This window comes from Rhodanobacter sp. IGA1.0 (genome assembly GCF_040208325.1).
GTDB classification, from domain to species: Bacteria; Pseudomonadota; Gammaproteobacteria; order Xanthomonadales; family Rhodanobacteraceae; genus Rhodanobacter; species Rhodanobacter spathiphylli.
The window spans coordinates 3004594-3060619 of the sequence record NZ_CP157948.1; the positions used below are offsets into that span (position 1 = coordinate 3004594).

Below are 56026 nucleotides of genomic sequence, written 5' to 3' on the forward strand. Positions count from 1 at the left end.
TCGCCGATCATGGCGTTCTGCGCCGCGTCGCCCAGCAGCACCACGAACAGGATGTCCGCGATCCCGGCCGATCCCGCGTTGCGGCGCAAGACGAAGCGGAAGATCACGAACAGGAACCAGTACATCAGGCTGCCCCGCACCAGGATCTCCAGGGGCGACATGCTGAACGCGAGAAAGGACATGTTCATCGGTCTGTCCACGGCTTGCCGCGCATTCGTGCGGACCCGAGCGAGCATCCCGCGGCGATGGTCACGGCGGGACAGCCGAGGCGGATGCCGGCGGGCATCGACGGATCAACCCGCACCCGTCTTGCGGCTGGACTCACTGTCGATGTCCTGCTGGTCTTCGCGGAGCTCGCGGTCGCGCTCTTTCCGGTGGGTGGCGTCCTTCTTCGCGACATCGTTGTCGTTGCGGTCGCCGTCGCCATGCCTGTGGTTTCCAAGCGGCCGACCATGTCTGCGCTCTCTTGTCGAAAGCTGCACCTTGCACGCGGTTGCATCAAGAAAGGGTGACCACAGACCCACCCGATCCGGCACCGGCACCGCCCGTCAAACCACGGCCGGCGCGGTAGCGTCATCGCCCATCGCCGACCGGGGAAAACTCCCTTCCCCGCCATGGCGCATAACGCCAGCCGGAAATGCCGATGCGCAGTCTGGCCATGGAAGTCGCGCGACGTGTGCAACGTGTATGGCTACTTCGACAACGACGCCAAGGTGAAGGCGCCGTTCGACGCGATGAAGCTGCGCCGGCGCCTGCAGGCCTGACAGCCGCCGACCGGGCTTCAGCGGACCGTGAACCGCTCGCCGTACTTGTCGGCGTGGGCGATCAGATAGGCGTTGAAGAACTCCTGGTCGCTGTAGCCCTCGCCCCGCAGCCGCTCCAGCAGGTCCGGGTCCATCTGGGAGCGGATTTGTGCCAGGTCATGGCGGCGTCCTTCATGGATGATGCCGCGACCTTCGGTGGCGCCCGTCGCCTCGACCTCGGGCACCTTCGCCGGCACGAAGGGCGAAACCGGATCGCTGGCCGGGAAGGTCTCTTCCAGCGCCTCGTCCTGGTTGTCGCTTTCCCTGGCCTTGCGTTGCGCACGCATGGCCGGCGTTTCCGGCGCGGCCGGAGCGCCCTTGCCGTCGGGATGTGCGGAGTCTTTGCGGTCATGAGCTGACATGGGGCGTCTCTGCCTGGGGAGGAGCTCGCAGCGTGCCGACCGCGCGGTTAAATCCCCATGTGCATTCCGTCGAGGGGCCGTGTCGTGCATCGGCTGCAATGGAACGTCCATGCCGGGCGTGACGTCGTCTGCGCAAACCTTGCACGACCCATTCACCGGCGCGCGGGCATTGTCCCCACTCCCCCAACCGGAGTTCCCCATGGACGCGATCACCCTGCTCAAGAACGACCACGATGCGGTGGAAAAACTGCTCGAGGAACTGGCGCAAAGCACGCCCCGCGCCGTCAAGAAGCGCACCGAACTGCTGGAGAAGATCCGGGTGGAGCTGAAGGCCCACACCACCATCGAGGAAGAGATCTTCTACCCCGCATTCAAGGCCAGTGGCAACCAGTCGGACGATGACAAGATGTATTTCGAGGCGTTGGAGGAACATCGCGCCGCCGGCGACCTGGTGCTGCCCGACCTGCTGGCCACGCCCGTGGGCAACGAGAAGTTCTCCGGACGCGCCAAGGTGCTCAAGGAACTGGTGACCCACCACGCGGACGAGGAAGAGAAGGAGATGTTCCCCCGCGCGAAGAAGTTGCTCGACAAGGCGACCCTGGCGTCGCTGGGCGAGAAGATGGCGATGCGCAAGGCCGAACTGGTCAAGCAGTTGAAGTCGGATCGGGGGTGAAACCCTGGCTTGGCGCGCCCGACGGACCGACGGGTGCGTGGTGGTGGCCGCTGGCGACGTTCCGCCCGCTTTCCCAGGGCCGTGCGGCAATCCGGTGACCGCGGCGGCGCACGCCGGTCCGCCCATTCTGCTGGCGTGATCGGCATTCCGTTTTCCTCAGGAAGGCTTACACTCGTCCGGGATTGCACGAGCACCGGGGCCAGGAAAGATGTCGTTCGAAAAGGGAAAGCGGGTCCTCGTGGTCGAGGACGATCCCGTCGTTGCCATGGTGGTGGAAGACAGCTTGCGCGACATGGGACTGGAGGTCTTCGTCGACCTCTCGCTCATCGATGCGCTGGGTGACATCGAAAGCGGCGATTTCGATGCAGCCCTGCTCGACGTGGGGTTGCGTGGCGAGACCGCGCATCCGGTGATGGTGGCGCTGCAGGCGCGAAACGTGCCGTTCATGGTGATGTCGGGCGGCGACCTGCAGGCTCTGGCGGCGGAGTTCCCCGGCGTCCGGATGATGTCGAAGCCACTGGACATGGCGTCGCTGTGCAACGCCGTGCGCGACCTGCTGGCCTGATTTGCCGGCCTGATTTGCCGGCCTGGCCTGCTGGCTGGAGCCGCCGGCGAACCGCTGACCGCCGGTGCGGCTCACGCGCTCACGAAAAGTCCCCGCCCCTGGCATTCCCCAGCATCCGGCGCAGCCGGTTGGCCAGCGCCTCGACGGTGAATGGCTTGGTGATCAGCTCCATGCCCGCGGCAAACCCTTCCGATGCCGAAGCATCGGACGCGTAGCCGGTCATCAGCAGGACCTTGAGGTCGGGCCGCAGGGCCCGCGACGCATCGGCCAGGGCCCGGCCATTCATGCCGGGCAGGCCGATGTCGGAAATCAGCAGGTGGACATCTTCGCAGGAGCGCAATGCCGCCAGCCCCGCCTCGCCGTCAGCGGCCTCCAGCACCACGTAGCCCAGTTGATGCAGCACCTCGACCACCACGTGCCGCACCACCTCTTCATCCTCCACCACCAGCACGATCTCGCCCTGGCCGGGCGCCTCCAGCGCGTGCCTCGCTGCACGCTCGGCATCCTGCCCCGGCTCGTCCAGGTGATACGGCAGATACAGCACCACGGTGCTGCCTTTGCCCGGCGTGCTGCGGATGTCGCAGTAGCCGTTCGACTGCCGCGCAAAGCCGTACACCATCGACAGTCCCAGGCCCGTGCCCTGGCCCACCGCCTTGGTGGTGAAGAACGGCTCGAACGCGTGGTCGATCACCTCGGGGGTCATCCCGACGCCGGTGTCGACGACCTCGATGCAGATGTAGCGGTCGCTGCTCACCTCGTGCCACTGGCGCGTCTTGACGTCGTCGGCGTTCACGTTGCGCGAGCGGATGATCAGCCGGCCGCCGCCGGGCATCGCGTCGCGCGCATTGATCGACAGGTTGAGCACGGCGCTTTCGAGCTGGTTGGGGTCGCACAGCGTCGGCCACAGGTCGGGCGCCAGATCGAACTCCAGGGTGATCTGCTCGCCCAGTGTGCGTTGCAGCAGGTCGGCCATCGACAGCATCAGCGGGTTGGCCTGCAGCGGTCGCGGGTCCAGCGGCTGGCGGCGCGAGAAGGCCAGCAGTCGATGGGTCATCGCCGCGGCGCGGCTGGCCGAGTTCAGCGCACCGTCGACGAAGCGCGCCACGTCGCCCGTCCTGCCCGCATCCACCCGCAGCTGGATCAGGTCGAGCGAGCCGATGATGCCTTGCAGGAGGTTGTTGAAATCGTGGGCAAGCCCGCCGGTCAGCTGGCCGACCGCCTCCATCTTCTGCGCCTGGCGCAGCTGTGCCTCGATCAGCACCTTCTCGCTGAGGTCGCGGATGAAGATGTTGGTGCGGTAGCCCTGATGCAGGGACAGCGTGCTGATGCTGATCTCCACCGGCATCCTGCGGCCGTCGCGGCTGACCATCTCGATCGACCGCACCGCGGCGCGCGGAGCTTCCTGCGCCGGCAGCAGGCGCAGGCTGTCCTCGAAGCGCTGACGGTCCTGCTCCGACACCACCAGCGCGGACAGCGGCTGACCGATGGCCTGTTCGCGCTCCCAGCCGAACAGGGTCTCCGCGCGCGGGTTCCAGCGGACGATCAGGCCACCCTCGTCCAGCTGCGCAAAGCCGTCCAGCGCGGTGTCGATCACGCCGCGGGCCAGGTATTCGCTTTCCACCAGCGCCGTCTCGGCCTGCATCCGCTCGGTGACGTCGCGGGTGATCTTGGCAAAGCCGATCAGCCTGCCGCCATCGTGGATCGGATCGACCACCACGCTGGCCCAGAAGCGGCTGCCGTCCTTGCGCACGCGCCAGCCTTCCGCGCTGTAGCGCCCTTCACGGCGCGCGGTTTCCAGGGCCGCCGCCGGCATGCCGGCGGTGCAGTCCTCGGGTGTATAGAAGCGCGAGAAATGGGTGCCGATGACATCCTCGGCGGTGTACCCCTTGATGCGTTCGGCCCCGGCGTTCCAGTTGGTGATCACGCCCTGCGGGTCAAGCATGTAGATCGCGTAGTCGATCACGCTGCTCACCAGCAGGGCGAAATTGCGTTCGCTGCGATGCAGGTTCATCGACGTCGCTTCCGCCACGCGGATGCGTTCGGACACGCGCTGTTCCAGCCGCGCGTTGCGCCCCTGCAGGGCCTGCTCGGCCTCCTTCTGCTCGGTGAGGTCGAGCAGCATGTTCACGCCGCCGCTGAGGCTGCCGTCGTCATCGAACAGCGGCGTGGGATAAGTGGCCAGCGTGACCCGGCTGCCATCGGGCCGTTCGGCCACCACCATCTCGCCATGCAACGGCCGCGCCTCGCGGATCGCGATGGCCATCGGGTACTGCTCGCGTGGCAGCGGGTTGCCGTCGGGTCCGAGCAGCTTCCACGAGGCCGCCCAGTTCTCGCCCAGCGATGGGCGCCGTCCGGCGAGATCGACCGCCGCCTCGTTGAAGAAGGTGAGCCTGCCTTCGGCATCGGTGGTGTAGATCGCCACCGGCAGGGCCTGCAGCACCTGCCCGGACAACTGCTCGCGCTTGCGGATCGCGCGGCTCAAGCGGTTCTGCTCGGACACGTCGACGGTAAAGCAGCGCGAATGGACTAACCGGCCATCGACAAACCGGCCGCTGGAGCTGATCTGCACATGCCGCACGCGACCGTCCCCGCCCACCAGGCGGGCCGGATACCGGTCCACCGATTCCCCGCCGCGGATGCGTTCCAGCAACCGCGTCAGGCGGTCGCCGTCGGCGTCGAACTCGCCCAGCTTGTGGCCCACGTATTCGTCGCGCCGGTAGCCCAGCAGATCCAGTTCCGCCTGGTTCGCACGCAGGATCGTGCCGTCCGCCGCCACCAGGCGCAGTCCCACCGCGCCATTCTCGAAGAAGTCCTCCGCCTCGTCGCGCGCGCGGTCCAGCTGGAAACACTTCAGCAGCACGCCGGAAGGCAGCTCGCCCTCCATCAGGGCGGAGACGCTCACGGATGCGCGCAACTGCTCGCCCGTCGCGCTTTGCAGCACGATGTCGATGTCATCCGCCGCATCGCCGGGCCGTGCCGCACGCGGCGCGGCCCCGGCGACGGTCCACAGCGCGTGGTCACTGGCGCCGATCTGCAGCGCATCGCCCCACAGCCGGGCTGCCTTCGCGTTGCGGGCGAGCACCAAGCCGTTGCCGTCGCACAGATAGGCCGGCATCGGCATCGCCTCCAGCAAGGCCGGGAAAGATCCGGAGAAACCTCCCGCGCCAAACGTCCCCGCCATCCGAACCACCCCCATGTCCTGTCTGTCGACCCGATTCGAAGGACTGGCTTCGAAGCGTCGCGGGATGCATTCACGACCCTCTCACGCGGCGTCTTCAATCTTCGATCTTCAACTATAACAACGCCTGCCCTCCACACCCGCCAAGCATGCTGCCGTGATTGTCCACGCGATGTGTCGACCCGAACTGCTGATCGGTTGCGCCGGCTGGTCGATCCCCGCCGCCCAGGCCGATCGCTTCCCCGAGGGGAGCAGCCATCTCGAACGCTATGCACGGCGCTTCAACTGCGTGGAGATCAATTCATCGTTCTATCGCCCGCATCGACCGGCCACCTGGCGACGCTGGGCGGCCAGCGTGCCGCAGGACTTCCGCTTCGCGGTGAAGATGCCCCGCGCCATCAGCCATGAGGCGCGCCTGCGCCATGCCGAACCGGCGTTGCAGGACTTCCTGGCTCAGGTCGAGGAGCTCGGGACGAAGCTGGGTTGCCTGCTGCTGCAGTTGCCGCCGAGCCTCGCCTACCGGCCGCCGGAAGTGCTGCCTTTCCTCGATCAGCTGAGGCGCCTGCACGCGGGTCCGGTGGCGTGCGAGCCGCGGCATCCGTCGTGGTTCCATCCTGCCGTGAGCCGTGCGTTGCGTGAACGCGGCATCGCGCGGGTGGCCGCCGATCCTGCCCGGCAACCCCGGGCCGCCGTGCCGGCGGGCGACCACCATCTGCAGTATTTCCGTCTGCACGGCTCGCCGCGGATCTATTACGACGCGTACTCCGAAGCCGCCCTGCGCCGGATCGAGCGCCGCCTGCGACGCCCCGACCCGGAGCCCTGCCGGCACTGGTGCATTTTCGACAACACGGCACTGGGCCACGCGGTCGCCAACGCGCTGGAGCTGAGGTCGCGCGTGGGCGATGCCGCGGACCTCGGCTGAGAGGTTGTGATTTTTTCAACCTCGAAGCCCGGCCACGGCGAGGGCATGGCGAGGGCATGGCGAGGGCATGGATGCCCGAGTTGAGGCAACGCAGGGAGCAGTTGCCCGATGCCCGAGTTGAGGCAACGCAGGAGCAGTTGCGCGATGGCCGGCCGCGGATCGGTCACCCAGGTGACTGATTCGCGTGACCACGTCCGGGCACGTAGCGGACGTGCGATGGAAGAAAACCACAGGAAGCGATTTTCTTCGCAGGCTCTGGGCGCTTCACCTTTCGTGCTCGTTGCCCGTTGCACGATGGCCATCCCCCATCTGCGGAAGCATCGATGCCGGAAGGCCCTTCCATCGTCATCCTGCGCGAACAGGCGGCCGCCTTCGCCGGGCGCACCATCCGCCGCGCCTCCGGCAACGCGAAGATCGACCTGCAGCGCCTGCCCGGTCGCCGGGTGCTGGCCTTGCGCAGCTTCGGCAAGCAGTTCCTCGTCGAGCTGTCCGGCGAGCTGAACGTGCGCGTCCACCTGCTGATGTTCGGCAGCTACCGCATCGACGAAGCACGGGACATCGCGCCGCGACTCGGGCTGGGTTTCGACGAGGGCGAGCTGAACTTCTACAACTGTTCGGTGCGCCTGCTGGAAGGCCGGCTCGACGAGCTGTACGACTGGCGCGGCGACGTGATGTCGGAACAATGGGATCCGAAACTGGCCAGGGCGAAGCTGCGCGCCATGCCGCACACCCTGGCATGCGACGCCCTGCTCGACCAGAGCGTGTTCGCCGGCGTCGGCAACATCATCAAGAACGAGGTGCTGTTCCGCATCCGCGTCCACCCGCTTTCCACCATCGGCGCGCTGTCGCCGTACAAGCTGGCCCAGCTGGTGGAGCAGGCCCGCGTCTACGCGTTCGAATTCCTGGCATGGAAAAAGGCTTTCGTGCTGGCCAGGCACTGGCTGGTGCACAACCGCGGGCGTTGCCCGCGCCACGACATTCCGCTGCAGCGCGGGTACCTGGGCAAGACCCATCGTCGCAGTTTCTTCTGCCCGCGCTGCCAGAAGCTGTACACGGACGACTGACCGGTGGCCGCATCCGGTTCGCACAAGGTGGTCCTTGTCGCCCTGGGCGGCAACCTGATGATCGCGATCGCCAAGTTCGTGGCCGCCGGGATCACCGGCAGCTCGGCGATGCTCAGCGAAGGCGTGCATTCACTGGTCGACACGGTCAACGAATTGCTGCTCCTCTACGGCTTGCGCCGCGCGGCGCGGCCACCGGATCGCACCCACCCGTTCGGCTATGGCAGGGAGCTGTATTTCTGGAGTTTCATCGTGGCCCTGCTGGTGCTGGCGATGGGCGCGGGCGTGTCGTTCTACGAGGGCGTGATGCACATCCGCCAGCCCGAACCGGTCGCACGGCCGCTGATGAATTACCTGGTGCTGGCGGTGTCGTTCGTGTTCGAAGGCAGCTCGTGGTGGGTGGCGCTGCGCGAGTTCCGCGCGCGCAAGGGCAGGCTGGGCTACTTCGAGGCGTTTCGTCTCAGCAAGGACCCCACCACGTTCACCGTGCTGCTGGAAGACAGCGCGGCCTTGCTGGGCCTGCTGGTGGCGCTGGCCGGGCTGGTCAGCGCGCAACTGCTCGATCAGCCCGCGCTGGACGGCGTCGCCTCGATCGGCATCGCCGCCGTGCTGTCGCTGTCGGCGATGCTGCTGGCCCGCGAGACCAAGGGACTGCTTATCGGCGAACCCGCCCATCCGGTGGTGGGCGAGGCGATTCTCGCCATCGCGGCGGGCGACGCCGGGGTGCGTTGCGCCAACGGCGTGCTCACCGTGCAGATGGGACCGAGCCAGGTGGTCGCCACGCTGAGCGCCGAGTTCGAGGACGCCCTGACCACGCCGCAGATCGAAGCCTGCATCAACCGCATCGAGAAGCAGGCCAAGCAGGCCCACCCCGAAATCGTCTCGCTGTTCATCAAGCCGCAGACCGCCGAGACCTGGCGCGCGCGGCGCCACATGATCGAGGCCGAAGGCCGGCACCGGGCCCCGTGAAGCAGCGGCGAAGTTCGTCCCGCTCTCGCCGGGCGCCACGCGTCGCCTGACCGTGCGTGCCAGGCTCCCGCGGCGCGTGCTGCACGTCGACCTGGAAGCCGGCAGCCTGTGGTGGTGAGCCGGGACACGCGACGGCGCACGGCCGCCCGATTCCCGGGCAACGCGCTCCGCTGGAGCCGCGCACCGGCCGGGCTCTGCGCGTCTAGCGTTCGCCCTGCTTCTTGGCCGGGCGCCCCCGCGGGATGCGGCGCGAGGCATCCGCATCCGCCGCAGCGGGCAGGTGCTTCTGCCATTCGAGCGGCTCGGGAACCGGCGGATGATGGCCGTCCAGCACCGGCGGAACCGATGAGGACGGAGGGCTGCGGGTGGGCTCGGCTTTCATGTCGATGCTCTGCGTGGCAAGGCTGCGAAGTTGCAAGACCTGGAAAGTTGCAGGACCTGGAAAGTTGCCGGGCCGGGAAACCCGGGGCCAGGCAACCGTCTACGCGCCACCCCGAAGAAAATGGCGCCGGCCCGACGGGATCACGCGCGGGTGGGTGGTTGCGGCGGATCGGCCGGTGGATCGGGCGGCGGCACTTCGGGCTCGGCCGGGGCCTGCGGCGAGGGTTCGCCGGGATCGGGATAGGTCGGCGGCGGCGGATCGGGTGGCCGGTACTCGGGATCGCCTGCGGATGCGCTGGCGGCCACGGCCACGGCGGGACAGTATGGATGCATGATCGGCTCCCGTGCGAGGTGCTGCCGATCCTCGCCCCTTGCGCGCCCAGCCCGCGTGATATTCGTGCAATGCCTTCGTGAGTGCCGTCGCCCGGGCCGGCCTCACGGATGGATCGAAACCCGGGCATCAGCGCTGAGGACCCATCGGTGACCCCGCTGAACAAACGTCTGCGGCGCGAACGGGTGATCGACGATCGCCGTTGCACGCTGAGCATCGATCCCGCCGGTCTGAAACTGGTGGAGAAGGGCCACCGCAGGGACATGACGCTCGGCTGGAGGGAACTGCTCAACGGGGATGCCGCGCTCGCGGCGGCGTTGAAGGCGTCGCTGTCGTAGCAGCGGCTCCGCCCGCGCCCGCGCTTGCCGCGAATTTCATGGCGGGGAAGACATGCTCGCGCGACACCTTCGAACGGCCGCTCCATGAACCTGCTTGGCTGGACCGCATCCATCGGATTCCTCCTGCTGCTGATGTCGCTGGCGTCGGGCTGGATCAGGCATCTGCCGGTGACCACCTTCAGCCTCTATCTCGCTGCCGGCGTCGTGGCCGGCCCCTGGTGCCTGAAGCTGCTGGACATCGAACTCACCGCGCACGCGCACGGCATCGCCCGGCTGACCGAGATCGCGCTGGTGGTGTCGTTGTTCATGACCGGGCTGAAGCTGCGCCTGGACTTTTCCGATCCGTCCTGGCGCACCGCCGCGCGACTGGCCCTGCCCGCGATGGTGCTGACCGTGGCAGGCGTTGGCGTGGTGGCGCACTGGCTGTTCGCGCTGTCGTGGCCGCTGGCCATGCTGATTGGCGCCATCCTCGCGCCCACCGATCCGGTGCTGGCCAGCATGGTCGCGGTGGACGACGCCAGCGATCGCGATCGCCTGCGCCTCGCGCTGTCCGGAGAGGCCGGCCTGAACGACGGCACCGCCCTGCCTTTCGTGGTGCTGGCCCTGCTGTTGCTGGGCGACCATGGCTCGGCCACCGCGCTGGGAAGATGGCTGGGCCTTGACTTCGCCTGGCCGCTGGTCGGCGGCCTGGGCATCGGTTTCGCACTGGGCTGGATGATCGGCTGGATCGGCGTGCGCATGAAGACCGCCAGCGCGGATGTCACGCCGAACGATTTTCTGGCGCTGGCCCTGATGGCGCTGTCGTATGCCGCGGCCACGGCGCTGTCGGCCTCCGGTTTCCTGGCCGCGTTCGCCGCCGGGCTCGGCCTGCGCCACGTGGAGCTGCACGTGGTCAGGCGCCACCCGAACCCGGACCTCGACCAGGACGACCAGCGCGGCACGGCAACCCATCCGCCAGCCGAAGTGCTCATCGATCCCCGCCGCCGCAATCCGGAACAGGCGCGCAAGCCGGTCGCGTCGATGGGCATGGTGGTCTCGGATGCGCTCTCCTTCGGCGACGCGCTTGAGCGGCTGATCGCTGCCGCGCTGGTCTTCCTGCTCGGCGCCGCGTTCGCCAACCACTGGCACCCCGCCGCCACGCTGCTGGCGCTGCTGCTGTTTGCCGTGGTGCGACCGCTGGCGATCTGGCTGGCGACGATCGGCTCGCAGATCCCCCGCTCGCGACGCCTGCTGCTCGGGTGGTTCGGCATCCGCGGCATCGGCAGCCTGAACTACCTGGCCTACGCCGCCACGCATGGCCTGGGCTCCGCAGCGACATCGGTGGCGGCGGAATTCGTGATCACCACGGTGGTGCTGAGCATCGTCCTGCATGGCATCACCACGCCGCCACTGATGGCGTGGCGACAGGCCGGCCTGCATCGGCGCAGCGCCTCGACGTCCGTGAACACCGCGCGCAAGCCCTGAGTGCGGGCCCTCATTCACCTTCCTGCGACGCTGCCGATGCGATCTTCATGCGAGCTTGACAACAGGGGCCAGCTCGATGCTTGCCAACCGGGTTCTTCTGGTCGAAGACGACGCCGACACTCGCGAACTCACGGCGCTGTTGCTGGATCACGCCGGCTACGAGGTGATCGTGGCTGCCGACCTTGCTACCGGCATCGCGATATCACGGCAGCAGCCGGACATCAGCGTGCTGATGGCGGACATGTACCTGGGCCGCGGCCAGACCGGAACCTCGCTCATCCGCACCCTGCGTGACGACGGCCTGCGCATGCCCATCGTGCTCACGTCGGCCAACAGCGAGGCGTTCGCCGAGGCGCGCGAGCTGAACGTGACATTCCTGCCCAAGCCCTACGGCCGACAGACCCTGCTGTCGGTGGTGGCCAAGGCCAGCGCCGGCGAACTCTGAGGCAGCCGCCGAGCGTCGTCATCCTCATTGCACGCAGGCATCACGCGCGCTTCCCGTGGCGCGCGGTTTCATCAGCGCTCCCCGGCCACAGAGAACAACCATCATGTCGATGCGACCCTTGATGCGAGCGGCGGCTGGCCTGCTGCTGTCCGGCCTTGCCTTCGCCGCCTGTGCACAGTCCGGCCACGACAGGGCCCCGCTGGTGGCCAACGCCGCCGACAGCAAGTTCGTGGCAAGCGCGGCCAGCGATGGCCTGGCCGAAGTGGGGATGGGGCAGCTGGCGCTGGAAAAGTCCTCCGAGGCCCGGGTGAAACGGCTGGCCCGACTTATCGTGGACGACCACACCAGGGCCAATGAGCGGCTGCGGGCGCTGGCGCAGGCCAGGCAGGTCAGCCTGCCCGCGGCGCCCGGCGAAGAAGCACAAGAGTCGGCCAGCACCATGAAGGCGCTCGACGCAAGGAAGTTCGACAAGGCCTGGGCCGCGGCGATGGTCAGGGATCATCAGAAAGCCATCGCGCTGTTCACCACGGAAGCCGGGCGGACGGAGGACCCGGAGGTGCGCGCGTTTGCCCAGGCCACCCTGCCCACGCTGAAGACGCACCTGGAGCTGGCGCGTCAGTTGCAGGACCAGCTGGACATGTCCGCCAGCCGGGACGAAGCGATGAGCCATCACGCCACCATGGACGCCAGCTTCGACCACACTCGTCCCGCCGGTGCCGCCACGGCGGCCACACCTGCGCCGGCCGGTTCGATGTCGACCGGCGCCAATGGGAGCCACTGAATGAACACCACCGAAAAGCAGCGCTGCGCGCATCCCGCCTGTACCTGCGCGATTCCCGCCGGTGACGCCTATTGCAGCGAGCACTGCCGCAAGCGGGTGGAATCACCCACTTCCGACCAGGCCTCGGGCTGCCACTGCGGCCATGCCGATTGCCGGGGCGGCCAGGCGACGCCGTCGGCTCAGCGCGAGCCGAAGTAGTCGGCGCTGCGATACCAGTCCAGCACCTGGGCAGGCACCAGCGCGGACAGATCCATGCCGAGCGCCGCACAGGTGTCCAGCGCATCGCGCAACGCCGCGGCGCCGCGGCTGCTTGCCGCCATGGCCGGCGCGTTGAAGTAGGCGTACTCCAGCGCATCGAGCATCCGCGCGGACCAGCCGAACAGTGCTTCGGCGCGTTCGTCCAGGCGTGTCCGCAGCCACGTGCCCAGCGGTGCGTGCAAGGTGTAGCCCTGCTCGTCGCGCAGCCGGTGCGCCAGCGCCTCGGCTTCGGGCGCGATGCCGCGAAACCATTCGGTATGCCCCGCCGCGGCCTGGCGCACCACCAGCGGCGCCGGCGCCCGCTGTGCGGCGAACGTGGTGATGAACAGGCGCTCGACCTGGCGGGCCTCGCGCAGGCGTTCGGTGTCGATCAGCAGGCCGCGATCCAGATCGAAGAACTCGAAGAAGCGCCGGTGCAGGGTGCGGAAGCGCTCCAGCGGATCGCGCGAGTAGCCGACCTTGAGAATGTCCTCGTGGCGGCACGGCAGCAGGTAGACGAAGGTGCGTCCGCGGCTGACATGACGGGTGGGGGGCGCTTCGTCTTCCAGGGGAGGTCCTGTTCGCGTTCATCGGAGCGTGACAACGCCCGCCCCAGTCTCGATCGTTGTCACCCGGGCTGCAAGGCAACGCCGTGACGGCTCCGCTGCGCGGCGGCGTTGCTCAGGTGGCATCCGAGGGTGAATGACCCGTGTTGGCGTGACCCGTATAGGCGGACATGTCGGCGTCCCGGCCCGCTTTCACGGGCGGGTCTTTCGGCCGGTCCGGTGGCGTGAGCTCCTGACCGGTGTCGCCTTCCTTCCGCTGCCGATCCGTGAGCTGAGCGTTTCCGCTGCGGGTATCCCTGCTGTTGTCGGTGTCCGCAGCGCCGGCCTGCGGAAGGTTCGTGTTGCCCATCGTTTTTCTCCATGCATCTCATGGCCAGGGTCCGGAGTATTCCGCGATGGCCGTCGCCGGAGCGTGCATGCCGGGGGTGCTCCCGGCCGGATGGACCGACGCTTCGTCGGCACGCACAGAAGTCTCCACGCGGGCCCGCGGCGGCATCAACCCGCCTTGCGGGTCGCGGCACGCTTCTTGGCGGCCGCCTTTTTTGCGGTGGACTTCTTCCCTGCCGTCGACTTGTCCGCCGGCTTGTCCGTGCTCTTGCCGCGGGCGGCTTTGCCGGCGGATTTCGCGGCGGTCTTCCTGGCGGGCGTGCGCTTGTTGCTGGCCAGGCTCTTCTGCAGCAGCGACATGAAGTCGACCACGTTGGTGGTGGCGTTCTCCGGCATGTCGGCTTCGTCTTCCGGTTCGGTGGTCACCACGCCCTTCGACTTCATCCGCTGCTCGATCACCTTGCGCAGGCGGTCGCGGAATTCGTCGCGGTACTCGGCCGGGTTCCACTCGTCGCTCATCGATTCGATCAGCTGTTCGGCCATCTGGATCTCCTTGGGCGAGATCCGGTATTGCGACGCGGCGCCTTCGGGAATCCTGTAATCCTCCGCGTCGACCAGTTCCTGCGGATAGCGCAGCAGCATCAGCACCAGCGCGTTGCCGCGCGGCATCACCGCGGAAAGATATTCGCGGGTGCGGATGACCACCCGCGCGATGCCGATGCGACCGGTGCGCTTGAGCACTTCACGCAGCAGCACGTAGCCCTTCTCCGCCTTCTTGCCCGGCACCAGGAAGTACGGCTTCTCGAAGTATTCCGGGCCGATCGAATCGGCCTCGACGAAGGCCTTCACGTCGACCACCTCGCGTCCGTCGGCCGCGGCGGACTTGATGTCCTCCGGCTCCAGCACGACGTAGCTGCCCTTGGCGTATTCGAAGGCCTTGACGATCTCCTTCCACGGCACCTCCTCGCCGGTTTCGGCATTGACGCGCTCGTAGCGCACCGGCGTGTTGCTGCGGCTGTCCAGCATGCGGAAATGCAGGTCGACGCTGCGTTCGCCGGACATCAGCGACACGGGGACGTTGAGCAGGCCGAATGAAAGGGTTCCGGTCCAGATGGGACGTGCCATGCGGGCGCTCTCCGGCAAGGGTTGGTCGGACCAGAACGCCGGCGCGTCGCGTTCCCACGCCGACGGCGGCACGCTCTGGCGTTGTGCGCGGACTATCGCGGGGCCGGCGTGGACACGCTGTCAAATGCGCCCTGACCCTTGCTTCACCTGTGGCGTACGCGGCGACCGCTAGCGTGGCTTGCATCCCCACGCAACGGAGTACCGGACCATGGCAGCAACCAGGCGCACCGCCAAGACGGCCAGGGCGACGCTCGAGCGCCAGCGCGCGATCCAGGCCGCGACCGATCGCGACGACCAGCGCAAGAAGGCGTCCAGAAGTCCGGCGTCGAACAAGGCGGCCGCGAAAAAACCGGCAGCCGCAACGAAGAAGCCGGCAAACCCGCTGCCCCGGCAGCACCAGAAGAAGCCCGGCAGCGAACGGGATCTCGACCCGCGTCCCCAGTTCATGGCGCCCAACTACGCCGGTTCGGGCAAGCTGGCCGGGATGTCCGCCCTGATCACCGGCGGCGACTCCGGCATCGGCCGGGCCGTGGCGGTGCTGTTCGCCCGCGAAGGCGCCGACGTGGCCATCGTCTACCTCAGCGAGCATGCCGACGCCGAGGAAACCCGCGACTACGTCGAGGGCGAAGGCCAGCGTTGCCTGCTGATTCCGGGCGACGTCAGGGACCCGGCGTTCTGCCGCAAGGCGGTGGCGAAGACGGTGAAGGCGTTCGGCAAGCTGTCCGTGCTGGTCAACAACGCCGCGTTCCAAGAACACGCCGATTCGATCGAGGAGATCACCGACGCCCATTTCGACGAGACCCTGCGCACCAATCTGTACGGCTATTTCCAGATGGCCAGGGCCGCCTCGCCGCACCTGGGCAGCGGCTGCTCGATCATCAACACCGGCTCGGAGACCGGGCTGTTCGGCAACGACAAGCTGCTCGACTATTCGATGACCAAGGGCGGCATCCACGCGTTCACCAGGGCGCTGGCCGCGAACATGGTGTCGCGCGGCATCCGGGTGAATGCGGTGGCGCCCGGCCCGGTGTGGACGCCGCTGAATCCCGCCGACCAGCCGGCCGAACGCGTGCGCGAGTTCGGCACGTCCAGCGCGATGGGTCGCCCCGCGCAACCGGAGGAACTCGCTCCCGCCTACGTCTTTCTCGCCGCGCCCTCGTGCGCCAGCTACATCTCCGGCGCGGTGCTGCCGGTGATGGGCGGCCCGACCAGCTGACCGGGAGCGATCATGGGCAACCTGCGGGATTACCAGCGCAAGCGTGATTTTTCGAAGACGCGCGAGCCGGCCGACAACGCACCGGGCAAGGCCAGCGGCCGGGCCATCTTCGTGGTGCAACTGCATCACGCCAGCCGCCGCCACTTCGATTTCCGCCTGCAGGTCGGCGATACGCTGAAGAGCTGGGCAGTACCCAAGGGACCCAGCTACGACCCCGAGGTGAAACGCCTCGCGGTGGAAGTGGAGGATCACCCGATTTCCTACGCGGGTTTCGAGGGCGACATCGAACACGGCTACGGCAAGGGCCACGTCGACCAGTTCGACCTGGGCGTGTGGACCACCGAGGGCGACGCCGAGGCGCAGTTGCTGAAGGGGCACCTGCGCTTCGAGCTGTTCGGCAAGCGGCTCAAGGGTGGCTGGCACCTGGTGCGCAGCGGGCGCAAGGAGCGCCAGCCCGCGTGGTTCCTGATCAAGGCGAAAGACGCGTTCGCCGGCGACGTGGAAGCGGACGACCTGCTCGACGCGAAGATGACCCGCAGCACCCGTGCCGCCGCGAAAACGCCGGCCACCCGGGCGGCCGCGAAGAAATCCACCGCGCGCAGGAAGGCCGTGCCGAAAGGGAAGAAGGTGCCGCGACTGCGCCTGGCCAGGGCCGCCGCCGCGCTGGACGGCGCGCGCCCGGCCACCTCGGGCACGGAGTTCTTCAAGCCCGAGCTGGCGCGCCTGCGCGAGTTTCCGCCCGAGGGCGAGCAATGGCTGCACGAGGTGAAGTGGGACGGCTACCGCATCCTTGCCGCGATCGCCGACGGCGAGGTGAAGCTGTGGTCGCGCAATGCGCTGGCGTGGGACGACCGCCTGCCCGACATCGTGCAGGCGCTGGAATCACTTGGCCTGCAATCCGCCCGGCTCGACGGCGAACTGATCGCGCTCGATCCGCGCGGGCACAGCGACTTCAACGGCCTGCAGACGACGCTGTCCGGCGAGGCGCAGTTGCCGCTGGTCTACATGCTGTTCGACCTGCCCCACCTCGAAGGCAGCGACCTGTCGCGGGTGCGCCTGCTGGAGCGCAAGCAGCTGCTGCAACAGCTGCTGGCCCATGCACCGAAACACCTGGCCTTCAGCAGCCATGCGATCGGCGACGGCGAAGGCGCGTTCCGGATGGCCACCGAGCAGCAGCTGGAGGGAATCATCTCCAAGCGCGTCGATTCGGCTTACCGGCCCGGCCGCGGCGACGACTGGCTGAAGATCAAGCGGCTGGAAAGCGACGAGTTCGCGGTGGTCGGCTACACGCCGCCCAAGGGCAGCCGCAGCGGTTTCGGGTCCCTGCTGCTGGCCAGGCCCGACCCGTCGGTCAAGGACGGCTGGGTGTACGCGGGCCGCGTGGGCACCGGCTTCAGCGACGAACAGCTGCGGCAACTGGGCAACACGCTTGCCGACAAGGGCCGCAGGAAACCCACCGTGAAACTTGCCGCGATCGATCCGTTGCTGCGCGACGCGCACTGGGTCGAGCCGAAGGCCGTGGCCGAGGTGTATTACCGCGGCATCGGCAACAAGAACCTGTTGCGCCAACCGAGCCTGAAGACCATGCGTACCGACAAGACTGCCGCCGACCTCATCGACTCCGACCGCGCGCCTGCCGCGAAGACGTCCGCTCGTCGCAAGCGCGCCACGGGCGCCGACATCACCATCACCCATCCCGATCGCGTGGTGTATCCCGGGGACGGCATCACCAAGCAGGAAGTGGCCGACTATTACGCCAGCGTGATGGCCTGGTTCCTGCCCGGGGTGGTGAATCGTCCCACCTCGGTGATCCGTTGCCCGGAAGGCACCGAGAAGGCCTGCTTCTTCCAGAAGCACATGATCCGGGGACTGAAGCACGTGGGCAGCGCGAAGCTGAAGGAAGAGTCCGGCGCCCAGGCCACCTACATCTATCCGCGCGATGCCGATTCGGTGATCGAACTGGTGCAGTTCGGCGCGCTGGAGTTCCACCCCTGGGGCGCGACCATCGCGCAGCCGGACCAGGCCGACCGCGTGGTGTTCGATCTCGACCCCGGCGAGGACGTGGCCTGGGATCGCGTGGCGGCCGCCGCGCGGCTGGTGCACAAGCTGCTGGCGCAACTGGGGCTGGCGTCGTTTCTGCGCACCACCGGCGGCAAGGGCCTGCACGTGGTGGTGCCGCTCAACCCCGGTTGTCCGTGGCCGCAGGCAAAGGGCTTCGCCCAGGCCTTCGCCAGCTCGCTGGCGCAGGCCCATCCGCTGGAGTTCATCGCCACCGCCAGCAAGGCGCGGCGGGGCGGCCTGATCTACATCGACTACCTGCGCAACAGCCGCGGCGCCACCAGCGTGGCCTCGTACTCGCTGCGCGCGCGAACCGGCGCGCCGGTGGCGATGCCGCTGCGCTGGAACGAACTGGGCAAGCTGAAGAGCGGCCACGACTTCGACATCCATTCCGCGCCGAAGCGGCTGGCGCGCCTGCGCAGCGATCCGTGGGAAGGCATCGACGAGCTGCGGCAGAACCTCGACGAGGTGATGGACAAGCTCGGCTGAACACCGCCCTCGTCCATGGCCTTACACGGTGGCGCCCAGCGCGTCGATGATGGCGTCGGCGAAGGCCGGGATGTCGCCGGGCTTGCGACTGGTGATCAGCTGGCCATCGCGCACGACTTCGCTGTCCTGCCAGTGCGCGCCGGCATTTTCCAGATCCTTGCGCAGCGAGGGCCATGAGGTGACCTGGCGGTTCCTGACCAGGCCGGCGTCGATCAGCGTCCACGGACCATGGCAGATCGCCGCCACCGGCTTGCCCGCGTCGTCGAAAGCCTTGATCAGGGCGATGGCGGCCGGTTCCAGCCGCAGCTTGTCCGGGTTCATCACGCCGCCGGGCAGCACGATGGCGTCGTACGGCTCGGGCGTGGCGTCTTTCAGCGCCACGTCCACCGCCACCTGCTCGCCCCAGTCGCCCTTGCTCCAGCCCCTGATCTGGCTGGCGCCACCCGGCGCGATCACGTCGGTCTGCGCGCCGGCCTGTTCCAGCAGGCGCTTCGGCTCGGTCAGTTCGGACTGCTCGAAGCCGTCGGTGGCGAGGATGGCGATGCGGCGACCGGTGAGATTGAAAGACATGACGTGCTCCATGATCGAAAGCCGCAGCATGTTCGACGCACCGTACAGCCGACGTCGCCTTGCCGTGAGCAGCGCGTGACCGGTGCGGGCGCCGATGCGTTGACAACCCATGCACCGGTGGCCTGCGATGGTGCTTCCGCGTTGCGGCGACCATGCCGCGGAAACGCCGCATCCCCCCACTTGCACGGGCACAACGACATGTCGATCTCACTGCCGACGGGGCTCCGCTCGTGATCGCGCTGGCGACATCCGTCGAGCACGTGCCCACGGGCCGCCTGGCGAGGCTGGCCCGGCGAACCGGAGCGACGCGATGAACCGCCGGCGAGTGGCCCTGCGCGTGTTGCTGCTGGGCCTGATCGCGGTGCTGGTCGCCGGGTTCTGCCTGGCCATCACCCACCAGGAGGCGCGTCCTGACGACCGTTCGCCGGCGAGCGCCAGCCCGCAACCCTGAGCCGCCAACAGCGCAGCTAACCGGCGCGCAGGAAGCGCAGCACCCGTTGCTCCAGCTGGCGCGGATGCGCCGCGACGGCCGGCGTGATCGCCCGCTGCAGGCTGCCGTCCAGCCAGCCTTCCAGCACGCGCGGATGGATGTAGGAACCGCGGCACACGGCCGGCGTGTTACCCAGGATCGCCGCGACTTCGGCGACCGCTTTCGCCAGTGCGCTGCGCCGCGCCTGCTCGCCACCCTTGCGCGGCAGCGGCGTGCCGGCGAGGATGCGCGCCGCGTGCACGGTGCCGCCCCAGGTGCGGAAGTCCTTGGCGCTGAATCCATGCTCCCGGCCATCGCTGCAGGCTGCATGCAGGTAGTCGTTGACCATGCCCGAATCCACCGGCTGGCGCCGGCCATCGTCATCGATGTACTGGAACAGCCGCTGCCCGGGCAGTTGCTGCACGCGGCGCACGATCCGCACCAGTCGCCGGTCGCCCAGTTCCACCTCGCGCTCCTGCCCGCTCTTGCCCCGGAAGGCGAAGCGCAGCCGCCCGCGCTGCGCGCGCACGTGGCGCGTGCGCAAGGTGGTGAGTCCGTAACTGCGGTTGTCGCGGGTATAGCAGTCGTTGCCGATGCGGATCAGGGTCTCGTCGAGCAGCCGCACCAGCAGGGCCAGCAGCTTGTCGCGAGGCAGCCCGTCCAGGGCCAGGTCCCGCCGCACGCGCCGGCGCAACCCAGGCAGCGCCTTGCCGAAGGCGGTGACCCGGTCGAACTTGCCCAGGTCGCGGTACTCGCGCCAGCGCGGGTGGTAGCGGTACTGCTTGCGCCCGCGGGCGTCGTAGCCGGTGGCCTGCAGATGGCCGCGCGGATGGCTGCAGATCCACACGCGGGTATACGCCGGCGGTATCGCCAGCGCGCGGATGCGCGCCAGCTCGTCGCGATCGGTTACCGCCCGGCCATCCGCGTCGTGGTAACTGAAACCCTTGCCCCGCCGGCGCCGGGTCAACCCCGGCTGCGCATCGCTGACATGGAGCAGACCCATCGCACGCGTTTCGATTCGCGGGTCGGGAGCGTTCGCATGCGCAGGATCCTTGGCCATTCGCGCCGAGTATGCGCAGGCCGGGTCAACGACAGGTGAGCCTGCCGCACAAAAGGAAAAGCCCATGCGGTGCATGGGCTTTCCGGCTTGCCGCAGGTTGGCGCGGGATCAGAACGGAATTTCGTCATCCGCAAAGCCGCTGTCGGCCGGAGCCGGGGCCTGCCGCGACTGGTTGCCGTAGTTGTCGCCGCCGCGCGACTGCGACTGGCCGCCACCGTAATTGCCGCCGCCCTGGCGCTGACCGCCGCCGCTCTGCGGACGCTCGCGCTGGTAGCCACCGCCGCCACCGCCGCTGCCACCTTCATTGCTGCCCAGCATCTGCATCTCGCTGGCGATGATGTCGGTGAAGTATTTCTCGACGCCGTCCTTGCCGGTGAACTTGTCGGTGCGGATCGAGCCTTCGATGTAGACCTGGCGCCCCTTCTTCAGGTACTCGGCGGCAATCTCGCCGAGGCGGCCGAAGATCTTGATCCGGTGCCACTCGGTGCGTTCCTGCTTCTCGCCGGACTGCTTGTCGGTCCAGGACTCGGAGGTGGCCAGGCTGAAGCTGCAGATGCTGGTGCCGCTGCCGGTGCTGCGCAGTTCCGGGTCCGAGCCCAGGTTGCCGACCAGAATGACCTTGTTGATGCCACGTGCCATGGATGTGTCCTCGGTTGAGCCGGCCGCAAATTTCTCGATGGGTTGCGGCCGGAGTGATGAAACTGGCTGGATATCATACCTGCGACCGGGCCCAGATCCAGAGCGGTGGAACCTGAACGGATCGTCGGCCGCGTGCCTCGCTGGCGGTCGGCCCAGGCTCGCGCAGCAGTCATTGCCGGGCAGCAGCATCTCCGGCACCCGGCGTGGGCCTGTTCATGGTTCGGCTTCCGGCGGCGATGGCAGCGGCAGGCTGATGCGGATGATGGTGCCGATGCCATCGCCGGGCAGCGCCTCCACACTGCCGCCGTGCGCACCGATCATGCCGCGGCAGATGGCCAGGCCAAGCCCGGTGCCCTGCGGCGCACGGTCACCGCGCGACACCGAATAGAACATGTCGAAGATGCGCGCGCGTTCGTCCTCGGGAATGCCGGGCCCACGATCGGCCACGTCGATCAGCAGGCTGCCGTCGGCGCAGCGGGTCGTCACCCGTACCACCTCGCCCGCGGGCGAGAAACGCGCGGCATTCTCCAGGATATTGAACAAGGCCTGTTCGATCAGCGCCGCGTGGACATGCAGCAGCACCGGCCCGGCGGGCATCAGGATTTCCACGTGGAGATCGGGAAACAGCTTGCGCAGACGCGTCACCGCGGCGGCGACGATTTCCGCGCTGTCGGTCCAGTCGCGGTTGAGCTTCAGCGTGCCGTGGCCGAGGCGGGTCATGTCGAGCAGGTTCTGGATGTAGCTGTCCAGCCGCTGCCCTTCGGCAAGGATCGCGTCCAGCAAGGCGCGTCGATCCTCCGCCGGCAACTTCTGCTCGTAGCTGATCAGGGTTCCGGCGGCACCGATCATCGAGGCCAGCGGCGAGCGCAGATCATGCGAGACGGACGACAGCAGCGCACTGCGCAGGCGCTCGGTTTCGCCCTGCACGCGGGCGCCTTCCAGCTCGTCGGAGAGCCGCGCGCGCTCGAGCGCCTGGCCGATGTCCTGCGCCATCGCCAGCGCCAGGCTGCGGCGTTCCGGATCGGGTTCGCCGCCCGCCGGGGCGAAGCGCAACCCGGCCACGCCCAGCGGCCGTGCCTCGCTGCCCAGCGGCAGCATCCAGCATGGTGCGCCGTTGAGCGTGTCGGTGTAGCGGCCGGCCTGTTCGCCGTGACGGTCGCTCCAGTCCGCCGCGGCCAGGTCCTGCGGGCTGAGCTCGCCCTGCGGCGGCGCGCTGGCGACCACTCGCAGCACCTGCCCGGCATCGCGGGCCAGGATCACCGCCTCACCCTGCAGCGCATGCGCCAGCGCCTTGCAGCCCGCTTCGCGGATGCCGCTGGCGTCGGTGCTGCTGGTCAGCTGCTGGCCCAGCGTCAGCAGCGCACGCGCGTGCGCATGCGCCGCGCGCAGCGATTCCACCTGGCTGGCCAGTCGCGTCGCCAGCCGGCTGCACAGCAGCGCGGCGACCAGGAACAGCGTCACCGCCAGCACGTCGTCGACATTGGCGATCGCCAGCGTGTAGCGCGGCGCCGCGAAAAAGAAGTTGTAGCCGAGAAAGCACAGCATGGCCGCATAGACGGCCACGGCCATGCGCGTGCGCACCGCCACCGCCAGCACGGCGGTAAGGAAGATCAGCGACAGGTTGGCCACCGCCAGATAGCGGTCGGCCACGAACGCCAGCCCGAACGCGACCAGCGTGGCGAGCGTGGCGTACAGGTACTCGCCGCGCGAACCGCGTTCGCGCGGCAGCCGCAGCCGCCGGCGCGCCTTCGCCCGCTCGACCGGGGTGGCGATGATGGTCAGTTCCATGTGGGCGCCGCGGCGCAGCAGCCGCTGGGTGAGCGAGATGCCCAGCATGCGCGCCAGCGGTCGCTCGCGGGTGCGGCCCAGGATGATCTGGCCCACGCCCTCCCGGTCGGCGTGTGCCAGCAGCTCGTCGGCGATCGCATGGCCGCGCAGGATGATCGCCTCGCCGCCGAGCCGCCGCGCCAGCCGCATCGCGGCATCCAGCCGTTCGCGCCGGGCCGGCTCCAGCCGCGCGCCGGTGTCGACCCAGGCCACGCTCCACGGCGCGCCCCGCCGCTCGGCGATGCGGCGAGCCACGCGCACCAGATAGTCGCTCTGGCCGTGGCCGTCGATCGCCGCCAGCACGCGCCGGCGCACGGTCATCGCGCTGCCGCGCGCCAGCATGTGCTCGCGCAGGTCGCTGTCGACGTGGCCGGCGATGGTCTCCAGCGCCAGCTCGCGCAGGGCGGCCAGGTTGGTCGGCGAGAAGAACGCGTTCAGTGCCGCCGCCGCGGTCTCGGGCACGTAGACCTTGCCCTGCTTCAGGCGGCCGATCAGCTCGCGCGGCGGCAGGTCGACCAGCACGATGTCGCGCGCGCGGTCGAGGAACGCATCGGGCACCGTCTCGCGCACGGTGATGCCGGTGATCCGTCGCACCTGGTCGTTGAGGCTTTCCAGGTGCTGCACGTTCAGCGCGGTATACACCTCGATGCCGGCATCGAGCAGCTCGGCGATGTCCTGCCAGCGGCGCTCGTGCCGGGCACCGGGCAAATTGCGGTGCGCCAGTTCGTCCACCAGCAGCACCGCCGGCCGGCGCGCCAGCGCGGCATCCAGGTCGAAATCGGTGAAGTCGCGATCGTTGTACTTCAGCGCGCGGCGCGGCAGCACCTCCATGCCCTCCATCAGCGCGGCGGTCTCGGCGCGACCGTGGGTCTCGACCAGGCCGACCACCACGTCCACGCCCTGGCGCTTCAGCTCGCGCGCGGCCGACAGCATCGCGTAGGTCTTGCCCACGCCGGGCGCAGCGCCCAGGAAGATCTTCAGCCGGTGCTGACGTTTTTCCTGCGCGGTGCTGAGCAGCGCATCGGCGCGGGCTTCACGGGACGGTTCGGTCATCGGGGTTTCCCGCCTGCAGCATCGGCGCCGGCAGCCACGTCCACACCCGGGAACAGTCCGGCGATCATGGCGCCCCCGCGTCCAGCGCCAGATTGAGCTTGAGCACGTCGACCCGCGGCTCGCCCAGCAGGCCCAGTTGGCGCCCCTGCGTGCAGCGCTGCACCAGCGACCGCACCCGGGCCACATCCATGTGCCGCAGCCGGGCCACGCGGGCCAACTGGTACTGCGCGGCGGCGGGGCTGATCTGCGGATCGAGGCCGCTGCCCGAGGCGGTCACCAGGTCCACCGGCACCGGCGCGGCGTTGCCCGGATCGGCCGCCCGCAGCGCGGCGATGCGCTGCTTCACAGCGTCGGCCAGCGCCGGGTTGGTCGGTCCCTGGTTGGAAGCGGACGATGCGCTGGCGTTGTACGGGTTCGGCGCGGTGGCCGACGGCCGGCCCCAGAAATACTTCGGGTCGGTGAATGACTGGCCGATCAGCGCTGAGCCCACCGGCTTGCCGTCGCGCTCGACCAGGCTGCCGTTGGCCTGGTGCGGAAAGATCAACTGTGCCAGCCCGGTGGCGGCCAGTGGATACAGCACGCCGGTGATCACCGTCATCAGCAACAGCAGGACGAAGGATTGGCGCAACAGTTTGCTCATGGGTAGTCACCGCTCTTATCGAAAGTGCGGCCATGGATGGCCGCTCGTGGCACGTCGCGATCATGGATAGATCGCACTAGAAAGTTCCCTGCAGCATCACGAAGCCCCGCGAACCGCCGACATTGCGCGTGTCACCCGCGTCGAGGAAGCTGGAAGTGCGGCGGTAGAAATCCGCGTTGGTGGCATGGGTGAGGCCCGCACTCAACGACCAGTGCGTGGCGACCTGATATTTCAGCGTGGCGCCGAAATCGCTGTAGCCGGGGTCGCGCGCACCGTTGGCCAGCGGCGTGGCCAGGGTGGTGGTGCAGTGGGTATGCCCGGCATGCAGTGCCAGGCTCCATGCATCGTTCAACGGAAACGTGGCGTCCAGCTGCAGATAGCCGGTGCCCTTCGAATCGCCGCGATAGCCCTGCTGCGTGTCCACGCCGAAATAATCGGTGAGCGAATGGCTGTACTTCAGCGTGAACTGCTTCCAGGTCAACGCGCCGTTGGCCTCGACGGTGTCGAGCGAGCGCGATGGCAGGCCAGCCTGGTCGAGGTTGGCGCCCGGATACACATAGCCGTACAGGCCCGCGCGCCACGACCAGTCGCTGTTGATGGACTGGCCGTAGCTGGCATACAGGTCCAGCTCCATCGCGCCGCCGGGGTAGCTGCGCTCGCTGATGCTGGAAGCCCAGAAGCCGGCCGCGAAGCCGTCAGGACTGGCGTAGTCGGCGCCGCCCTGGACCGCCGGCCGGCCCCAGCTCTGGGTGAGGCCGCGGAACATGTAGTCGCTGGTCAGCGCGACATTGCCGCTGACCGGGCTGGCCGGCGCGCCGTCGGCGTGCACCGCGGCGAGGCCGGCGAGGGAGAACAGGGCTGCGGCTGCAGCGAGGGAACGCACTTTCATGGGGAAAACTCCGGCGTCGAACCCGAGGCGGGCGACGCGCAAGGTGGCCAGGGGAAACGGCATCAGATGCCGGCGTAACCGCCGAGGACATAGTCGTCGTCGGCTGCACTCGCGCCAGCACAAGCCGCGCGCCGCAGCTGCACGACCTGCGCCGGGTGCGCGGCCGTCGGCAGCGTGATCACCACGTCGCAGCCGGCATCGTCGGCGGACAGGCGCAGCTCCACGTCGGGATGGCTGGCGTCGGGAAGGGAGACGGATACTTTCAGGGTCTGCATGACTTCGCATTCCGGCAGGGGTTTCGCGCGGCCGGCGCCCGCCGGCCGCACGATCAATCGACCCGGACCAACGGGTCAGGCCACGTGCAGCAGCACCAGCAGCAGGTCGATCAGCTTGATGCCCGCGAACGGCACCACCACGCCGCCGAGCCCGTAGACGAGCAGGTTGCGGCGCAGCAGCGCGCCGGCGCCGAGCGCGCGGTACTTCACGCCCTTCAGTGCCAGCGGGATCAGGAAGATGATGATCAGCGCATTGAAGATCACCGCGGACAGGATCGCGCTCTGCGGCGTGGCCAGGTGCATCACGTTGAGCGTGTTCAACGCCGGATACGTGGTGGCGAACGCGGCCGGGATGATCGCGAAGTACTTGGCGATGTCGTTGGAGATCGAGAACGTGGTCAGCGCGCCGCGGGTGATCAGCATCTGCTTGCCGATCTCCACCACCTCGATCAGCTTGGTCGGGTTGGAGTCGAGGTCGACCATGTTGCCGGCCTCCTTCGCCGCCTGGGTGCCGGTGTTCATCGCCACCGCCACGTCGGCCTGGGCCAGTGCCGGCGCATCGTTGGTACCGTCGCCGCACATCGCCACCAGCCGGTTCTCCGCCTGGATGTCGCGGATCAGCTTGAGCTTGGCTTCCGGCGTGGCCTCGGCGAGGAAGTCGTCGACGCCGGCCTCGGCCGCGATGGCCGCTGCGGTGAGCGGGTTGTCGCCGGTGATCATGATGGTCTTGATGCCCATCTTGCGCATCTCGGCGAAGCGCTCCTTGATGTCCGACTTGACGATGTCCTTCAGCTCGATCACGCCCAGCGCGCGGTCGCCTTCGGTGACGATCAGCGGGGTGGCACCACGGCGCGCGATGTCCTCGGCGATGCGCTTGACCAGCGGCGGCAGGTGGCTGTTCTGCCCTTCGAGATATTTTTCCACCGCGTCCAGTGCACCCTTGCGGATGCGCCGGTCGCCGAAGTCGATGCCGCTCATGCGTGTCTGCGCGGTGAACGGCACGAACTGCGCCTCGTCCTCGGCAAGCTGCCTTTCCTGCAGGCCGTACCTGTCCTTCGCCAGCACGATCACGCTGCGGCCTTCGGGCGTCTCGTCGGCCAGCGAGGCCAGCTGCGCGGCCCCGGCCAGCACGTTTTCGGCTATGCCCGGCGCCGCATGGAACGCCACCGCCTGGCGATTGCCCAGGGTGATCGTGCCGGTCTTGTCCAGCAGCAGCACGTCGACGTCGCCGGCCGCTTCCACCGCGCGGCCGGAGGTGGCGATCACGTTGGCGCGGATCATCCGGTCCATCCCGGCGATGCCGATCGCCGACAGCAGCGCGCCGATGGTGGTGGGGATCAGGCACACCAGCAGCGCGATCAGCACGGTGAGCGTGATCGGGTTGCCCGCGCCGGCCGCCTGCACGCTGTAGATCGAATACGGCAGCAGCGTGGTGCAGGCGAGCAGGAAGATCAGGGTGAACTTGGCCAGCAGGATGGTCAGCGCGATCTCGTTCGGCGTCTTGCGTCGCCTGGAGCCTTCCACCATCGCGATCATGCGGTCGAGGAAGCTCTCGCCCGGATTGCTGGTGATGCGCACCACCAGCCAGTCGGACAGCACCTGGGTGCCACCGGTGACCGCGCTGCGGTCGCCGCCGGATTCGCGGATCACCGGCGCGGACTCACCGGTGATCGCGCTCTCGTTGACGCTGGCCGCACCGACCACCACCTCGCCGTCGCCGGGAATCTGCTCGCCCGCCTCGACCAGCACGTGGTGGCCGGTGCGCAGCTCGCTGGAAGGCACGAAGGTGATCGCGGCATCGCGATCGGGCGACGCCAGCTTCTTCGCGATCACGTCCTTGCGCGAACTGCGCAGCGCATCGGCCTGCGCCTTGCCGCGGCCTTCGGCCAGCGCCTCGGCGAAGTTCGCGAACAGCAGGGTGAACCACAGCCACAGGCTGACCCAGAAGATGAAGCCGGTGGGCGCCTCGCCGTGACCGGCGAGCGCCTGCAGCCACAGCGCCGTGGTCAGCACGCTGCACACGAACACCACGAACATCACCGGGTTGCGGAACTGCATCCGCGGCGACAGCTTGCGGAACGAATCGGCCATGGCCGTGAGAATCAGCACGCGGTTGAAGCCGCTTGCCGTTTGGGTTTGGGAAGTCATTGGATCAGTGCCCCATGGCGGACATGAGTTGCTCGGCGATCGGCCCCAGGGCCAGCGCCGGCAGGAAGGTGAGTGCGCCGACCACGATCACCACGCAGGCCAGCAGCGTGACGAACAGCGGCGTGTGCGTGGGCAGCGTGCCGGCCGATTCGGGCACGTGCCGCTTGGCCGCGAGCCCACCGGCCATCGCCAGCATCGCCACGATCAGCGGGAAGCGCGCCAGGAACATGCATGCGCCCAGCAGCACGTTCCAGAACGGCGTGTTGGCCGAGAGCCCGCCGAACGCACTGCCGTTGTTGTTCGAGGCCGAGCTGACCGCGTACAGCATCTCGCTGAAGCCGTGCGCACCGGGGTTGGCGACGCCCGCCACGCCGGCCGGCACCATCACCGCGATCGCCGTGCCGATCACCACCAGGGCGCACGGCAGCAGCACCGCGAGGCTGGCCATCTTCATCTCGTAGGCCTCGATCTTCTTGCCCAGGTATTCCGGCGTGCGGCCCACCATCAGGCCGGCGATGAACACCGCCACCACGGCGAAGGCGAGCATGCCGTACAGGCCCGAACCGACGCCGCCGAAGATCACCTCGCCCAGTTGCATCAACCACATCGGCACCAGCCCGCCCAGCGGCGTGAACGAGTCGTGCATCGCGTTCACCGAACCGTTCGAGGCGGCGGTGGTGGCGGTCGCCCACAACGTGGAGTCGGCGATGCCGAAGCGGGTTTCCTTGCCTTCCATGTTGCCGCCCGCCTGCAGCGCCGAGGCGTGCTGGTCGACACCGAGATGGGCAAGCAGCGGGTTGCCCGCCTGCTCGGCTGCGGTGCAGGCCAGCAGCAGCGGGATGAAGATCACCAGCATCACCGCCAGCAGCGACCAGCCCTGGCGACGATCGCCGACCATCTGGCCGAAGGTGTAGCAGAGCGCGGCGGGGATCAGCAGGATCGACAGCAGCTCGAGGAAGTTGCTCAGCGGCGTGGGGTTCTCGAACGGGTGCGCCGAGTTCACGTTGAAAAAGCCGCCACCGTTGGTGCCCAGCTGCTTGATCGCGATCTGCGAGGCCGCCGGCCCCATCGGCAGGGTCTGCGTGGCAACCGCCGCCTGCGTGGTGACCTCGTGACCGGCTGCGTCCTTCGCGGTCGTTGAGTAACTGCTCGCCTGCACCACCGGCACGTCGACGTACGGCTTGAAGTTCTGCACCACACCCTGCGACACCAGCAGCAGCGACAGCAGCAGCGACAGCGGCAACAGCAGGTACAGCGTGCTGCGCGTGAGATCGACCCAGAAGTTGCCGATGCCGGTCGCGCTGCGCCGGGCAAAGCCGCGCACCAGCGCCACCAGCACGGCAATGCCGGTCGCCGCGGAGAGGAAGTTCTGCACCGCCAGACCCAGCATCTGGGTCAGGTAGCTCATCGTCGACTCGCCACCGTAGCCTTGCCAGTTGGTGTTGCTGGCGAAGCTGATCGCGGTGTTCATCGACGAATCGGCCGACACCGCCCCGAAATGCTGCGGGTTGAGCGGCAGCCAGCCCTGCAGGCGCTGCAGGGCATACACCGCCAGCAGGCCGAGCAGGTTGAACAGCAGCACCGCCAGTGCATAGCGTTTCCAGCCCATGTCCTCGTCGGGCGCGATGCCGCACAGGCGATAGATGGCGCGTTCCACGCGGCCGCCGAAACGGGTGACGCGATTGGGCGCATCGGCAAAGACGTGCGCCATGTAGCTGCCGAGCGGTTTCACCAGCAGCAAGAGCACGACCAGATAGAGGCCGAGCTGGAGGTAGTCGTTGGTGGTCATTCGAACCACTCCGGCTTGAGCAGGGCTACGCACAGGTAGCCGGCCAGCGCCAGCGCGATCAGCGCGGCGAGCACGTAAAGGACATTCATGGGCGGCAACTCACGCAGGCATGACGGAAGGGGGAAAGGCAGGCGGGCATCACTTGCGCGGGCCCAGCCGATCGCAGATCAGCGCAAAGCCCAGCGTGGCGGCGCACAGCACCAGCAGGAACAGCAGATAGACGGCATCCATCGACGTCGACTCCTCGGGAGAACGACGCGCACTTTAGGAATGGCCGTATAAGAAAGGGGTAGCAATCCGGCCGCCGGCCGTATAGATCGCGTAAATTTTTTTGCAGGTCCCGCGACGGGGATCAGGCGATCGAATGCAGGCCTGCCTCTGCCACCGCCGGCAGGCGCTCGACCCGATAGCCGGCCGCGTCCCACGCCTCCAGCCCGCCCAGCAGCGGACGCACCCGGCGGTAGCCCTGGCCGATCAGCACCTTGGCCACGCGGGCGGCGGAGACCTCGTTGGGGCAATTGCAGTAGACCACCAGCTCGTGATCGAACGGGATGTCGTTCACGCTGCGGTCGATGCCATGCTCGTCCAGCAGCAGGGCGCCGGGCAGCACCCGGGTATCGAGCAGGCGCGAGCCCGGTGCCCGCACGTCCAGCACCACCGGCGCCCGGGCGGACTGCATCGCCTGATGCAGTTCGTCCACCGAGATGCGCGCCATGCGCAACGTGCGCAGCAATTGCCGGCGCTGCCACCAGCGCGCCAGCACATACAGCGCCAACAACACCAGCATCGCCTCCAGCGCCAGCGTGCCGGCATTGGCGATGGCGGCCAGCAGGTCGTCGATCTGGGTCGCGAACGCGTAGCCCAGGCCGATCGCCACCGCGGCCCACAGCAGCGAGCCGATGCCGTCGAACAGCAGGAACCTGGACAGCGGCAGCCCCATCGCACCGGTCAGCGGCGGCGCCACCGTGGCCAGTCCCGGAACGAACTTGGCGATCAGCAGGATCTGCCCGCGCCAGCGCTGGAAGTGCAGTTCGGAGCGTTCCACGCAGGAATCGGGCGACAGCGAAATGCGGCACAGCAGCCGCATCACGCCACCGCCGTAGCGCCGCCCCGCGGCAAACCACACCGCGTCGCTGAGCAGCGCGGCGGCCACCGCGACCGACAACACCGCGGCCACGCCCATCTGCCCGCCGGCCACCAGCGCACCGGCCACCACCAGGGTCGGCACCGCCGGCAGCGGCGCGCCCAGCTGGGTCACCAGCACATTGAGGAACACCAGCAGCACGCCGTATTGCGCCATCAGCGCGATGATTTCATGAGCCATCGGAGCGCCACCCCATGCAGCGAAGTCGCCGTGGCCACATGATTGGGCCGCCGATCCGCCATTGCAAACCCGGTGCAGGCCGAACGCCGGCGGTGCCGGGACAAGCGCTACGCGGGTTGGGCTTCGCCTGCGGCCTGGCGGCCCATCCGGCGCGCGCCGGCAATCACCAGCGGCAGCCACAGCACGCTGAACGCCGCGGCGCAGACGAACACACCATCCGGCCCGAGCCGGCCCAGCGCCATGCCGCCCAAGGTGCCGCCCACGAACGCGCCGATGAACTGGCTGGTCGAATACGCACCCATCGCGGCGCCGCGCAAATGCTCCGGCGCCAGCCGCGAGACCAGGCTGGGCAGCGCGGCCTCCAGCAGGTTGAACGCGGAGAAGAACACCGCGGCGGCCACGCCGAAGGCGGCCAGGTGGCTGCCCGAAAACGCAAAACCCAGCAGGGCCAGCCCGATCGCCACCACGCAGACCATCACGATGCGCAGGCTCTGCGCCACCTCGCGCATGTGATGCAGGCTTGCGCCCATCACGAACGCCGCCACCGTCATCACCGGCAGGTACAGCTCCCAGTGCCGGCTCACCGGCAGGTGCAAGGTGTTCGCCAGCAGCAACGGCAAGCCCACGAAGCTGGCGGTGAGCAGCGCATGCAGGAAGAACACCGAGCCGTTCAGCACCAGCATGCGGCCATCGCGCAGCATCGCCAGCACGGCGCCGAAGCCGGCCGCGGCGGGTGCCCGCGCACGTTCCGGCGTGGGCACGATCAGCCACAGCAGGATCAGCGACAGCAGGGCCAGGATCGAGGTGGCGCCGAACAGGCCGGGCAACCCGGCGACCGCCTCCAGCGGCGGCCCCAGGATCAGCGCCAGCAGGAAGGCCAGCCCGATCGACACGCCGATGATGCCCATCGCCTTGCCGCGGTTCTCCTCGGCGGTGAGGTCGGCCACCAGCGCGATGCCGGCGCCCGCCACCGCACCCATGCCCTGCACCGCGCGACCGATCACGATGCCGGTCAGCGTGTGCGACATCGCCGCGATCAATCCGCCGATGGCGAACAGGATCAGGCCCAGGGTAATCGCCGGCTTGCGTCCGATCCGGTCGGACAGCAGCCCCAGCGGGATCTGCAGCAGCACCTGGCCGATGCCGTAGACGCCCAGCGCCAGTCCGATCATGAAGCCGGTGGAACCGGGCATTGCCTTCGCGTACAGCGAGAACACCGGCATGATCAGGAACAGACCGAACAGGCGCAGGCTGATCACGCAGGCCAGGGTCAGCGCGCTGCGCAGTTCGGAATGCGAGAGTTTGCTCACCGGAAACCGGACATCGAAAAAGTCATGGCCGGCATTATAAGCGGAGGGCCTGTCGCCCGTTTGCGGCGACATGTCGCGGCGCAAGTTCCTGCAGCCCGTATAATCGCCGCCTACGCCGCTGTGATGCCTCCATGAATTCGATGCCCGCCGACGCTCCCCGACCCGCCGACTTCGCCCAGGTGCGCGACCTCGCCGCCGCCGACATGCAACGGGTCGACGCGTTGATCCGCCAGCGGCTGTCCTCCGACGTGGTGCTGATCAACCAGATCGCCGACCACATCATCGCCTCCGGCGGCAAGCGTCTGCGCCCGATGCTGCACGTGCTGGCCGCCGGCGCCGCCGGCTACCGCGGCGAACATCACACCAAGCTCGCCGCGATCATCGAATTCATCCACACCTCGACCCTGCTCCACGACGACGTGGTCGACGAATCCGACCTGCGCCGCGGCCGCAAGACCGCCAACGCGCTGTGGGGCAACGCCGCCAGCGTGCTGGTCGGCGACTTCCTCTACTCGCGCTCGTTCCAGCTGATGGTGGAACTGGACGACATGCGCATCATGCGCATCCTCGCCGACACCACCAACACCATCGCCGAAGGCGAGGTGCTGCAGCTGCTCAACATCGGCAACGCCGACGTCAGCGAAGCGGCGTACCTGGCGGTGATCGAACGCAAGACCGCCGTGCTGTTCGCCGCCGCCACCGAACTGGGCGGCATTCTCGGCGGCCTGCCGGAAAACCAGATCGCCGCGCTGCGCCGCTACGGCATGGAACTGGGCTACGCCTTCCAGATCGCCGACGACCTGCTCGACTACACCAGCGACGCCGGCACCCTGGGCAAGAACATCGGCGACGACCTCGCCGAAGGCAAGCCGACCCTGCCGCTGATCTACGCACTGGAAAAAGCCAGCGCGGAACAGGCGCAGTCGCTGCGCCACGCGATCGAGCACGGCGGTCTGGATTCGCTGGACCGCATCATCGCCGCCATCGGTGAATCGGGTGCGCTGGAGCGCACCCGCGAGCGGGCCCTGCAGCATGCCGACGCGGCGCGCGAAGCGCTGGCCATCCTCGCGCCTTCGGCACACCGCGACGCCCTGGCCACCCTGGCCGACTACTCGGTGCAGCGCACGTTCTGAGGCGCCATCGAGGCGCTGCGCGTTTGCACGTCCACACATCTGTCCGCACATCCGTGGGAGCGCATATCCATACTCGTCATTCCGGCGAAGGCCGGAAGAGCTTTAAAACAGCGCAGCTAGTCATCGCCCTTGCCGTTGCGGACGCGTTTTCGCCTGCCGTGTGTTTCAGAGCAAGAGCTTTCGTCCTCCTTCGGAGGGCGAGTCACTTTCTCTTGAGTGGCCAAGAGAAAGTAACCAAAGAGAAGGCCACCCCGCTTGGCGCTTGTTGGGCATCCTGCCCAACAAGTCCGTGAGCCGGGGCCGGGCTTTTCGAACGGGCATCGGGCAACCGCTCCTGCGTTGCCTCAACTCCGGCATCCATGCCGTCGCCTGCCCGTGCGAAAAGGAGTCGACGTCCTGTCGACTCCCGCTGCGCGGCCTGTCGACCCCGTCTCACCGCCGCACAAGGGACCCCGGGTAAAGCAGCGGGCCATCGTGGCCCGCACTCGGTGATGAAGCTGAAAGGCAAAGGCAAAAGCCAGAGCCGAAGCAAAAGCTCCGGGTCGCCGCCGCTTTGCTCTTGATCCGGCTCTTCTGAAAAGTGCGGGCCACGATGGCCCGCTGCTCTACCCGGGACCCCTCTGCAGCGGCGGGCGGGTGGAGGATCAGCCCGCAGGGTGCCTGACATGGATGTCAGGCAGTTTGGCGTCAGGGCAGGATGCACTGTCGACAAACCCCGTAACCCGCACGCGAACCTCACAGGCAGGATGCCTGCGAGGCGCGGAAGCGGGGTGGCCTCTCGTTGGGCCACGTTTCTCTGGCCACTCAGAGAAAGGTGGCTCGGCTGCCATAGGCAGACGAAAGCTTTTGCTCTGATGCATAGGGGAAGGCAAAAACAGCAAACGCGATGCCAGCCTCCGCCGGAATGACGAACGCGCGGGGGCGCCGTTACAAGGGTGTCAGCAGGCATCGCCTCGTTCCAACCGGAGCCGGGCGCAGGAAACGCCCCTCACCCACCTCCGTGGGATCACCAGAGAAACCCACCGTTCACGCCCTGATGCTGGCAGCCGCGCCGCCGATCGGCCAGACTTCGCCCCATGTCCTGCTTGCGCCCAATCCGCTGGCTGTGGTGCCTCGCGGCAATGCTGTTGCCGCTGGCGGCGGTGCATGCCGCGGAAAATACCTGGCGCTATGACGCGGTGCACAGCCAGGTCGTCTTCAGCATCAGCCACAACGGCTACTCGCGGCCGTTCGGACGGCTGCACATCGCGCGCGGCTGGCTGCGTTTCGATCCTCGGGACTGGAGCAGCGCCGCGACCGAGCTGGATATCGACCTGGCCGGCGTGGACATGGGCGATGCCGACTGGAACAGGGCCGTGTGCAAATCGTCCCTGCTCGATTGCGCGGGCCAGCGCTACGCGCATTTCGTCAGCACCGGTGTCGAGCGCAAGGATGAAAGGCACGGAGTCCTGCGTGGCCGGTTGACCCTGCGCGGCGTCACCCGGCCGCTGGATCTGGCGTTCACCTTCAACCGGGCGGCCAGGACGATTTACGAAACCCATGAAGTCATCGGCTTCTCGGCCACCGCGATGCTTGACCGCAACGACTACGACATCACCGCCAACCCCAACTCGATCGGCGCGCAGGTCAGCGTGTGGCTGGAGCTGGAGGCCGTCCGTGACGACCACGCCATGACATCCGGCAAGGAGAATCCATGAGCCTGCGCAGCAACGAACGCCAATGGGGTTCGGTCGCGAAGTTCTTCCACTGGACCATCGCGCTGGCGATCCTCGGCAACGGCGCGTTCGGCCTGCTGATGGACCTGGCCCACTCGCCGATGCAGAAGATCAACTGGCTGGCCTTGCACAAGTCGATCGGCCTCACCGTGCTGGCGCTGGTGCTGCTGCGCTTGATCTGGCGCTGGCGCGACGGTCGCCCGCTGGAAGAGGCGGCACCGCGCTGGCAGCAATGGAGCGCGCGCATCGTGCACGCGCTGTTGTACCTGCTGATCGTGGCGATTCCGCTCAGCGGCTGGTGGTTCAACTCGGTCACCGGCAAGCCGCTGCAATGGTTCAAGCAGTTCAACCTGCCCGCGCTGGCGGCGAAGAACGACGAACTGCGCCACTTCGCGCACGGCGTGCACGAGTACCTGTTCTGGTTCCTCATCCTGCTGCTGGTGGCCCATGTCGGCGCCGCGCTGAAGCATCATGTGTTCGACCATGACAACGTGCTGCGCCGGATGCTGCCGTTTGGCCGTCCGACTTCCCGAGGAGACCGCTCATGAAACGACTTGCCATCCTGCTCGCCCTGGCCCTGCCCCTTGCTGCCGCAGCCACCGACTACACCGTGCAACCGGCATCGAGCACGCTCGGTTTCAGCAACACCTTCCAGGGCGAATCGTTCGACGGCAAGTTCGGCCGTTGGACCGCCGCGATCAGCTACGACGCCGCGAACCTCGCCAGCTCGAAGTTCGACGTCGAAGTGGACCTGGCCAGCGTGAAGACCGGCGACAGCGATCGCGACAGCGCGCTGCCCGGCTCGGATTTCTTTGACGTGGCGAAATTTCCCAAGGCACACTTCGTCACCACCGGCTTCCGCCAGGTCGGCGGCAAGGTGATTGCCGACGGCACGCTCACCCTGCACGGCATCAGCAAGCCGGTGAGCCTGGAGGTGACGTTCAAGCCGCAGGCCGACGGCGCCACGCTGGACGTGGCCGGCACGGTGAAGCGGCTGGATTTCGGCGTGGGCACCGGTGACTACGCCGACACCTCGGTGATCGGCGGCGACGTGAAGGTCACCGCGCATCTGCAGCTGGCGGCGAAGTAAGCCGCCCGATGCCGAACGACAGCCTGTGGCGGCGCCTGCGCGGATGGGTCGGCAGCGGCCGTGCCGAACGGGCCACCACGCCGCCCGTGCGCGCGAACGCCGGCTCCGCCCAGGTCGCCGACAGCCTGCGCGCCCTGCTGGATGACCCGGGCATCCCGGCATCGGTACGCAGCGAACTGGCCGCGGATTTCAGCCGCGTCGAGCAGATGCTGGACAAGCTCCAGCGCGGCGAACTGCACGTGGCCGTGTTCGGCCGCGTCTCCGCGGGCAAGTCGGCGCTGGGCAATGCGTTGCTCGGGCGCGAAGCGTTCACCGTGGGCGTCCTGCACGGCACCACCACCGATGCCGAGCACGCCATGCTCGACGAGGCCCAGCACGACGGCCTGGTGCTGATCGACACGCCCGGCATCAACGAGCTCGACGGCGAGGCCCGCGAAAAGCTCGCGTTCGAGGTGGCCGAGGTCAGCGACCTGGTGATCTTCGTCTGCGACGGCGACCTTACCCGCGAAGAACTCGATGCGCTGAAAAGTCTTGCCGCGACCCAGCGCCCGCTGCTGCTCGCACTGAACAAGGCCGACCGCTACGGCCGCGACGAACTGGACGGCCTGCTCGAACACCTGCGCCTGCGCGTGGCCGGGCTGGTGCGCGCCGAAGACGTGCTGGCGGTGGCGGCCCACCCGGCCCCGCAACGCGTGGTCGAAGTCGACGCCCGCGGCCACGAACACCCGCGCGAACAGCCGCGCACGCCGGACGTTGCCGCGCTGCGCGAGCGCCTGCTGGCGATCGCCGCCCGCGAAGGCAAGACGCTGTCGGCGATCAACGCCGGCCTGTACGCCGGCCGGCTCACCGACCAGGTCAGCGCACGCATCGCCGAAACCCGCAAGGCGGTGGCGGCGAAGCTGATCCATCACTACTGCATCGCCAAGGGCGTCGCGGTCGCGTTGAACCCGATCCCGGTCGCCGACCTGCTGGCCGCCGCGGGACTGGATGCGGCGATGGTGGTGCAACTGTCCCGCGTCTACGGCCTGCCGCTGACCCGCGCCGAATCCGGCCGGCTGGTCGCGGTGATCTCCGCGCAACTGGCCGCCCTGATGGGCGCGATCTGGGGCATGCAACTGGTCGCCTCGGCCTTGAAGGGCGTCAGTGCCGGCTTGTCCGTCGTGGTCACCGCCGCGGCGCAGGGCGCGCTGGGCTGGTACGCCACCGTGCTGATCGGCCGCGCCGCGGAACGCTATCTGGTCGGCGGAAAATCCTGGGGCGAAGCGGGCGCCAAGCGCGCCGTCGCCGACATCGTGGCCAGCCTCGATCGCGATTCGATCCTGCGCGAGGCGCGCGAGGAAATCCTGAAGCGCTTGAAAAGCCGGCGCGAGTAGCCGCTTTGCTCCTCCCCCTGCTTGCAGGGGACAAATCGGCAGGACTGCCGATTTGTGCGGCGTGAGCCGCCCGAAGGGCGAGGGCCACGGAGGGCCCGAGTACAGGTCGGGAGGGGTCGCTTTTGACCTTGCAATCACGATCAAGAGCGAACCCCACCCCAACCCTCCCCTGCTGCGCAGGGGAGGGAGCTCACTTCGCCAGGAACCTGCGCACCGCGGCCGCATCGAACGGCCAGTCCAGTTCGCGCCCGTCGCGCGTATCGCGCAGCACCGGCACGCGGGTGCCATAGCGTTGCTCCAGTTCGGCCGAATCGTCCACCCACTCGCTGTCGAACTCCGGCGCGCGCGCCTCGGCCATCACCGCCAGGGCGAGGTCGCACAGGTGACAGTAGTCGCGCTGGTAAAGGATCAGGTCGGACATGCGGCTGCGAATGGCTGGGGACGCCGCGTAGAATAACCGGTCAACCCACACCCAAGCAGCGCACTCATGGCCGTCAGCGTATTCGACCTGTTCAAGATCGGCATCGGACCCTCCTCCTCGCACACCGTGGGCCCGATGCGCGCCGCCGCGCGCTTTGCCGAGCGCTGGCTGGACGAGAAGGGCGTGCTCGACCGCGTGACCCGGGTGCGCGCCGAACTGTACGGCTCGCTGGCGATGACCGGCCGTGGCCACGGCACCGACAAGGCCGTGCTGCTGGGCTTCGAGGGCCAGCATCCGGACACCGTCGACGCCGACCAGATCCCGGCCGCGCTGGAGCGTATCCGCGGCACCGGGCGCATCCGCCTGCTCGGCAGCCACGAGATCGCGTTCGACGAGAAATCCGACCTGGTCTTCAACAAGCGCCAGAAGCTGCCGTTCCACACCAACGGCATGCGCTTCTCCGCCTACGACGCCGACGGCAACGAACTGGCCAGCCGCGACTACTACTCCGTCGGCGGCGGCTTCGTGGTCAACACCGACGAGGCGGCCGAAGACCGCATCGTGGCCGACACCACGGCCCAGCCCTACCCGTTCACCAGTGGCGACGAAATGCTGGCGCTGTGCAAGCAGCACAAGCTCACCATCGCCCAGCTGATGATGGCGAACGAGAGCGTGTGGCGCCCGGAAGCGGAAACCCGCGCCGGCCTGCTGACCATCTGGCAGGCGATGAAGGACTGCGTCGAACGCGGCCTGCGTTCGCCCGGCACCCTGCCCGGCGGCCTGAAGGTCACACGTCGCGCGCCGGCGATGCTGGAAGACCTGCGCAACCAGCCCGAGGCCGCGCTGAAAGATCCGCTGACCATCCTCGACTGGGTCAACCTCTACGCACTGGCCGTCAACGAGGAAAACGCCGCCGGTGGCCGCGTGGTCACCGCGCCCACCAACGGCGCCGCCGGCATCATCCCCGCCGTCGGCCATTACTACCTGCGCTTCTGTCCCAAGGCTGACGACGAAGGCATCATCGAATACCTGCTCACCGCCGCCGCCATCGGCATCCTGTACAAGGAAAACGCCTCGATCTCCGGCGCCGAAGTCGGCTGCCAGGGCGAAGTCGGCGTGGCCTGCTCGATGGCCGCCGGCGGCCTCACCGCCGCGCTGGGCGGCAACGTGATGCAGGTGGAGAACGCGGCCGAAATCGGCATGGAACACAACCTCGGCCTCACCTGCGACCCCATCGGCGGCCTGGTGCAGATCCCCTGCATCGAACGCAACGCGATGGGCTCGGTGAAAGCCATCAACGCCAGCCGCATGGCCCTGAAAAGCGACGGCAAGCACCGCGTCTCGCTGGACAAGGTGATCAAGACCATGCGCGATACGGGGCGCGACATGAAGGACAAGTACAAGGAAACCTCGCGCGGCGGGTTGGCGGTGAACGTCATCGAGTGTTGAGGCAGAGTCGCGGAATTTTCGCCGACAAAAAGCGAAGGGCTTTCGGGCGCCGCAGGCGCACGAAAGCTTCGGCTCTCGATCATTGCGATAACAACCGACGCGCAGCGGCTCAAGAAGCCGGATCAAGAGCCATCCTTTCCCTCAGGAAAGGGAGCAAAGCGGGCTCCATGACCACCGACAGGTGACATTCCCCGCCCGATTCTGCAACCATCGACCCCTTTACGGCGTGCTCAGCGCCGCTACGGGAGCCCGTTATGACCCAAGAACGCGCGATTCGCCGCGACGTCGGCCCGTTCGCCCTGATGCTTACCGGCCTGGGCTCGATCATCGGTTCGGGCTGGTTGTTCGGCGCCTGGCGCGCGGCGCAGATCGCCGGGCCCGGTGCGATCTGGGCGTGGGTGCTGGGCGCCGCGATCATCATGACGATTGCGCTGACCTATGCGGAACTGGGCGCGATGTTCCCCGAGTCCGGTGGCATGGTGCGCTACGGGCATTACTCGCACGGTTCGCTGGTCGGCTTCATCGCGGCCTGGGCGAACTGGATCGCGATCGTCTCGGTGATTTCGGTCGAGGCCGAGGCGTCGGCGCAATACATGTCGTCGTGGAAGTGGCAGTGGGCCAAGGACCTGTACCACTCGGTGCCCGGCGGCCACGGCGAATTGAGCACCAACGGCCTGCTGATCGCGGCGGCGCTGGTGGTGATGTATTTCCTGTTCAACTTCTGGAGCGTGAAGCTGTTCGCCCGTTCGAACACGGCGATCACGCTGTTCAAGCTGATCATCCCCGCGCTCACCGCAGTGCTGCTGATCATGACCGGCTTCCATCCGGAGAACTTCAGCGTCGGCATCCACGGCGAGCTGCACAAGACCGATTTCCCGTCGATCCTCACCGCGGTGGCGATCGCCGGCATCGTGTTCAGCTTCAACGGTTTCCAGAGCCCGGTGAACCTGGCCGGCGAAGCGCGCAACCCGGGTCGCAGCATTCCGTTCGCGATCGTCTGCTCGATCGCGCTGGCCACGGTGGTCTACGTGCTGCTGCAGGTCTCGTTCATCGGCGCGGTACCGCGCGAGATGCTGGCCAACGTGGGCTGGCACGGGATCGACTTCTCGTCGCCGTTCGCGGATCTGGCGATCATCCTGGGTCTGCAGTGGCTGGCGACCTTGCTGTTCATCGACGCGGTGATCAGCCCCAGCGGCACCGGCATGACCTACACCGCGACCACCGCGCGCATGCTCTACGGCATGGAGCGCAACGGCACGCTGCCGAAGATCCTGGGTCGGGTGCATCCGAAGTGGGGCGTGCCGCGCCCGGCGATGTGGGTGAACCTGGCGGTGTCGTTCCTGTTCCTGTTCTTCTTCCGCGGCTGGGGTTCGCTGGCGGCGGTGATCTCGGTGGCCACGATCATCTCCTACCTCACCGGCCCGGTCAGCGTGATGACGCTGCGCCGCACCGCGCCGGAATTGCACCGCCCGTTCCGGCTGGCCGGCCTGCCGATCCTGGCCGGCATCGCCTTCATCATGTCGACCGAGCTGCTGTACTGGGCGAAGTGGCCGCTGACCGGCGAGATCATCCTGCTGATGGTGGTCGCGCTGCCGGTGTACTTCTACTACCAGGCCAAGGCCGGCTGGCACGACTTCGGCCGCCAGATGAAGGGCGCCTGGTGGCTGGTCTGCTACCTGCCCGCGCTGGCCGTGGTGTCGTGGGCCGGCAGCACCACGTTCGGCGGCAAGGGTTACCTGCCGTATGGCTGGGACCTGCTGCTGGTCGCGGTGATCGGCCTGGCGTTCTACCTGTGGGGCGTGAAGTCCGGCTGGCGCACGCCGTCGGTGGAGGCGGCGCGGATGGAAGCGCATGACGATCCGGATGCGCCGCTGGTGCCGCCGGACGAGGAAACCGCCGAACGGGTCACCGGGCACTGACACCGGCCTGTTCGTTCCACCACAGCGCGCAGCCATTGGCTGCGCGTTTTTGTTTGCGCAGCGCCATGTCGAAAATGTCCGTGGCCATTCGTCGCCATGGCAGACTCGTGCAAACCGCCACGCCGGCCAACCCGAGGAATCGCCCATGTCACCCAAGGCCAGCCGCTCGCTCAACATGCTGTGCTTCGCCGCCCTGCTCGCTTTCGGCTCGGCGGCCAGCGCGGCCACGGTCCAGTACAACATCGATCCCGATCACACCTATCCCAGTTTCGAGGCCGACCACATGGGCGGCTTGTCGGTGTGGCGCGGCAAGTTCAACCACAGCAGCGGCACGGTGATGCTGGACAAGACCGCCGGCACCGGTTCGGTGGACGTCACCGTCGACATGAAGAGCGCTGACTTCGGCCAGGACCAGCTCAACGCCGGCACGCAGGGCGAGGAACTGTTCGACACGGCGAAGTATCCGCAGGCGCACTACACCGGCAAGCTGGTCGATTTCGTCAACGGCGCGCCGACCCGGGTCAGCGGCCAGCTGACCCTGCACGGCGTCACCCATCCGCTGGACCTGAAGATCAACAGCTTCAAGTGCATGCCGCACCCGATGTTCAAGCGCGAGGTCTGCGGTGCCGATGCGCTGGCCACGTTCAAGCGCGACGCTTACGGCATGGACGCGGGCAAGGACTACGGTTTCGACATGACGGTGACCTTGCGCATCCAGGTCGAGGCGCTCGCGGTCAAATAGGCGACACCGGCCATGGCCGGGTGATGCAGCGACTCCGCAATGGCTGATCGGTGCCGGCGCGCATCGCCCGGTTCCGTAGCGGACGACGAAAGCCGCGTGGATGTCAGTGGCCCGATGCCTGATGCGACGCCGGGGCTTCAGCTGGTCCTGGCGCCCCGGCGCCGTGGAGTCGGGTCTGCAGGCGGTACAGTTCCGCGTAGCGACCGCCGGCCTGCAGAAGCTCTTCATGGCGTCCCTGTTCGACCACGGCGCCATGTTCGAGGAAGAAGATCCGGTCCGCGTTGCGGATGCTGGCCAGCCGGTGCGTGATGAGAATCACGGTGCGATCGAGCGCCAGAGTGCGCAGCGACTCATAGACCGCCTGCTCGGCCCTGGCGTCCAGTGACGCCGTCGGCTCGTCCCAGATGACCAGCGGCGCATCGCGATAGAGCCCGCGGGCCACGGCCATTCGCTGCCATTGGCCACCGGACAGATCCTGACCGCCGTGGAAGTGGCGCGACAGCAGGGTGTCCCAGCGTTGGGGCAATCGATCCACGACATCGATCGCGCTGGAATCACGGGCTGCCCGCAACAGCCACTCGTCAAGCGGGTCCGCGCGACCATGGCGACCCAGGCGAATGTTGTCGCGCGCGCTGCGTGGCCAACGGACCGGTTCCTGCAGAACCATGGCAATGCGATCGGCAAGCGATTCCGGCGCCATGGCACGGAGATCGACGCCATCCCAGGTGATGCGCCCGGAGTCCGGCTGGTACAGCCCGGCGATCAACTTGGCCAGGGTCGTCTTGCCGGAACCGTTTTCGCCGACCAGTGCGATCGTCTGGGCGGGTTGAATGGTCAGCGAGATGTCCCGCAATGCCGGGCGCGCCGCACCGGGGTAATGGAAACCGACATGGCTGAATTCGATCCGCCCCGGTTTCGCCGGTGCGGTCGCATCCGCCGCTGGACGCTTCGACGGTCGCGACTGCTCGATGAATTCCCGGTAGTCGCTGATGTAGAGGCCTTTTTCGAACAGTTCGCGCGAGACCAGCATCAGCCGCGACAGGGCGGCGCTGGCGGTGCGGATGGCGATCACCGCGGTCCCGGCCGCAGCCAGGTCCAGCCATCGCGCATACAGCATCATTCCGAGCGCCACATAGGTGCCCAGCTGCCCCAGGCCGGAGAGAAGTTGCCCCAAGGTCATCGACCGGGCTGCAGCCATGCCCTGCTTCACCAGATGAAGCTCAAGCTCAACGGCACATCGCCGGTACTCGGACAGCACATAGTCCTGCGCCTGGTTGGCGCGGATCTCCGGCGCCGCCTCGCGCTGCGTGGCAAGCTCGGCCATCATCTGGGTCTGGCGGGTGAGCGCGATGGTCGTCGGCATGGCCGCGTATTGCAGGCTCGCCGCCTTGAGTGCGGCCCAACCTTCCGGCAGCAGCGCCAGCAGCAGCAAGGGTAACAGCAGCGGGTGCAGCAGGAACAGCGCAAGCGCAGCGCCCGCCACGGAAAGCATGGCGCTGAAGACTTCGACCAGGCTGGCCGTGGCGCTCTCCATGTGCATCAGGCCGCGATCCCGTGCCCGGTGCAGGCGATCATAGAAACCGGGATCGTCGAAGGACGCGAGATCCACCGCCAGGCTGACTTCAAACAATTGCTCTTCGGCAAGGCGGTGCACCTTCGGCGTCAACCGCGCTTTCGCCATCGAGGTGGCGGCATCCATCCCGATGCGCAGCAGGCCGACCCCGCAGAGCAGCAACAGCACAGGCAGCGCCAGGCGCAGCTGTTCGATATCCAGCCCCTGCCGCAGCAGGCGATCCAGCACCCGGGTGGTCAGCAGCAGGGTCCAGGTGGTGGATGCGCCGGCAAGAATCTGGGCCAGAACGATGATCACGGACAATCCGGGCGCCGCCTGCCGGAGAATGCTCGCGACCGGCCGCGCCGCCATCGCCAGGCGCCGGATCAACGCCGGCAAATCCGGGCGCTGCGCGCTGTCGTCATCCAGGCGCCAGTACGGCGTTTGCAACTCGGCCTCGTTGGCATGCACGTTCAGGGCGCATCGCCTCCCGGCGTGAGCATCGATGGCAACCTGCTCTGCGGATGCGCCTTGAGCAGTTGATAGGCGATGCCGCCTACGCCTGACAGCAATCCCGGCGAGAAGGTGTCGCGAACCATGCCACACACTGCCCCGTGTTCCTCGATGCTGGTGAGCAGGTGCTCCAGCAGGTCTTCGCGTGTGAGGTCGCGCGGACCTTCGCCTGCGGCGATCGCCGCATCGAGCAGCTGCCACGCCGAAGCATCGCCGTGGCAGGCGGAATGGTTCCAGCCCAGGCCCTGGCGCCAGGTGGCGGCCGCCGCGCGGCGCAATAGCTCGCGGGTCGCCGGATGCTGCAATTGCGGATCGAGATCCAGATGCGCCAAGCCGATGCCGACTGCACCATGGCACCATGCGGCGGCGGTCTTTGCGCCGGGAAGCATGCGCAGATCCAGCCAGTTCTGTTCCTGGTGATCGAACAGGGCATCTTCGAAAGCGAACGCCGCCCGCGCGGTTTCCCCGTAACGGCTCTCGCCGGTGGCCCGGGCCAGCCGGGTCAGTGCCCAGCCGATGCCGGTAACGCCGTGCGCGAATCCGCCCACGCCCTTCGGCCAGTGCTCATGCACCCAGTACGCGCGATCGCCATCATGCACGGCCTGCGCACAGAGCCGGTCACCGAGCTCGCAGGCCATCTGCAGGTAGTTCGCATCACCTGTCTGTCGTGCCAGCAAGAGCAGCGGCGGAATCGCGCCCGCAATGCCGGAAAGCACGTCGTTCATTTCGGCGGCGGCGGCCGCATCCGGCATGCTGTCGGCCAGCGCGCAAGCACGAGCGCATCCATCACCGCGATCCATGCCCCACGAAGCCAGTACCAGCCGCGTCCAGATCAGCGAACCCAGGCCAACATAGCCGCCCGGAGGCAGCGGCCGGACCTTGATGGAGTCCCTGCGCTGGCTCTCGCATTTTGCCTCGGCCAGATCAAGGGTCACTAGGGCCGCGGCCAGCAGTTCATCCAGACCCTCGATGCGGTCGGCGCGCCCGGCGCGGGATTCGCGCAGATAGGCTGCGATCAGCAGTGCAATGCCCGAGGTGCCGCCGTACAGATCCTGCGCCAACGGCTGTACCGACCAGCCGGTGACCGGGTCGAAGACCGGCGCGATCCAAGCCACGCTGCCGTCGTCGCCATGGATGGCGGTGGCTGCGAGCTCTCGCACGATCCGCGCCGCCTCGGTGCGCCGCCGCAGCTCCAGGTTGCCGTGTTTCGCATGGGCAGGCCATAACGAGACCTCCTCCGGCATCCAGCCCTGGTTGATGTAGGCGCTGATCAGGGCGGCCTGGATCACATGGCGTTCCAGACGCAGGTCGGCGGCGCGCCAGTGATCCAGCGCCGCGAGTATCAGGTTCGTCTGCGGGCGCCAGCAGGTACCGCGCGGACCTTCCAGCCGTCCGCTGCCGGGGGTGGTGGCGAAGAACGGGATGTCGCCTTCCAGGAGATCGGCGATCTCGGCGTCGATGACGGCCGGGTCACCTGGCGCGATCGATACATTGGCGGCCATCCGTGCGAGCAGATCGTGCGCGCGTCCCCGGGCGTTCTGCTCGTTGTGCAGCGACACCGGATGCCACAGCATCCGCGCCAGCTCGGCGTAGACCTCGGTGGCGCGCGTCACCACGCGGATACGGCAATCGGCAAACGGCTCCAGCCGGGCCAGCAGGCTGCCGGCGTCATCCAGCCGACGCAAGGTGGCGGTCATCGCATCGAAAGCGGCGATGACCTCGGGCCAGTATCTCGACAGCGCTGGCTGGGGGCTCGGGTGATTCTGCGCAGCGCGGGCCTCGACCATCGTGGTACCGACATACGCCTCGTCCGTGCCGGCATTGAGGATGTCCGGCTGGGGCAGCATGGGCTGCTGGCCCGGCAACGAGCCGACGGCCGATGTGTCGACTCCGCGCCAGCCCAACCCCGCGCCCCGCCCCGGCAACATGCCGATGCTCAGGACGGTGCCCGCGACGAGTTCGGCGGCACGATCCGGCGCCTGGCCGAAACCGGAGGGCGAAGGTGGAACCTTCGGCGTGAACAGCGTTTCGCAATCGATCACCACCGGGCTTGCACCGTGGGCGATCAGGTTTTCCGCATGCAGGTCGCTGCCGCCGAGCAGCCGCATGATGGCCAGCCAATGGCCAATGCCGCGATAGAAGCCCAGCAATTCGTCGTCGTCCGCGGCATGGCGATGACCGACGAACTCGGTCCAGCCATGGTCCTCCTGGTCGACGACGCGCGGCACGCGGATCGTCAGCGGCGTGGAATGATCGTCGGCAAGCCCTTCGATGAATCGGGCCAGTGTCGCGTCCACGGCCAGCGAGCGCGGCTTGTATACCATTCGCCCGGCTTCGCAGCGCAACACTGCGACGGTCTGCCCGCTGCGATGACTGTCACCGGCGCCGAAACTCACTTCCAGCAACTGGCCCGGCTCGCCGCCACACAGGCATGACAGGCTGGCCCGGTCCGCTGCCCAGCGCTGCGCGAATTGCCAGGCGGCGGCGCAGCGATTGCGCACGATGCTGTCAACGCGTGCCAACAGGTTCGGATAGTGCTCGACCAGGCTGCTCCAGAAATCCCGTCCGGAAGACAACGCGAGGAATTCTTCCCAGCGCTGCGCGGGTTCCCCTCCCTGCAATCGCCCGCTCACTCGCGCGGCATTGAGCTCAAGCACCAGCACCCGGCTCAATCGGGCATGCAAGGTCGCACAAAGAGATTCGCGCACAGCCGCCAGGATGGCGTCGCGCTCATTCGCATCAAGTCCGGCGATCTGCGCAAGCTGGGTTGCCAGTCCGTCCATGCCGGACGAATACAGGCAACCCAGTGAAGCGTTGAAATTGCCGGCGTCCGCAGGGGACGCCATGCGATCAGCAGCAGTAACGGGTATGCGAACCCGTACAGGCCGTGCCGCATCCGCCAATCGTCCTGATGGCGGCCTCACTGGTGATTTCGGCCTCGGCGAACGCGCCGCCGCTGAACAGCGGACCGGCAGGGTTGCCTTGCTCGGCGTCGTCGCGCCACTGGGCGATCATGTCTGCACCGTGATTATCCATAACATCACCTCGCTGGAAGTTTCAGGAATCGTGCGGAGGGTGCGGAACAGAACGAAATCGTGCGTGCACGAACCTTGTGCACTGGTGTATGCCGAGCCGTCACATCCCGTAACCCCTGCCGACACGCGGGAGGTTGAAGCAACCTCCCGACGCCGATGTTAGGGAGTGGCAAGAAAGCATTATTGTGATCCACGGCACAGTCGGGCGTAGGCCAAACCGTACAGAAATGCCCGTCTCAACCCAGCGCCAGCACGTCGCCCAGCAAGGCCTGCGCGGTCACTTCCGGGCCGGCGCCCGGGCCCTGGATCACCAGCGGCTGGGTGTTGTAGCGGGTGGTGGTGAGGGCGAACTGGTTGTCGGTGCCGTACAGGCGCGCGGCGGGATGGGTCAGCGGCACTTCGGCCAAGCCGACGCGGGCCTGGCCGCGCTGGTTCAGGCGGGCGAGGAAGCGCAGCACGCAGCCGCGCGAGCTGGCCTCGGCGTGGCGGGCGGCGAGGGCGGCGTCCAGCTCGTCCAGCCGCGCCATGAATGCCTCGGTGTCCAGCGCGCGCAAGGACGGCGGCACCAGGCCTTCCACCTGCACCTCGTCGGTGCCCAGGGCGTAGCCCGCGTTGCGGGCGATGATCAGCAGCTTGCGCGCCACGTCCTCGCCGGACAGGTCCGAGCGCGGGTCGGGTTCGGTATAGCCAAGCTGGCGCGCCTCGCGCAGCAGTTCGGAGAACGGGCGGCTGCCGTCGTACTGGTTGAACAGCCACGACAGCGAGCCGGAGAAGACGCCTTCCAGGGTCAGCAGTGCGTCGCCGCAATGGCGCAGCCGGCGCAAGGTCGACAGCACCGGCAGGCCGGCGCCCACGGTGGCCGAGTCGCCGTAGCGCCCCCCTTGCGCCAGCGCGGCCTGCAGCGCGCGCCAGCCGGACAGCTCGCCGCCGGCCAGCGCCTTGTTGGCGGTGACCACGTGATAGCCCTGCGCCAGCCATTCGGCATGGCGCGCGGCCAGGGTCGCGCTGGCGGTGGCGTCGATGATCACCCTGACCGGCGCGCCGCTGGCGTCCAGCGCCGCCCGCAGGCCGGCATCGTCGCGTGGTGCGCCGTGCTGGTTCAGCTGTTCGCGCAGGTTGCGCTGGGCGAGCCGGGCCGGCTCGGTCTGCTGGCGCCGCGAATTGGCCGCGCCGACCAGCCGCAAGGTGCTGGCGGACGAGGTGTTCAGCAGCTTCAGCAAGGCGCCGCCAACCACGCCGGTGCCCAGCAGGACGACGGCAATCGCAGGCGCGGACCCCGACCGCGGAAACAGGACCGGATCGGCCGGCACCGCGCTCATGCAGGTACCCGGCGTTTGGACGTCTTTACGGCGATGGCGCGCTGCAGCCCCGCGTCCAGATCGCGCAGCAGGTCGTCGCCATCCTCGATGCCCACCGACAGCCGCAGCAGGCTGTCGGAAATGCCGGCGGTGCGGCGCGCCTCCGGCGCCATCGAGGCGTGGGTCATGCTGGCCGGATGGGCGACCAGGCTCTCCACCCCGCCCAGCGATTCGGCCAGCGAGAAATGTTGCAGGCCATCGACGAAGGCGTCGACCTGGGCCACGTCGCCGGCCAGCTCGAAGCTCAGCATGGCGCCGAAGCCCTGCTGCTGGCGACCCGCCAGCACGTGGCCGGCGTGGCTGGCCAGGCCCGGGTAATACACCGTGCGCACGGCCGCGTGGGCCTCCAGCCGTTCGGCGATGCGGGCGGCGCTTTCCTGGTGCTGGCGCAGGCGCACACCCAGGGTGCGCAGGCCGCGCAGGGTGAGGTAGCTGTCGAACGGCGCGCCGGTGAGGCCGTTGCAGTTGGCCCACCATTTCAATTGATCGAACACCGCCGCCTCGCGCGCCACCACCGCGCCACCGACCACGTCGCTGTGGCCGTTGATGTACTTGGTGGTCGAATGCACCACCACGTCCGCGCCCAGCAACAGCGGTTGCTGCAACGCCGGCGACAGGAAGGTGTTGTCCACCACCAGCAACGCGCCCACCCCATGCGCGGCCTGCGCCACGTGGCGGATGTCGGTGATCCGCAGCAGCGGGTTGGATGGGGTTTCCACCCACACCAGCGCCGGGTGGCGCGCCAGGCCGGCGGCCAGCGACACCGGATCGGTGAGGTCGGCGAACTCGACGCTGAAGCGGCCCTTCTTCGCCCAGGCATCGAGCAGGCGCCAGGTGCCGCCGTAGCAGTCGTGCGCCGCCAGCACGGTGGCGCCGGCCGGCACCAGTTCCAGCGCCAGCGCCACCGCCGACATCCCGCTGGAGGTCACCACCGCGCCCACGCCCTGCTCCAGGTCGGCCAGTGCGTCACCCAACAGGTCGCGGGTGGGGTTGCCGCTGCGCGAATAGTCATAGGCGCGCTTGCGGCCGAAACCGGCGAAGCTGTAGTTGGTCGACAGGTGCAGGGCCGGCACCACGGCGCCGTGCTGGGTGTCGCTCTCGATGCCGGCGCGCACGGCGCGGGTACAGGGGGCGGTGGTATCGCTCATGACAATCTCCGGATCGTATGCGTGGTGTTCTTGTCGCAGGGGGGCGATGCCCATCGGCGCGTTGAGGAGCGAGCAATGCCCGCCCTACAGGGCTAGCGCTTCGCGCAGCAGGGGTGCGAGTTGTTCGGGTTCTTTCAGGAAGGCGTCGTGGCCGTACGGCGACTCGACCACTTCCAGCGTGGCCGGGCCGCGCAGGCGACGCTGCAATTCGCACAGGTCGGCCAGCGGCACCAGCCGGTCCGACGGGAAGCCGATCAGCGTGGTCGGCGTGGGCACCTGCTCGGGCGCCACGTCGTGCAGGTCGATCGACTCGGACAGGGCGAGGAACCGCTCGGCGTCGAAGCGCTCGACGAAGCGGCGGCCCTGGTGTTCCAGGTAGTCCTCGACCGGGAAGTGGAAGCGATCGTCGCGGAATGCCGGGGCGCCGGCGAAGCGGCGGCCGAATTCGGCGCTGCCGCGGTAGGTGGTGATCGCCAGCTGCCGCGACAGCGCCAGCGCCTCGTCGACGTGGCCGCTGGCCTGGCCCAGCCGCACGATGCCGCGCTGCACGCTGCGCTGGGCGGTGCTGAGCGGATGGGCGCGATGGGCGCCGGCCAGCAGTACCAGCCGTTCCAGCCGGCGCGGATGGCGGGCGGCGAAAGCCAACCCCACCATCGCGCCATAGGACGAGCCGACGAAGGCATGCACCTGGGCCAGGCCAAGCTCGCGCAGCAGCGCGGCCAGCGCGTCGGCCTGGTCTTCGCTGGAGATGGACGCGGTGCCCAGTTGCACCGGGGTCAACCAGTCGATCGCCAGCACCCGGCAGCGGGTCAGGTCGATCGCCGCACCGTCGCCGACCAGCTCCTGCCACCAGCCCGGGACCGTCGTGCCGGCCGGGGCGCTGACGTCGCGATCGGCCGAGATGCCACCCTGCACGATCACCGTGGGCGCGCCTGCCGCGCCGTGCCACGCATAGCTGACCTCGACCGCGCGCGCGCCGACGCCGTACCTGGGGCTGAGCTGCAGCCGGCGCGTGCCGCGCTGGGCAGTGAGGCGGGCGCGGGGCTCGACTGACGACGGGGACGCGCTGTCGGCGGCGCCGCTGCAGCGCGTCTCGATACAGCGGGCTTCGGGCAGGAAGGTCATCTCGCACTCTCCGGTCGGCATCGCCCTGCGAGCTACCGGAAAGGTCGTCATCCATGGCACGACGGCAGCACGCCGCGAACCGGATCACGCCCATCTACCGGTGGATGCCGAAGCATCCCCGCAGGAGTTGGCACCGTGGCGGAAACATTCCGCAGGTTGCCCCGGCTTCAAAGGGCCTGTCCCTCAGCCGGTCTCGATGAGTGAGGCGGATCTTGAGGCCTCCAAGATCACCTGTCAATAGACGTCTAAACATCTAGACGTATATATGGACATGTCCGGAAAAATAGCGATAGGGCGACTTTCGACCAGGCATCCGTCCCACTGAACCGCCTGGCAACCGCGGCATCCCGACCGGCGCAAGGCCGTCGCCGCGCCTTCCGCGTCCTGCTAACGTATGCCGATGACTCCCCACCCCGACACGTCCGCCCTGCACACCCGGCTGCAGCGCGACGGCTTCGCCTTCGTCACCGCCGAGATCATGCGCGACCTGCTGCCCGCCTCGGCACTGACCGACTGGCCCGCCTTCGTCGCCAGCTGGAACGACCTGGCGCCGGACAGCTACCTGGCCGCCAGCGGTCGCCATCGCCGCCGCCGGCATGCCACCTTCTCCGCCGACGCCGGATACGGCGTGCGCGCCGAAGCGCACCAGCCGCATTACCAGAGCCTCCACTACAACCCGCTGCAGGGCGACATCCTGCGCTGGTTCGAGCCGGTGCTGCCGGCGATCGCCGACGGCGCCAGCCTGCGCCGCATCCTCGCGTTCTGCCACGAGCGCTTCGGCGCGCTGGCACCGCAGGTGCGCCACTGGCACGTCGAGGTGCACCAGTTCCGCATCGAGGCCCGCGCGGACGAGGCCGGCGAACCCACCCCCGAAGGCGTGCACCGCGATGGCGTCGACTACGTGCTGGTGCTGCTGATCGACCGCGAGAACATCGAGCGCGGCACCACCACCATCCACGCGGCCGATCGCAGCGAAGTCGGCCACTTCACCCTGACCCACCCGCTGGACGCCGCCCTGGTCGACGACCACCGCGTCTTCCACGGCGTGACCGCGGTGACCCCGCTCGATCCCGCGCAAGCGGCGCATCGCGACGTGCTGGTGGTGACCTTCCGGCGCGACGCCGCACCGCGCTGAGAGGTTGTGATTTTTTCAACCTCGAAGCCCGGCCACGGATGGCCGGACGCGGATCGGTCACACAAGTGACTGATTCGCGTGAGCACGTCCTGGCATGTACCGGACGTGCGATAGAAGAAAACCACAGGAAGTGGTTTTCTTCACAAGCTCTGAGAGGTCGTGATTGCGGGCGACCGGCGCGACTGCAACACTGCCGGCCAGCCACTCCTCTCGCCAGCCAGGGAACCCGCCATGTCCGTTGCCGCCAACATCGTGATCGCGCTGATTGCGCTGCTGCACCTGTGGTTCCTGGTGCTGGAGATGTTCCTGTGGACGCGGCCGTCCGGGCGCCGCGCGTTCGGCACCACGGCGGAGTTCGCCGAACAGTCGAAGGCGCTGGCGGCGAACCAGGGCCTCTACAACGGCTTCCTCGCTGCCGGATTGGTGTGGGGACTGCTGCTGGGCAACGGCGGCGCCGGCTTCAGCGTGAAGCTGTTTTTCCTCGTCTGCGTGCTGATCGCCGGCATCTACGGCGGACTGACCGCGGCGAGGAAGATCCTGCTGTTCCAGGCGCTGCCCGCGCTGGTCGCGCTGGTGTTGATCCACCTGGCCTGATGGTTCGCCACCCGTGACGTCACTTCCCCGCGAAGCGGTCGGCCAGCGCTACGACCCGGCATTGATGCAGCGCGCCCGCGAGCGCAGCTGGGACGCCCTGCACGGCATCCGCCAGCGCATGCGCCCCGGCATCAGTGAGGACGAGGCCAGGGCCGAGGCGATGGAGGTGTTCCGCGAACTGGGCTGCGAGCGGCTGTGGCATCCGGTGCTGGTACGCATCGGCGCGAATACCACCAAGGCCTACCGGCAAGCTTCCGATCCGGGCGTGCGGCTGGGCGAGAACGACAGCTACTTCATCGATCTCGGCCTGGTCTTCGACGGCCATGAAGGCGACGTCGGCGACACCTTCGTGATCGGGGATGCCCCGCAACGGCAGGCCTGCGCCGAGGCGGCGCGCGCGCTGTTCCACGAGGTGGCCGAGGCCTGGCGTGGCCGGGGACTGAGCGGCCAGGCGCTGTATGCGTTCGCCGAGGCGCGCGCCGCCGCGATGGGCTGGCGCTTCAACCAGGCCACCAAGGGCCACCGGGTGGGCGACTTCCCGCACGCGATCCACAAGGGCGGGGACCTGGCCGACCTGGGCGCGCCGCCGTCACGCGACCTGTGGATACTGGAGATCCAGATCGCGCACCCCACCGAACCGTTCGGCGCGTTCTACGAGGACCTGCTGTCCGGCTGACGGCGTGGCCGTCGCATCGCCCGCATTGAAAATCCCCGCTACAGACGGCATGTGTGCGGTCTGTTCCCGACACGTCATCGTGTCGCTCTATGGAGTTCTGCCCGTGGCCCGCAACAAACCCCTGAACCTGTATCGCAACATCGGCATCATCGCGCACATCGACGCGGGCAAGACCACGACCACCGAGCGTGTGCTGTATTACACCGGCAAGAAGCACCAGATCGTCGACGTGCACGACACCAAGGAAGGCAAGGGTTCCACCACCACCGACTACATGGAGCAGGAGCGCAAGCGCGGCATCACGATCCAGTCGGCTGCCGTGTCGGCGGTGTGGAAGGGCCACCAGATCAACGTCATCGACACGCCGGGACACGTCGACTTCACCATCGAGGTGAACCGCTCGCTGCGCGTGCTGGACGGCGCCGTGGTGGTGTTCGACGGCGTCGCCGGGGTGGAGCCGCAGACCGAGACCAACTGGCGCCTGGCCGATCAGTACAAGGTGCCGCGGCTGTGCTACGTCAACAAGATGGATCGCATCGGCGCGAACTTCGCGCATTGCGTGAAGGGTATCCGCGAGCGCCTCGGCGCCAACGCGCTGCTGTGCCAGGTGCCGCTGGGCAGCAGCGACGAATTCGTGGGCATGGCCGACCTGGTTGCCGGCGTGGGCTACATCTGGGCCTCGGACGACAAGGACAGCGTGTGGGAGAGCGTGCCGCTGGAACAGCTGAAAGACCGCCTGAAGTTCGGCTCCGACGCCGACAACGCGTGGATCGCCGACCTGCCCAGGCTGCGCGAGGACCTGCTGGAAAGCGCGCTGGCGCTGGACGACGACGCGTTCGAGCATTTGATCAACACCGGCGAATTCGACCCGGCCGTGCTCAAGCGCTGCATCCGCAAGGGCACCGTCACCGGTGAGCTGGTGCCGGTGCTGTGTGGCTCGTCGTACAAGAACAAGGGCGTGCAGCAGTTGCTGGACGCGGTCGTCGACTACCTGCCCTACCCCGGCGAGAACGGCGGCATCGCGATGGTCGACGAGGACGGCAACGTCGTCGGCGAACAGGCGGTGACCGACGACGCGCCGGCGCGCGCGCTGGCGTTCAAGGTGATCAACGACCAGTTCGGCACGCTGACCTTCTGCCGCATCTACTCCGGCGTGATCAGGAAGGGCGACACCCTGCTCAACGTGACGCGGGGCAAGAAGGAGCGCGTGGGCCGCATCGTCGAAGTGCAGGCCGACGACACGAAGGAGATCGACGAGGTCCGCGCGGGCGACATCTGCGCCTTCGTCTCGATGAAGGACACCGAGACCGGCGACTCGCTGAGCGATCCGGCGCACCCGGCGCTGCTCGAGCGCATGCGCTTCCCCGACCCGGTGATCAGCGTGTCGGTCGAGCCGAAGAGCCGCAACGACGTCGACAAGCTGTCCACCGCGCTCTACAAGATGGTCAAGGCCGACCCCTCGCTGCGCATGGAAGTGGACCAGGAAACCGGCCAGACCGTGCTCAAGGGCATGGGCGAGCTGCACCTGGAAATCACCATCGACCGCATGCGCACCGAACTGGGCGTGGAAGCGAGCATGGGCAAGCCGCGGGTGAGCTTCCGCGAGGCGTTCGGCCAGACCGTGGAGCACACCTATACGCACAAGAAGCAGAGCGGCGGATCGGGCCAGTTCGCCGAGGTGAAGATGATCTTCGAGCCGGGCGAACCGGGCTCGGGCGTGGTGTTCTCCGACGAGGTGGTCGGCGGCCGCGTGCCCCGCGAATACATCCCCGCGGTCGAGCACGCGATCAAGACCGAGTCGCGCGAAGGCCAGATCGCCGGCTACGAGGTGGTCGACTTCAAGGCGCGCCTGGTCGACGGCAAGTTCCATGACGTCGACTCCTCCGCGCTGGCCTTCGAGATCGCCACCCGCCAGTGCTTCCGCGAGGCGCAGAAGCTCAGCAAGCCGAAGCTGCTGGAGCCGATCATGAGCCTGGAAGTGGTGACCGAGGCGACCTACCTGGGCGACGTGATCGGCGACATCAACCGCCGCCGCGGCACCATCACCGACCAGGGCCAGAAGGGCACGTCGGCCTTCGTGCAGGGCTTCGTGCCGCTGTCGGAAATGTTCGGCTACATCAACTTCCTGCGCTCGGCCACCAGCGGCCGCGGCAACTTCTCGATGATCTTCGATCACTACCAGGAAGTGCCCGCCAGCATGGTCGACAAGCTGATGGAGAAGGAAGCGAAGTAGGGCTTCGTCCTCAACTGCCACCTGATCCTCTCTCCGTGTCAAATGCGAAAGCCCGGGAGTTGCTCCCGGGCTTTCGCGTTCGTGTCGAAGGATGATGGCGATCCGGTACCGGCCAACGGATCAAGAGGGCACAGGTGCACACATGGCGAACGGGAACTTCAACCGGCCCCGAGCTGAGCCAGTTCAAAGCCTGTCAGGCCATTCGCGGCGATGCTCGCCTCCAGCACCTGCTTGGCTTCGTCATTGACATAGATTCGGATGCGCGCCGTCCGCGGATCCTTGAAGACCGTTGGCCCGACCGGCAATGCATCTGCTCTGAAAGCCTCCTTGACGATAGACCCGGAGGAGCGCCGCTCGGAGCGATCAGGATCGATGCAGTCGATCACCCGTGTGACGTTGTAGAAATACTCGATCTTGTCGTCCACCTTTGCTTCAAGCAATTGCCCGAATTGCGCCAGAAAGGCCCCCAGCGTGTCGACGGCTTTCTGGTTTAGCACCAACGAGCCGGCCAGCAGCAGGCTGACATCGCCG

At 67.9% G+C, this 56026-nt stretch carries 54 protein-coding genes and 1 riboswitch (2 of these 55 running past the window's edge); of the genes, 26 read left to right on the forward strand and 28 right to left on the reverse strand.

Annotated features, from left to right (window positions below):
* Positions 1–188 carry the 5' portion of a YetF domain-containing protein gene (locus ABNK63_RS13605; RefSeq protein ID WP_007807760.1) on the reverse strand. The gene continues 298 nt to the left of window position 1, outside the view, so 188 of the gene's 486 nt are visible here — the first part of the coding sequence; it begins with the start codon at positions 186–188; the stop codon falls past the left edge of the window.
* Between the two features lie 84 nt (positions 189–272).
* On the opposite strand from ABNK63_RS13605, the gene ABNK63_RS13610 reads away from it, so the two are divergent.
* Positions 273–512: a hypothetical protein gene (locus ABNK63_RS13610; protein ID WP_350015928.1), complete on the forward strand. Its 240-nt coding sequence runs from the start codon at positions 273–275 to the stop codon at positions 510–512.
* Between the two features lie 269 nt (positions 513–781).
* Here the strand turns inward: ABNK63_RS13610 and ABNK63_RS13615 are convergent, their stop codons facing one another.
* Positions 782–1165, reverse strand: coding sequence for a hypothetical protein (locus tag ABNK63_RS13615; protein WP_040673216.1), 384 nt, complete (start codon positions 1163–1165; stop codon positions 782–784).
* A gap of 199 nt (positions 1166–1364) precedes the next feature.
* Here ABNK63_RS13615 and ABNK63_RS13620 point away from each other — a divergent pair, with 199 nt between their 5' ends.
* Together ABNK63_RS13620 and ABNK63_RS13625 are read left to right on the forward strand one after the other, a co-directional pair.
* Positions 1365–1838, forward strand: coding sequence for a hemerythrin domain-containing protein (locus tag ABNK63_RS13620; RefSeq protein WP_007807754.1), 474 nt, complete (start codon positions 1365–1367; stop codon positions 1836–1838).
* A 238-nt stretch (positions 1839–2076) separates the two neighbouring features.
* Entirely contained in the window at positions 2077–2403 is a 327-nt protein-coding gene (locus ABNK63_RS13625) for a response regulator (RefSeq protein WP_350015929.1), read from the forward strand.
* Between the two features lie 79 nt (positions 2404–2482).
* Here ABNK63_RS13625 and ABNK63_RS13630 read toward each other — a convergent pair whose 3' ends face one another.
* Positions 2483–5518 (reverse strand): PAS domain S-box protein, encoded by a 3036-nt coding sequence (locus tag ABNK63_RS13630; protein WP_350015930.1) that lies wholly within the window; start codon positions 5516–5518, stop codon positions 2483–2485.
* 235 nt (positions 5519–5753) lie between these two features.
* Here ABNK63_RS13630 and ABNK63_RS13635 point away from each other — a divergent pair, with 235 nt between their 5' ends.
* The 3 genes from ABNK63_RS13635 to ABNK63_RS13645 all read left to right on the forward strand — a co-directional run bounded on the left by ABNK63_RS13635 (position 5754) and on the right by ABNK63_RS13645 (position 8533).
* Positions 5754–6503, forward strand: coding sequence for a DUF72 domain-containing protein (locus tag ABNK63_RS13635; RefSeq protein WP_350015931.1), 750 nt, complete (start codon positions 5754–5756; stop codon positions 6501–6503).
* 323 nt (positions 6504–6826) lie between these two features.
* Positions 6827–7567, forward strand: a complete 741-nt coding sequence (locus ABNK63_RS13640; RefSeq protein WP_350015932.1) for a DNA-formamidopyrimidine glycosylase family protein — start codon at positions 6827–6829, stop codon at positions 7565–7567.
* 57 nt (positions 7568–7624) lie between these two features.
* A complete protein-coding gene (locus tag ABNK63_RS13645) occupies positions 7625–8533 on the forward strand; it encodes a cation diffusion facilitator family transporter (RefSeq protein WP_350017226.1) in 909 nt (302 codons plus the stop codon).
* Positions 8534–8735: 202 nt separating this feature from the next.
* Here the strand turns inward: ABNK63_RS13645 and ABNK63_RS13650 are convergent, their stop codons facing one another.
* Positions 8736–8915, reverse strand: coding sequence for a hypothetical protein (locus tag ABNK63_RS13650; RefSeq protein WP_157582113.1), 180 nt, complete (start codon positions 8913–8915; stop codon positions 8736–8738).
* Between the two features lie 140 nt (positions 8916–9055).
* Positions 9056–9247, reverse strand: coding sequence for a hypothetical protein (locus ABNK63_RS13655; RefSeq protein ID WP_007807742.1), 192 nt, complete (start codon positions 9245–9247; stop codon positions 9056–9058).
* A 147-nt stretch (positions 9248–9394) separates the two neighbouring features.
* Here ABNK63_RS13655 and ABNK63_RS13660 point away from each other — a divergent pair, with 147 nt between their 5' ends.
* From ABNK63_RS13660 to ABNK63_RS13680, 5 genes are all read left to right on the forward strand, one after another.
* Complete coding sequence (locus ABNK63_RS13660; protein WP_007807740.1) at positions 9395–9583, forward strand: hypothetical protein; 189 nt, start codon at positions 9395–9397, stop codon at positions 9581–9583.
* Positions 9584–9667: 84 nt separating this feature from the next.
* Entirely contained in the window at positions 9668–11047 is a 1380-nt protein-coding gene (locus tag ABNK63_RS13665) for a sodium:proton antiporter (RefSeq protein WP_350015933.1), read from the forward strand.
* Between the two features lie 76 nt (positions 11048–11123).
* Positions 11124–11492 carry a response regulator gene (locus ABNK63_RS13670; RefSeq protein ID WP_350015934.1) on the forward strand — a complete coding sequence of 123 codons (369 nt, stop codon included), beginning with the start codon at positions 11124–11126 and terminating at the stop codon, positions 11490–11492.
* A 103-nt stretch (positions 11493–11595) separates the two neighbouring features.
* Positions 11596–12273 carry a DUF4142 domain-containing protein gene (locus tag ABNK63_RS13675; RefSeq protein WP_350015935.1) on the forward strand — a complete coding sequence of 226 codons (678 nt, stop codon included), beginning with the start codon at positions 11596–11598 and terminating at the stop codon, positions 12271–12273.
* The gene (locus ABNK63_RS13680; protein ID WP_007807733.1) at positions 12274–12471 is read left to right on the forward strand and encodes a hypothetical protein; all 198 of its coding nucleotides are present in this window, start codon (positions 12274–12276) and stop codon (positions 12469–12471) included.
* Here the strand turns inward: ABNK63_RS13680 and ABNK63_RS13685 are convergent.
* The 3 genes from ABNK63_RS13685 to ABNK63_RS13695 form a co-directional block, all read right to left on the reverse strand.
* Positions 12453–13079, reverse strand: a complete 627-nt coding sequence (locus tag ABNK63_RS13685) for a GIY-YIG nuclease family protein (protein WP_040673214.1) — start codon at positions 13077–13079, stop codon at positions 12453–12455. The two genes, ABNK63_RS13680 and ABNK63_RS13685, sit on opposite strands and share 19 nt — an antisense overlap.
* 112 nt (positions 13080–13191) lie before the next feature.
* Positions 13192–13425, reverse strand: a complete 234-nt coding sequence (locus tag ABNK63_RS13690) for a hypothetical protein (RefSeq protein ID WP_007807727.1) — start codon at positions 13423–13425, stop codon at positions 13192–13194.
* Positions 13426–13571: 146 nt separating this feature from the next.
* Positions 13572–14528 carry a Ku protein gene (locus tag ABNK63_RS13695; protein ID WP_350015936.1) on the reverse strand — a complete coding sequence of 319 codons (957 nt, stop codon included), beginning with the start codon at positions 14526–14528 and terminating at the stop codon, positions 13572–13574.
* A 208-nt stretch (positions 14529–14736) separates the two neighbouring features.
* Between ABNK63_RS13695 and ABNK63_RS13700 the strand changes: the two genes are divergently transcribed.
* Both ABNK63_RS13700 and ligD read left to right on the forward strand, forming a co-directional pair.
* The gene (locus ABNK63_RS13700) at positions 14737–15744 is read left to right on the forward strand and encodes an SDR family oxidoreductase (RefSeq protein WP_350015937.1); all 1008 of its coding nucleotides are present in this window, start codon (positions 14737–14739) and stop codon (positions 15742–15744) included.
* A gap of 12 nt (positions 15745–15756) precedes the next feature.
* Entirely contained in the window at positions 15757–18291 is a 2535-nt protein-coding gene (gene ligD, locus ABNK63_RS13705) for a DNA ligase D (RefSeq protein WP_350015938.1), read from the forward strand.
* A gap of 21 nt (positions 18292–18312) precedes the next feature.
* On the opposite strand, the gene ABNK63_RS13710 is transcribed toward ligD, so the two are convergent.
* On the reverse strand, positions 18313–18861 hold the full coding sequence (locus ABNK63_RS13710) for a type 1 glutamine amidotransferase domain-containing protein (protein WP_007807718.1): 549 nt from the start codon (positions 18859–18861) through the stop codon (positions 18313–18315).
* 310 nt (positions 18862–19171) lie between these two features.
* Here ABNK63_RS13710 and ABNK63_RS13715 point away from each other — a divergent pair, with 310 nt between their 5' ends.
* Complete coding sequence (locus ABNK63_RS13715; protein WP_157582111.1) at positions 19172–19312, forward strand: hypothetical protein; 141 nt, start codon at positions 19172–19174, stop codon at positions 19310–19312.
* Between the two features lie 16 nt (positions 19313–19328).
* Here ABNK63_RS13715 and ABNK63_RS13720 read toward each other — a convergent pair whose 3' ends face one another.
* From ABNK63_RS13720 to ABNK63_RS13770, 11 genes are all read right to left on the reverse strand, one after another.
* A complete protein-coding gene (locus ABNK63_RS13720; protein WP_350015939.1) occupies positions 19329–20390 on the reverse strand; it encodes a DNA topoisomerase IB in 1062 nt (353 codons plus the stop codon).
* A gap of 108 nt (positions 20391–20498) precedes the next feature.
* A complete protein-coding gene (ssb, locus tag ABNK63_RS13725; RefSeq protein ID WP_350015940.1) occupies positions 20499–21029 on the reverse strand; it encodes a single-stranded DNA-binding protein in 531 nt (176 codons plus the stop codon).
* A gap of 213 nt (positions 21030–21242) precedes the next feature.
* Entirely contained in the window at positions 21243–23909 is a 2667-nt protein-coding gene (locus ABNK63_RS13730) for a sensor histidine kinase KdpD (protein ID WP_350015941.1), read from the reverse strand.
* A gap of 64 nt (positions 23910–23973) precedes the next feature.
* On the reverse strand, positions 23974–24549 hold the full coding sequence (gene kdpC / locus ABNK63_RS13735; protein ID WP_007807711.1) for a potassium-transporting ATPase subunit KdpC: 576 nt from the start codon (positions 24547–24549) through the stop codon (positions 23974–23976).
* Between the two features lie 76 nt (positions 24550–24625).
* Entirely contained in the window at positions 24626–25438 is an 813-nt protein-coding gene (locus tag ABNK63_RS13740) for a TorF family putative porin (RefSeq protein ID WP_007807708.1), read from the reverse strand.
* A gap of 62 nt (positions 25439–25500) precedes the next feature.
* Positions 25501–25713, reverse strand: coding sequence for a hypothetical protein (locus tag ABNK63_RS13745; protein WP_007807706.1), 213 nt, complete (start codon positions 25711–25713; stop codon positions 25501–25503).
* A 75-nt stretch (positions 25714–25788) separates the two neighbouring features.
* Positions 25789–27861 (reverse strand): potassium-transporting ATPase subunit KdpB, encoded by a 2073-nt coding sequence (gene kdpB / locus ABNK63_RS13750; protein WP_350015942.1) that lies wholly within the window; start codon positions 27859–27861, stop codon positions 25789–25791.
* Positions 27862–27865: 4 nt separating this feature from the next.
* Complete coding sequence (kdpA, locus tag ABNK63_RS13755) at positions 27866–29650, reverse strand: potassium-transporting ATPase subunit KdpA (protein ID WP_350015943.1); 1785 nt, start codon at positions 29648–29650, stop codon at positions 27866–27868.
* Entirely contained in the window at positions 29647–29739 is a 93-nt protein-coding gene (gene kdpF / locus ABNK63_RS13760; protein WP_083845966.1) for a K(+)-transporting ATPase subunit F, read from the reverse strand. Before kdpF ends, kdpA begins: the two co-directional genes overlap by 4 nt.
* A 263-nt stretch (positions 29740–30002) precedes the next feature.
* Positions 30003–30974 carry a DedA family protein/thiosulfate sulfurtransferase GlpE gene (locus tag ABNK63_RS13765; RefSeq protein ID WP_350015944.1) on the reverse strand — a complete coding sequence of 324 codons (972 nt, stop codon included), beginning with the start codon at positions 30972–30974 and terminating at the stop codon, positions 30003–30005.
* A gap of 107 nt (positions 30975–31081) precedes the next feature.
* Complete coding sequence (locus ABNK63_RS13770) at positions 31082–32284, reverse strand: MFS transporter (RefSeq protein WP_350015945.1); 1203 nt, start codon at positions 32282–32284, stop codon at positions 31082–31084.
* 131 nt (positions 32285–32415) lie between these two features.
* On the opposite strand from ABNK63_RS13770, the gene ABNK63_RS13775 reads away from it, so the two are divergent.
* The 5 genes from ABNK63_RS13775 (at position 32416) to ABNK63_RS13795 (ending at position 37595) form a co-directional block, all read left to right on the forward strand.
* Positions 32416–33417: a polyprenyl synthetase family protein gene (locus tag ABNK63_RS13775; RefSeq protein WP_007807697.1), complete on the forward strand. Its 1002-nt coding sequence runs from the start codon at positions 32416–32418 to the stop codon at positions 33415–33417.
* 1076 nt (positions 33418–34493) lie between these two features.
* Positions 34494–35114, forward strand: coding sequence for a YceI family protein (locus ABNK63_RS13780; RefSeq protein ID WP_350015946.1), 621 nt, complete (start codon positions 34494–34496; stop codon positions 35112–35114).
* Positions 35111–35680 (forward strand): cytochrome b, encoded by a 570-nt coding sequence (locus ABNK63_RS13785; RefSeq protein ID WP_350015947.1) that lies wholly within the window; start codon positions 35111–35113, stop codon positions 35678–35680. Before ABNK63_RS13780 ends, ABNK63_RS13785 begins: the two co-directional genes overlap by 4 nt.
* Positions 35677–36222 carry a YceI family protein gene (locus ABNK63_RS13790; protein WP_350015948.1) on the forward strand — a complete coding sequence of 182 codons (546 nt, stop codon included), beginning with the start codon at positions 35677–35679 and terminating at the stop codon, positions 36220–36222. Before ABNK63_RS13785 ends, ABNK63_RS13790 begins: the two co-directional genes overlap by 4 nt.
* An 8-nt stretch (positions 36223–36230) precedes the next feature.
* Positions 36231–37595 carry a GTP-binding protein gene (locus tag ABNK63_RS13795; protein ID WP_350015949.1) on the forward strand — a complete coding sequence of 455 codons (1365 nt, stop codon included), beginning with the start codon at positions 36231–36233 and terminating at the stop codon, positions 37593–37595.
* Positions 37596–37785: 190 nt separating this feature from the next.
* Here ABNK63_RS13795 and ABNK63_RS13800 read toward each other — a convergent pair whose 3' ends face one another.
* Positions 37786–38016 (reverse strand): glutaredoxin family protein, encoded by a 231-nt coding sequence (locus tag ABNK63_RS13800; RefSeq protein ID WP_007807686.1) that lies wholly within the window; start codon positions 38014–38016, stop codon positions 37786–37788.
* Between the two features lie 66 nt (positions 38017–38082).
* On the opposite strand from ABNK63_RS13800, the gene ABNK63_RS13805 reads away from it, so the two are divergent.
* The 3 genes from ABNK63_RS13805 (at position 38083) to ABNK63_RS13815 (ending at position 42126) form a co-directional block, all read left to right on the forward strand.
* Complete coding sequence (locus ABNK63_RS13805) at positions 38083–39465, forward strand: L-serine ammonia-lyase (RefSeq protein ID WP_007807684.1); 1383 nt, start codon at positions 38083–38085, stop codon at positions 39463–39465.
* A gap of 254 nt (positions 39466–39719) precedes the next feature.
* The gene (locus tag ABNK63_RS13810; protein WP_007807683.1) at positions 39720–41384 is read left to right on the forward strand and encodes an APC family permease; all 1665 of its coding nucleotides are present in this window, start codon (positions 39720–39722) and stop codon (positions 41382–41384) included.
* Between the two features lie 145 nt (positions 41385–41529).
* Positions 41530–42126: a YceI family protein gene (locus tag ABNK63_RS13815; protein WP_350015950.1), complete on the forward strand. Its 597-nt coding sequence runs from the start codon at positions 41530–41532 to the stop codon at positions 42124–42126.
* Positions 42127–42229: 103 nt separating this feature from the next.
* Here ABNK63_RS13815 and ABNK63_RS13820 read toward each other — a convergent pair whose 3' ends face one another.
* From ABNK63_RS13820 to ABNK63_RS13845, 6 genes are all read right to left on the reverse strand, one after another.
* On the reverse strand, positions 42230–44149 hold the full coding sequence (locus ABNK63_RS13820; RefSeq protein WP_350015951.1) for an ABC transporter ATP-binding protein: 1920 nt from the start codon (positions 44147–44149) through the stop codon (positions 42230–42232).
* Positions 44150–44151: 2 nt separating this feature from the next.
* Positions 44152–47037 (reverse strand): type 2 lanthipeptide synthetase LanM family protein, encoded by a 2886-nt coding sequence (locus tag ABNK63_RS13825; RefSeq protein ID WP_350015952.1) that lies wholly within the window; start codon positions 47035–47037, stop codon positions 44152–44154.
* A 4-nt stretch (positions 47038–47041) separates the two neighbouring features.
* Entirely contained in the window at positions 47042–47206 is a 165-nt protein-coding gene (locus ABNK63_RS13830; RefSeq protein ID WP_350015953.1) for a DUF6229 family protein, read from the reverse strand.
* Between the two features lie 256 nt (positions 47207–47462).
* A complete protein-coding gene (locus ABNK63_RS13835; protein ID WP_350015954.1) occupies positions 47463–48545 on the reverse strand; it encodes a homoserine dehydrogenase in 1083 nt (360 codons plus the stop codon).
* Positions 48542–49732, reverse strand: a complete 1191-nt coding sequence (gene metB, locus ABNK63_RS13840; RefSeq protein ID WP_350015955.1) for a cystathionine gamma-synthase — start codon at positions 49730–49732, stop codon at positions 48542–48544. Before metB ends, ABNK63_RS13835 begins: the two co-directional genes overlap by 4 nt.
* 84 nt (positions 49733–49816) lie before the next feature.
* Complete coding sequence (locus ABNK63_RS13845) at positions 49817–50857, reverse strand: homoserine O-succinyltransferase (RefSeq protein WP_007807676.1); 1041 nt, start codon at positions 50855–50857, stop codon at positions 49817–49819.
* 87 nt (positions 50858–50944) lie between these two features.
* Positions 50945–51060: riboswitch (SAM riboswitch) on the reverse strand.
* Positions 51061–51257: 197 nt separating this feature from the next.
* Between ABNK63_RS13845 and ABNK63_RS13850 the strand changes: the two genes are divergently transcribed.
* From ABNK63_RS13850 to fusA, 4 genes are all read left to right on the forward strand, one after another.
* The gene (locus tag ABNK63_RS13850; RefSeq protein WP_350015956.1) at positions 51258–51992 is read left to right on the forward strand and encodes a 2OG-Fe dioxygenase family protein; all 735 of its coding nucleotides are present in this window, start codon (positions 51258–51260) and stop codon (positions 51990–51992) included.
* 231 nt (positions 51993–52223) lie between these two features.
* Positions 52224–52586: a DUF1304 domain-containing protein gene (locus ABNK63_RS13855; protein WP_007807669.1), complete on the forward strand. Its 363-nt coding sequence runs from the start codon at positions 52224–52226 to the stop codon at positions 52584–52586.
* Positions 52587–52599: 13 nt separating this feature from the next.
* The gene (locus ABNK63_RS13860) at positions 52600–53262 is read left to right on the forward strand and encodes a M24 family metallopeptidase (RefSeq protein ID WP_350015957.1); all 663 of its coding nucleotides are present in this window, start codon (positions 52600–52602) and stop codon (positions 53260–53262) included.
* 103 nt (positions 53263–53365) lie between these two features.
* Positions 53366–55495, forward strand: a complete 2130-nt coding sequence (gene fusA / locus ABNK63_RS13865) for an elongation factor G (protein ID WP_350015958.1) — start codon at positions 53366–53368, stop codon at positions 55493–55495.
* A gap of 158 nt (positions 55496–55653) precedes the next feature.
* On the opposite strand, the gene ABNK63_RS13870 is transcribed toward fusA, so the two are convergent.
* A protein-coding gene (locus ABNK63_RS13870) for a hypothetical protein (RefSeq protein ID WP_007807663.1) crosses the window boundary here: on the reverse strand, positions 55654–56026 show its 3' portion. Its footprint extends 173 nt past the window's final position; the window shows 373 of its 546 coding nt (coding positions 174–546); the start codon falls outside the window, past its right edge; the stop codon is at positions 55654–55656.

Bases quoted from the DNA above. Each gene is read 5' to 3' on its own strand.
- ABNK63_RS13810 (WP_007807683.1), top strand. From the start codon at position 39,720: ATGACCCAAGAACGCGCGATTCGCCGCGACGTCGGCCCGTTCGCCCTG.
- ABNK63_RS13775 (WP_007807697.1), top strand. From the start codon at position 32,416: ATGAATTCGATGCCCGCCGACGCTCCCCGACCCGCCGACTTCGCCCAG.
- kdpA (WP_350015943.1), bottom strand. From the start codon at position 29,650: ATGACCACCAACGACTACCTCCAGCTCGGCCTCTATCTGGTCGTGCTC.
- ABNK63_RS13655 (WP_007807742.1), bottom strand. From the start codon at position 9,247: ATGCATCCATACTGTCCCGCCGTGGCCGTGGCCGCCAGCGCATCCGCA.
- kdpF (WP_083845966.1), bottom strand. From the start codon at position 29,739: ATGAATGTCCTTTACGTGCTCGCCGCGCTGATCGCGCTGGCGCTGGCC.
- ABNK63_RS13830 (WP_350015953.1), bottom strand. From the start codon at position 47,206: ATGATCGCCCAGTGGCGCGACGACGCCGAGCAAGGCAACCCTGCCGGT.
- ABNK63_RS13850 (WP_350015956.1), top strand. From the start codon at position 51,258: ATGACTCCCCACCCCGACACGTCCGCCCTGCACACCCGGCTGCAGCGC.
- ABNK63_RS13825 (WP_350015952.1), bottom strand. From the start codon at position 47,037: ATGGCGTCCCCTGCGGACGCCGGCAATTTCAACGCTTCACTGGGTTGC.
- ABNK63_RS13620 (WP_007807754.1), top strand. From the start codon at position 1,365: ATGGACGCGATCACCCTGCTCAAGAACGACCACGATGCGGTGGAAAAA.
- ABNK63_RS13790 (WP_350015948.1), top strand. From the start codon at position 35,677: ATGAAACGACTTGCCATCCTGCTCGCCCTGGCCCTGCCCCTTGCTGCC.
- ABNK63_RS13855 (WP_007807669.1), top strand. From the start codon at position 52,224: ATGTCCGTTGCCGCCAACATCGTGATCGCGCTGATTGCGCTGCTGCAC.
- ABNK63_RS13800 (WP_007807686.1), bottom strand. From the start codon at position 38,016: ATGTCCGACCTGATCCTTTACCAGCGCGACTACTGTCACCTGTGCGAC.
- ABNK63_RS13765 (WP_350015944.1), bottom strand. From the start codon at position 30,974: ATGGCTCATGAAATCATCGCGCTGATGGCGCAATACGGCGTGCTGCTG.
- ABNK63_RS13635 (WP_350015931.1), top strand. From the start codon at position 5,754: ATGTGTCGACCCGAACTGCTGATCGGTTGCGCCGGCTGGTCGATCCCC.
- ABNK63_RS13805 (WP_007807684.1), top strand. From the start codon at position 38,083: ATGGCCGTCAGCGTATTCGACCTGTTCAAGATCGGCATCGGACCCTCC.
- ABNK63_RS13785 (WP_350015947.1), top strand. From the start codon at position 35,111: ATGAGCCTGCGCAGCAACGAACGCCAATGGGGTTCGGTCGCGAAGTTC.
- metB (WP_350015955.1), bottom strand. From the start codon at position 49,732: ATGAGCGATACCACCGCCCCCTGTACCCGCGCCGTGCGCGCCGGCATC.
- ABNK63_RS13715 (WP_157582111.1), top strand. From the start codon at position 19,172: ATGAACCGCCGGCGAGTGGCCCTGCGCGTGTTGCTGCTGGGCCTGATC.
- ABNK63_RS13835 (WP_350015954.1), bottom strand. From the start codon at position 48,545: ATGAGCGCGGTGCCGGCCGATCCGGTCCTGTTTCCGCGGTCGGGGTCC.
- ABNK63_RS13730 (WP_350015941.1), bottom strand. From the start codon at position 23,909: ATGACCGAACCGTCCCGTGAAGCCCGCGCCGATGCGCTGCTCAGCACC.
- ABNK63_RS13650 (WP_157582113.1), bottom strand. From the start codon at position 8,915: ATGAAAGCCGAGCCCACCCGCAGCCCTCCGTCCTCATCGGTTCCGCCG.
- ABNK63_RS13615 (WP_040673216.1), bottom strand. From the start codon at position 1,165: ATGTCAGCTCATGACCGCAAAGACTCCGCACATCCCGACGGCAAGGGC.
- ABNK63_RS13680 (WP_007807733.1), top strand. From the start codon at position 12,274: ATGAACACCACCGAAAAGCAGCGCTGCGCGCATCCCGCCTGTACCTGC.
- ABNK63_RS13720 (WP_350015939.1), bottom strand. From the start codon at position 20,390: ATGGCCAAGGATCCTGCGCATGCGAACGCTCCCGACCCGCGAATCGAA.
- ABNK63_RS13745 (WP_007807706.1), bottom strand. From the start codon at position 25,713: ATGCAGACCCTGAAAGTATCCGTCTCCCTTCCCGACGCCAGCCATCCC.
- ABNK63_RS13630 (WP_350015930.1), bottom strand. From the start codon at position 5,518: ATGCCGGCCTATCTGTGCGACGGCAACGGCTTGGTGCTCGCCCGCAAC.
- kdpB (WP_350015942.1), bottom strand. From the start codon at position 27,861: ATGACTTCCCAAACCCAAACGGCAAGCGGCTTCAACCGCGTGCTGATT.
- ABNK63_RS13675 (WP_350015935.1), top strand. From the start codon at position 11,596: ATGTCGATGCGACCCTTGATGCGAGCGGCGGCTGGCCTGCTGCTGTCC.
- ABNK63_RS13815 (WP_350015950.1), top strand. From the start codon at position 41,530: ATGTCACCCAAGGCCAGCCGCTCGCTCAACATGCTGTGCTTCGCCGCC.
- ABNK63_RS13795 (WP_350015949.1), top strand. From the start codon at position 36,231: ATGCCGAACGACAGCCTGTGGCGGCGCCTGCGCGGATGGGTCGGCAGC.
- ABNK63_RS13780 (WP_350015946.1), top strand. From the start codon at position 34,494: ATGTCCTGCTTGCGCCCAATCCGCTGGCTGTGGTGCCTCGCGGCAATG.
- ABNK63_RS13610 (WP_350015928.1), top strand. From the start codon at position 273: ATGCCGGCGGGCATCGACGGATCAACCCGCACCCGTCTTGCGGCTGGA.
- ABNK63_RS13740 (WP_007807708.1), bottom strand. From the start codon at position 25,438: ATGAAAGTGCGTTCCCTCGCTGCAGCCGCAGCCCTGTTCTCCCTCGCC.
- kdpC (WP_007807711.1), bottom strand. From the start codon at position 24,549: ATGAGCAAACTGTTGCGCCAATCCTTCGTCCTGCTGTTGCTGATGACG.
- ABNK63_RS13645 (WP_350017226.1), top strand. From the start codon at position 7,625: ATGATCGCGATCGCCAAGTTCGTGGCCGCCGGGATCACCGGCAGCTCG.
- ABNK63_RS13700 (WP_350015937.1), top strand. From the start codon at position 14,737: ATGGCAGCAACCAGGCGCACCGCCAAGACGGCCAGGGCGACGCTCGAG.
- ABNK63_RS13640 (WP_350015932.1), top strand. From the start codon at position 6,827: ATGCCGGAAGGCCCTTCCATCGTCATCCTGCGCGAACAGGCGGCCGCC.
- ABNK63_RS13845 (WP_007807676.1), bottom strand. From the start codon at position 50,857: ATGACCTTCCTGCCCGAAGCCCGCTGTATCGAGACGCGCTGCAGCGGC.
- ligD (WP_350015938.1), top strand. From the start codon at position 15,757: ATGGGCAACCTGCGGGATTACCAGCGCAAGCGTGATTTTTCGAAGACG.
- ABNK63_RS13665 (WP_350015933.1), top strand. From the start codon at position 9,668: ATGAACCTGCTTGGCTGGACCGCATCCATCGGATTCCTCCTGCTGCTG.
- ABNK63_RS13695 (WP_350015936.1), bottom strand. From the start codon at position 14,528: ATGGCACGTCCCATCTGGACCGGAACCCTTTCATTCGGCCTGCTCAAC.
- ABNK63_RS13690 (WP_007807727.1), bottom strand. From the start codon at position 13,425: ATGGGCAACACGAACCTTCCGCAGGCCGGCGCTGCGGACACCGACAAC.
- ssb (WP_350015940.1), bottom strand. From the start codon at position 21,029: ATGGCACGTGGCATCAACAAGGTCATTCTGGTCGGCAACCTGGGCTCG.
- ABNK63_RS13670 (WP_350015934.1), top strand. From the start codon at position 11,124: ATGCTTGCCAACCGGGTTCTTCTGGTCGAAGACGACGCCGACACTCGC.
- ABNK63_RS13710 (WP_007807718.1), bottom strand. From the start codon at position 18,861: ATGTCTTTCAATCTCACCGGTCGCCGCATCGCCATCCTCGCCACCGAC.